Consider the following 57,671-nt stretch of genomic DNA (forward strand, 5'->3'; position numbering starts at 1 on the left):
TTACAATGCAAATTTGCAGCTATAACTTATTACTTATTTGTTTGAAAAGGATTGTAATTTGTTCCAAAAGGATTATGACTTTACCTCACTTGGCCGAAATCCATATTTTTTAATAAACGCATTGGAAAAAGAACTCAGGCTTTCATAACCAACAGACCATGCCGCCTCCTGTATGGAAACATCCTTTGAGCTTAATATCTCATGCGCTTTTATAAGACGCTCATTCTGCAGGTATTTGTAAACAGGAAAACCAAAAAGCTCTTTAAAATTCTTTTTGAGCTTAAAATCGTTTAATCCAATGAGTCTTGAAAGTTCGGCAATAGATGGAGGGGTCTCCATGTTTTTTGAGAGTATTTCCCGGGCCTGATACAACTTTTCGCGCTCGGTATCTTTTAGAGAGGTGTTATTATCCTTTTCCATAGTTGAAGCTTTTGCAAAGAAATGAGACAGTAATTCTGTAACCTGACTTTTCAAAAAAAGCGATTTGGTTGCCCCTTCGTAGGTATTGGTGAAAATTTTATCAACCGCATTTTGCATGTTATGATCCATAAAAAAAATGGGACCCTCTACGTAATCACTGGTAGGGTTTATAAGTTCATTTACGTATTCTGAATAGATTTCGCGTTCTTCATCAGGTAATTGTTTTAAATTTTTTAAACTGTACAAGATGACCACACAATGTAGTTTTTTGGTTTCCGAAATAGTGTGGATAAAATCTACATTCTTATTCGCAAAGAAGGACATGGCCAGCCCCTTTGTATTGTTATAGTTCTTTTGAAGGGCACCGTGTCTTACATTCAGATCTACGTTGCCCGATCCATAGAATGCAAAGGCAATTACATCTTCATCAAAACCGCAGGTATCAATAGTCTCTTCATTAGAATCGGCATATTCCAAAAGAACTAAAAAGTCGTTTATATTCAGGAAATCTCTTGTCATACTAAATACTAAGATACTGAATTAGGAAATTATGGCTACCCTACCCCACGTTAGTGCTTCTAAATCAGAGGCTATTACATAAAATAACTCAAAATCCCGGAAATGCCGTTATACTGATTTCATCTGTAATAACTTCTAATAGAAAAGTGCTCCTTATTATTGTTTCTGTCCTGATTCCAGATAAACCAGTTTGCCAAGCTCGGTGCAAAAGCTCTTTTGGTCCTCATTGGATTGATATAGTAAGGGATTCTTTCTTGAAAAAGCTATTGCGAATAGATTATACTGCACCCTCTCCAGCATTCTTTGAAATTCAATACCACCGTCGGCGTATTTATCATTAAGTTGGGTTATTTTTTTCTCCCACCATTGCATATCAATTTTGTCCGGCTCATTATAGTCTGTTGTAAAACGCTCATAAAAAGTGCTGGTCCATTGCTTTTCTTTTTCCAATGCTAAAGTTCTGTCCTTTAGAGCTCTTTTATAAGAACTCTCTTTTTTAATAACTTTTAAGCGTGCCGAAACGGTATCTAATGTATACAGGGAACCATAAGTGGATAAGACACGCTCGTAATTTTCTACAGCTTCTAAAATATGGCCATTGGCCTCGGCTTTTTCTGCTATTTCATAATTGTGTCTATAACTTCTAAATAGTTCATTGTCTGTTTTTACTTTTATGCCCTTTTTATGAGCCTCAATATCCAGCCAATCAAAGGCCCTTGCAATCTCTTCAGCAGGGGGCCAACTATGACCACCTTCGAACGTAATCAGGGTATGATCCTGGTTTATTTCTTCCTGATAGGCCTTAATACCAAGCATTTCACGATAATTCATGTCCCTGATACCGCATATGCCCACATACGAGAATTCCTGTTTTGGGAGAATTGGCGATGGTGCTTTCCACAGCCCGGCTCCACAAGCAATCACACCGGCAATATTGCCGGCGGCAAAAGCTAAAGCCCAAGCCAACCGAGATCCTCCTGAAAAACCTGCAAAATACATTTGATCTTCATTGATTTTAAAACCGGAAAATACATGGTCGAAAAGGTTGGCAGCAATATTTAAATTCCGTTCATAAGGCCCATTCTTGGAGTTATTTGAGCATACCAGAATATGGCCATAAGTCTCAGAAGCCTCTATAAACGTTTGAATACCAAGCCTTCCCCGGGCTGCGGGTTCGAAAATAAAAAGTATAGGAGACGCCTGGGAGGCTACAAAAGATGTGGGCAGGTAAAGTGCAAAAGTCTCATTGCTGGTATTGGATACAGGGATGGAGTCTGTTAGCTTGCCTGGTTCATAGGTTTGCTGAGCATTAAACTGGGTAACAACTCCCAGTAAGAATAGGCACAAAATGAGTCTCATTATTCAAATAGGAATTATGATCTATAGTTACTAATTAGTTATTTAGACAATTTAAAAAATGTTTTTGACATTCCTATCCATTAAATCTCCTATATAAGCTACTTTTTAAACCTTGATAAAAGGGCTATTTTCTTTTTGGTATTAATAAAATATACCCCGGTAAGCAAGATGCTGGCAGCTAGTATGGATTGCAGGGTAATGGGTTCATTTAAAAAGTAACTCCCCAGGAACATGGCCACTATTGGGTTTACATAGGTATTGGTAGCCACCTTTTCCGGGGAAACATTTTTTAAGAGATAATTAAAAGAGGTAAAGGCCACAATACTGCCAAAAATGATTAATAAAAGCATGGACCAGTTGGTTTCTGCACTCCAGGTATTTGGAAGGCTCCAGGTTTCCCCAAAAGCCAGGCTCATAAGGCCCAGCATTAGCCCCCCGGTAAACATCTGGTAGCCGGTATTCACAAAAAAGTTCTTTGGGAAATCGGCACCGGCCACAAAAAGGCTGCCATAGGCCCAGGCCAGCATAGCAGAAAAGATCATACCTATTCCCAACAAAGCGTTTTCCTGCTCCAGGACGGCTTTTTGGTTAATAAGCAAATACATTCCTATGATGCCAAGAAATATTCCGATTAAGGAAGTGGATTGTATTTTCTTCCCCTGCAGGAGCCACATCATTAAAAGAACTATAAGGGGTTGGGCAGATATCTCCAATGCCGCAAAATTGCTATCTACATATTTCAGGGCCCACACCACTACCCCATTACCAAAACTAAGGAAAAGGAAACCGGCCAGGATAGTATTCCCAAGCTGTTTTCTTGTAATCCGCAGGCTTTTTCCCAAAAGGGCAGCGATGCCAAAAACAAGAAGTCCGGCTGTCGTAAAACGAACCCCGGCCAGCATAAACGGAGGTAATTCTGCCACAGCTATTTTGTTAAGTAGATAGGTAGAACCCCAAATCACATAAATAGCGAAAAAAGCGCTTATAATTAAGGGGACATTCCGTTTGGACTCCATATGCTTTGCAATAGAAAGCAATATTAGCTTTTTGAGACTATATCATAAAGGATTTTATTTAAATAGTTAGATCATCAGACAAAAAAGATATCGCTGATTTGAACTATTAATTTCTTTTTTTCCTGCTTGCTTTGGCAAGAGGGTTAAATGCCAATGTAAGTTTTATCCAGTACTCCAAATCCTCATCCAGGTCCCAGCCATCCGGAGTTACATAAATATAACCCTTCATTGGCCTCCCCGTAAAGTCCATGGGCAGGCATTCTGCTTTCTCAATTTCTTTTGTATAAGCCTCCTCTCCTATTCTGGCCATCAGGAGACTGTCGCCATATTTTTTATCGATATGGATGCCACAAAGCATTTTATCATCTACAGAGAATAATAGCCCGCCCATCATTTTTTTTGTGTTAAAGTCAACACCAATACTTTTCAGTATCTTTCTTATTCTATCTGCTAAATATTCATCGTATGCCATACTGATCTCATTTTTTGCCTCACTAATTTACTGAATAAATAGTAAAGGATTAGTGTATGTCATCCCACCATCTATGCCTTATGTCTTCGTGATACGAATGCATGGCTCCCAGGAAAGGATGATTGTATAATATATTTTGTTTAATGGCTTCCTGCACAAACCGATCAACCGGATCTTTCCAGGAATGTTGCGCCAGTGAAAAACCACCCCAATGAACCGGCATAATTTTGGTGACCCTGGCATCAAGAGCCGCCTTTACACTTTCTTCAGGAAACATATGTATCTGGCGCCAGTTTTCATTGTACTGTCCGCATTCCATAAAACCGAAATCAAAAGGCCCTAATTCTTCTCCGATATCTTTAAAATGAGAACCATAACCGCTGTCTCCGCTAAACCAGATATTTTCTGTGTTAGTCTTAAAGGCCCAGCCACCCCAAAGTGATTTGGCCCGGTCTGTAAGTCCCCTCCCTGAAAAATGCCGCGTTGGGGTAAAGGTTATATCTATGGTATTAAAACTTTGGTTGCCCCACCAGTCAAATTCTGTGATATCCTTTTTAGGAATGCCCCATTCTATTAAATGACGGGCAACTCCCAGCGCCACAAAATAGTGTTTCACTTTGGGTTTTAATTTTTGAATACTCGCAAAATCTAAATGGTCGTAATGATCATGAGAAAGCAAAAGAAGGTCAATTTCAGGGAAATCATCAATCAAATTCAGGGTGTTATTACTAAAGCGTTTTACAGGAAAGGGGGCAATTGGAGCTGCATTGGGACCTAACATGGGATCTATGAATAAAGTGAGGCCATCCATTCTTAGAAATACCGCCGAATGCCCATACCAAATATACTTAGCCTGATCTGATGGTTTTAAAAAAGCATCTTTATCAAATGCGGTGATGGGTATTTTACTCAGGGGTGCCCTCCCCTCCTTTTCACAAAACTGTTTATAGAGTAATTTAGGTAATGTCTGAAAATTTATGTCCATTTTGGTTACTTCCAAATTGTCAAATTTTGTTCCGTCCCAGTGTTTAGACGAAGCATAGTTTTGTAGATCTACTTTGGAGGCTCTCGCACCAAATTGTTTTCTCATGCTTAAATTATTTGGGGAATATTATGAAGTTGCAGTTTGCGTTACAGAATGTGAAATTATAAAAACAAAATTTAATGTAATTAGATAGCAATGTTGATCTTTTTTATATATTTGTTAACCATATGGTTAAACTAAATAGTTAAGATGGCGCAGAAGAAAGATACAAACACGGAGCATATCATATTAAAAGCCGCCAAAAGGGTGTTTCAAAATAAAGGTATGGATGGTGCACGTATGCAGGAAATAGCAGATGAAGCAAAGATCAATAAGGCCATGCTCCACTATTACTACCGAAGTAAACAACTGCTTTTTGAAGCAGTATTTAATAATGCTTTCATGCTCCTGGCTCCGCAATTAAACGCCATATTAAATGATGAATCATCTGTTGAGGAGAAAATTAGAAACTTTACGACAAATTATATTTCATTTATAAGTAAACACCCTTATCTGCCTACTTTTATAATCCAGGAACTCAATAGGAATCCCGATTTTGTTTTAAAAATGAAAGACAAAAAAGGATTTCCCAATATTGAAAAATTTAAAAAAGAGATTAATGTTGAAATCCAAAAAGGAATCCTCAAACCTATAAAGGGAGAACAGCTATTCATAAATATTATGGCTTTAAATATATTCCCGTTTGTGGCGGCACCTTTAATAAAGGCCTTTGTAAATATAGATGACAAAGGGTATAAACAACTTGTAGAAGACAGAAAAACAGAAGTCGCAGACTTCATTATTAATTCCATAAAAGCTTAGCAAATGAAACAATTAAGTAACTATCTGCTTGTGCTGATGTCTTTGGGTGCTTTTGCACAGGAACAACTAACATTAAATGATTGTTATGATTTGGTAGACATCAATTATCCTTTGGTACAACAAACTGACCTATTGGAAAAGCAAAATACAATAGAAATAGAGGTCATTGAAACAGAAAGACTTCCACAATTAAATTTGGCCGCACAGGCAACCTACCAGTCGGAAGTTATCGAAATCCCCCTGCCGGACACAGGGATAGTACCACCTAATAAAGACCAATACAAGGCTACACTTACAGTAAACCAGTTGATTTATGGAGGTGGATTGATTAATTCGTCAATTGATGCACAAACTGCAAGCCTAAAGACAAAACAAAAGCAGGTGGAGGTTAATTTATATCAATTAAAAAAACGGCTTAACCAACTGTATTTTTCGATTTTATTACAACAGGAAAACAGGGCGCTGTTAGAGGCAAAAAGGGAACAACTAATAGCGAAGCTAAAAGAAGTGCAATCAGGTATTAGGAATGGTACACTGCTACCCTCATCCGATAAAGTTCTGGAAGCAGAGCTATTAAAAATTAATCAGGGTTTTATTGAACTGGATTTGAACAGGGCTAGTTTGCTTCAAACCTTAGGATCCCTTATTGGCAGAGAGATCTCCTCTTCTACCCTCTTGCAGAACCCTGAGATCACAACAGATTTGAGCATGGAATTATACAGACCCGAACTGGAATTATTTCAACTTAAAAAAGAACAAATAGAAACATCAGATCAATTACTGTCCAGACAAAACCTGCCCAAAGTGTATGGTTTTGCCGATGGCGGTTACGGGAATCCGGGATTAAATCCTTTAGATAATTCCTTTCAGGCGTTTTATGTTGTTGGTCTGAAAGTTAACTGGAATGTATTTGATTGGAATGCCACAAAAAAGCAACGTGAGTCCTTGTCCATAAACAAAGACATCATAGATACCGAATCCAATGTATTTAATCTCAACACCAGCATTGAGCTACAGCAACAACAATCTGAAATTGAAAAAATTTCGGGTTTTATTATTTCAGATATCGAAATAATTAAGTTGCGAAAAGAGGTACTTAATGCGGCAGATTCTCAATTGAGAAACGGAGTGATTACTTCTTCGGCCTATATCACGGAACTAACCAATTTATACACAGATGAAAACACATTAATCATGCACAAAATTCAATTAGAACTTGCAAAGGCAAACTATAATATAATTCAGGGACAAAAATGAAACATAAAACAACGTATATACTGGGAATAGCATTTGTACTGAGTATGTCATCATGCGGCGGTGACAATGGCAAGGCAGATGGATACGGAAATTTCGAAGCCACAGAAATAACTATTTCTGCAGAGAACAACGGCAAGCTCATGCAGTTCAATGTAAAAGAAGGTGACCTTCTTGATAAAGGGACTTTTTTGGGTTATATAGATACCATTCCACTGTCCCTGAAACGAGAACAATTGCTATCCTCAAAAGCTGTAGTCTCTTCCCAGTCTAAAAGTGTATTGTCCCAGATTTCCGTATTAAATGCAAAACTTAAAACCGCAAATGCGAACAAATTACGGGCAGAAAATCTCATTGCAGACAATGCAGGAACGCAAAAGCAATTAGATGATATTAATGGTGAAATAGATGTGATAAAACAACAAATTTTAAGTGTTGAAATCCAGAATGCACCCGTGGTTAATGAACTAAAAAGCATTGATGTGCAATTAAGGCAAATTGATGATCAGATTGAAAAAAGCAAAATAATTAACCCGGTTAATGGAACCATTTTAACTAAATATGCGGAGCCTTATGAGATTACGGCTTTTGGTAAACCGCTTTACAAAATTGCAGATTTGAGTACCATGAAATTACGGGTCTATATTAGTGAGACCCAATTGGCCGGGATCAAAATAGGACAGGAAGTTACGGTTAAAATTGATGATGCAGATGCTATGCAATCTCATATTGGGAAAATTAGCTGGGTAGCTTCGGAAGCAGAGTTTACTCCAAAAATCATTCAAACCAAAGAGGAACGCGTGGCCCTGGTCTATGCGGTAAAGGTGGATGTGCCTAACGATGGTAGCTTAAAAATCGGAATGCCTGCGGAATTATGGATCAATACTAAAAGCAACTAATGAGTATTGTTGTTGATGGCATATCAAAATCCTACAAAAGTCTAAAAGCTTTAAACAACATCTCATTTGATGTAAAAGAAGGTGAGCTCTTTGGTTTAATTGGTCCGGATGGAGCCGGCAAAACTACTTTGTTCAGAGTATTGGTTACACTTTTATTTGCCGATGAAGGCAAAGCCACTGTTGCCGGTTTTGACCTTGTAAAGGATTATAAAATCATAAGAGAGAGTGTGGGTTATATGCCCGGGAAATTCTCTTTATATCAAGATTTAACGGTGGAAGAGAATCTGAAGTTCTTCGCCACAATTTTTGGGACGACCATAGAGGAAAACTACGAGTTAATCGAGGATATTTATGTGCAGATTGAACCCTTTAAGAACCGAAGAGCTGGTAAACTTTCCGGGGGAATGAAACAAAAATTGGCTTTGTGTTGTGCACTCATTCATAAACCAACAGTACTTTTTTTAGATGAGCCAACCACTGGAGTAGATCCTGTGTCCAGAAAGGAATTCTGGGATATGATTAAACGCTTACAACTAAAAGGGATAACTATTTTAGTGTCTACACCATATATGGATGAGGCGGCCTTATGTGATCGGATTGCTTTGATTCAGGATGGAATTATACTGCAAATAGATTCACCCGAAGCCATTTTAAAACAATATCCAAAATTAATTTATAATGTGCGCGCGGATAATATGTATCAATTAATTCAAAGTTTAAAGTTATACGAACATAGCCATAGCGTTTATCCATTTGGCGAATTTGTGCATTATACAGATAAAAGAACCTACTTTAATCCAAACGATTTGAAGCTTTATTTAGCTGAAAAATTGTTGACCAATATCACAGTAGAAATCACAGAACCCACCATAGAAGATGCTTTTATGGAATTAGCCAAATAATGGAAGATAATAAGGTTATAGAAGTTAAAGGTTTGACCAAAATGTTTGGAGATTTTACAGCTGTAAGTGCCATTACTTTTGATGTAAAAAAAGGTGAAATATTCGGTTTTCTTGGGGCCAATGGTGCGGGCAAAACCACTGCTATGAAGATGTTGATTGGAATTTCCAAACCAACAGCAGGTGAGGCAAAAGTTGCAGGGTTTGATGTGGCGTCAGAAGCAGAAGACATTAAGAAGAACATTGGCTATATGAGTCAGAAGTTTGCCTTGTACGACGATTTAACGGTTAAAGAAAACATTACGTTTTTTGGGGGTATTTATGGTCTTACGAGAGCAAGAATCAAAGAAAAGACCAATGGACTTATTGAAGAATTAGGATTACAGCATCATACCGATAAATTAGTGGGTTCACTACCACTGGGTTGGAAACAAAAAATAGCCTTTTCTGTATCTCTGTTACACGAACCAAAGATCGTATTCCTAGACGAGCCAACAGGTGGAGTAGATCCCATTACCAGAAGGCAGTTCTGGGAAATGATCTACAAATCAGCAAACAAAGGAACGACCATTTTTGTGACAACACATTATATGGACGAAGCTGAGTATTGCGATAGGGTTTCAATTATGGTAAATGGTAAAATTGAAGCTTTAGACACACCAAAAAGGCTTAAAGAACAGTTTAATGCCGAAACAATGAATGATGTGTTTTTAAAATTAGCAAGAGGATAAGAACGGCAATGATATGAAACGATTCAGAGGATTCATCATTAAAGAGTTTTATCACATTTTTAGGGATAAGCGATCACTGTTTATTCTCTTTGGAATGCCTATAGCCCAGATTTTGTTGTTTGGTTTCGCCATTACCAATGAAATAAATAACGTGGATATTGCTGTTTTAGACCATTCAAAGGATGCTAGCTCGGAAGAAATAATTAATAAAATTTCGGCATCCTCATATTTTAGTATAGATCAGTTTATTGAGAGAGAATCTGATATAGAAACTGTTTTTAAGCAAGGAAAAGTTAAGGCAGTTTTAAACTTTGAAAAGGATTTCAGCAAAAAAATAATCAAAGAAAACAAAGCCTATATACAGATTATTACTGACGCCACAGACCCCAATACAGCAAATACAATTTATAATTATGTGACAGCAATTCTTCAAAATTATCAGCAGAGTAAAAATAGAAATATTACAACTCCCTATCAGATTACTCCTCAAACACGAATGGTTTACAACCCTGAACTGAAAAGCGTTTTTATGTTTGTTCCCGGGGTTATGACCATTATTTTAATGCTCGTCTCTGCAATGATGACCTCAATTTCAATAACCAGGGAAAAAGAATTAGGTACCATGGAAATTCTTTTGGTTTCTCCTTTAAAACCCATCCAGGTAATTGTGGGCAAGGTGGTGCCCTATATTTTTCTATCGGTAATAAATGCCATTGTCATTGTTGTTTTAAGCATTTTTATTTTCAAAATGCCTGTTGAAGGGAGTCTGTTTTTATTGGGATTGGAAAGTGTGTTGTTTATAATTACTGCATTGGCACTTGGTATTTTAATCTCCACAATAGCTACGACACAACAAACAGCCATGATGATTTCTTTAATGGGGTTAATGCTTCCGGTGATCTTATTATCAGGTTTTATTTTCCCTATAGCCAGCATGCCGTTCATCTTGCAAATCATCAGCAATATAGTACCTGCCAAATGGTTTATCATAATTATAAAAGGAATCATGCTTAAAGGTGTCGGGCTTCAGTTTATTTGGAAGGAAACCTTGATTTTGTTTGGAATGACGGTGTTTTTTATTGGGTTGAGTGTTAAGAAATATAAAATCCGATTAGAATAATGAAGACCATTGGATATATCATACAAAAGGAGTTTAAGCAGATCTTTCGAAATAAGGGGATGCTTCCTATTATCTTTATTTTACCGCTGGTCCAACTCGTTATATTGGCAAATGCGGCTACTTTTGAAATTAAAAACATCAAATTTGCCTATATAGATAATGACCATTCGACAACTTCAAGGGAGTTAATTGAAAAGTTTGATGCATCGACCTTTTTTAATGTCCTGGCCAACTATTCTTCCGTAAAACAATCGAATTCCGCAATGTTAAATGGAGATGTGGATGTGGTTCTGGAGATACCATCTTATTTTGAGCGTGATTTGCTAAAAAAGAAACATAACAATTTAGGACTTACCATAAATGCAATAGACGGAGCAACAGCGGGTGTAGAAAGTGTTTACGTGAATCAGATTATACAAAGTTTCAATAAAAACCTGAGAATTGAACTAATGGCGGCTCCGGATTTATTGGCTAAACCAATAAACATTACATCCATTCCTTCCTTTTGGTACAATGAAACTTTAAATTATAAAACCTTTATGGTACCAGGAATATTGGTATTGCTGGTAACAATGATTACCCTTTTCCTTTCCGGGATGAATATTGTGCGGGAAAAGGAAATTGGTACTTTGGAGCAAATTAACGTAACACCAATAAAAAAAAGTGAGTTTATTATAGGAAAACTGTTCCCATTTTGGGTAATAGGTATGGGATTGTTAACCATTGGACTAATCATTGCAAAACTCATTTTTGATATTCCCATAGTGGGTAGTTTAGCCTTAATGTATGCGTATACTTCTATTTATATTTTTGTGGTTTTGGGGATAGGATTATTTATTTCTAATTACACAGACACCCAACAACAAGCCATGTTTATTGCATGGTTCTTTATGGTGATTTTTATACTAATGAGTGGCTTATTCACACCAATAGAGAGCATGCCACAATGGGCACAGATAATTACTGAATTTAATCCTATAAAATATTTTGTTGAAGTCATGCGAATGGTAATGCTAAAAGGCTCGTCTTTTAACGATATATTACCTCAATTCTTAAAGACCGTGCTTTATGCTCTGGTCATGAATGCACTGGCTGTCTGGAGTTATAAAAAAACCAATTGACAAGGAGTTTATCGCGGTAAGGCAAAGCATTAACTCCAAATTGGAATACCCACCCACCTCATTACATATTTTTAAGTTCACTTACTAATTTGGTCAAAGCTGCTTTTGCATCCCCAAAAAGCATAACTGTTTTATCATTGTAGAACAGTTCATTCTCAATTCCGGCATATCCGGCATTCATGGTACGTTTATTAACGATGATATGTTTTGCGTTTTCAACATCAAGGATAGGCATGCCATAGATGGGACTTGAAGGATCGTTATGTGCAGCAGGATTCACCACATCATTTGCCCCAACTACAAGAACAACATCGGTATTTTTAAATTGAGGATTAATATCATCCATTTCTAACAGCAGGGAATAATCCACATTGCTTTCTGCCAGCAGTACATTCATATGACCAGGCATACGACCTGCAACGGGGTGAATGGCATATGTAACATTAACTCCTTTCTTAGTCAGTAATTCTTCTAATTCATGAATGACGTGTTGTGCCTGTGCAACCGCTAAACCATAGCCCGGAACTATAATTACGTTTGTAGCATAGTTTAGCATTATTGCCGAATCGCTGGGGTTTGTTTTTTTTATGGTCCCTAAAGTTTTGTTTGCTCCGGGTACTGAATCTGTTGCGCCAAAAGTTCCAAAAATAACAGCGGCCAGGGTTCTATTCATTCCCTTGCACATGGCAATTGTCAGGATAATACCTGCCGAACCTACAAGGATACCCCCTATCAGCATGACCATATTAGATAATAAAACTCCTGTAATAGCAGCCGCAATACCTGTTAATGAATTCAATAATGATATTACCACGGGCATATCTGCACCACCAATGGGAAGTACAAATAAGATTCCGTAAATTAACCCGGCAGCTAATAAAGCAAATACCAAAACCTCGTTGCTGGCACCGGCAGTTACCATAAAGAATGCAAAAGCCACTATTCCAGCTAAAAATAAATTGTTCACTGAATTGTGATAGGGAATCTTTATCACACTTTTTATGGATCCGTTTAATTTCCCCCAGGCTATCATACTTCCGGAAAAAGTTATTGCACCTATAATAATTCCGGAGACAATAGTGGTAGTTATCATCTTATCCCCTCCATCTTTGCTGAATTCTACAAGCCCAATTAAAGCTGCACTTGCTCCCCCAAAACCATTAAACAAGGAAACCAACTCGGGCATCTTGGTCATCTTTACTTTGATGGCCATCCAGCCCCCAATTACAGACCCTATAAGTATTGCCAGTCCAATAAGAATATATATAGTTGTTGGAACCCGTAAATCATGGATAAAAATAGTTCCTGCAATGGCAAGGCCCATTCCTGAGGCAGCAATTAAATTTCCATTTTTGGCTGTTGCAGGGTGTCCCAGCTTTTTTAATCCAATAATAAAAGCTATTGTAGATACCAGATAGATAAGACTCAATGAAATACTCATTAACTTTTCTTTTTAAACATTTTAAGCATCCTGCCGGTAACGGCAAAACCACCGACAACATTTAAGATTCCTAATACCACCGCAATAAATCCAAGAGTAAGCGCAAAATAATTATCCGGGTCCGCATTTAACATCACTAATATTGCCCCTACAACTACCACACCACTTAAGGCATTTGCTCCTGACATTAATGGTGTATGTAATACAGCCGGAATATGTTTAATGACCTCTACCCCTAAAAATACGGCGAGGATCAGGATATAAATCATTTCGATATTAGTACCGATAAATTCTAATAATCCATTCATATTAATTGCTTTTTATTTTCTGATGATTCCGTTGTGAACTATTAAAGTTTCATCCGTAATTTGTTCTTCAGTATCCCATTTCAACTCAGTATCTTTTGTTAGGTGTTTAATAAAATTGTACATGTTTTTTGCGTACAATTCACTTGCATTTGTTGAAACACTTTCCGGAGCGATACTGGTACCAATTACCTTTACACCATTTCTCGTTACCGTTTTATTCAGCATACTTATTTCACAATTTCCTCCCTGAGCAGCCGCTAAATCTATAATTACCGCGCCGTTTTTCATATTTAGAACTTGCTCTTCGGTGATTAAAATTGGTGATTTTTTACCCGGGATACCGGCAGTAGTAATTACTAAATCTGCTTTATAGAGCGACTTATTAACCGCTTCTTTTTGTCTTTGGATATAATCTTCTGAAGCTTCTTTGGCGTAACCACTTTCAGATTCTCCATTAGCTCCTTCAACCATAATAAACTTTGCACCCAAGGATTCTACCTGCTCTTTGGTCTCTAATCTAATATCGGTAGCCTTAACCATAGCGCCTAAACGTTTAGCCGTGGCTATAGCTTGTAGACCTGCAACGCCTACGCCATAAATCAATACTCGCGCCGGTTTAATTGTCCCGGCTGCAGTCATCATCAATGGAAATATTTTTTTCATTTCATAGGCCCCAAGAATAACTGATTTATATCCGGCCAAATTGCTCTGTGAACTCAACACATCCATGTCCTGAGCTCTGGAAATACGGGGTATGGCATCCATCGAAAATGCGGATGCACCTTTCGCTGCAATTTTTTGAATTAATTCCGGCTTGGATTTGTGATACAAGTGACTTATCAAAACATGGTCCTTGTTTACTAATTTTAAATCTTCTTCATTAAAGGGATTAATTTTTATAAGAATTTGAGAGTCTTTAAAAACTACATCTCTCTTTTGTACTTTTGCTCCAGCTTCTCTGTAGTCTGAATTTTTAAAAGAAGAATAGGCACCTGCATCATCTTCAACAATTAATTCAAAACCCTTATCAGTCAATTTTTTTGCAATCCCAGGTGAGATCGAAACACGTTTTTCGCCTTTTTGAGTTTCCTTCAATATGCCTATTTTCATTTTAGCTTTTGATTTATTCGCGAACTGTAATTTTTAGTCTTGGCCTGCAAATTTAGGGGATTATTAAAAAAATAAACTAACTATTTCCTGATTTATTTATTCCGACAAACAGTTTAATAGAATTCAAATTGGCGAAAAGGTGGATATAAAAAATTCAGTTCTAATTAATCCTTGAAAATATGCTATTTTTTTTAATTCTACACATATCATATAAAAAGTGTCACGGATTTTTTATAGGTGACTATTAGAGTTAGTAGTATTTAACTGGTTATTAATTACAATTAGCACAATTTGGCTGGTCCAAAATTAATATTATTTGATTTTCACAACCATATAGGTCTGTTTGGCAACAAAAATGATATCTGTTTTGAAGAAGCTACTAGATTTGGCGTTCTATAATGAAAAGTCAGTACAAATGAAAAATACAATTTTGGCATTAGCTTTCGCATTTTCAGGAATGGGATTGTATGCGCAAGAAGGACTAAGGGTAGGAATACACGCAGGTTTGCCTATTGATGATTTTAATGATGAAATAAGCCTGATGGCAGGTTTGGACCTGGGGTATATGTGGGCTCTGGGAGAAGTAGTGGACCTGGGGATAAGTACGGGACTAATTTACGGATTTAAAGAATCTTTTCAATCGGATGTAATTGTTTCAGGACTAACTGATGTCCAATTTGTCCCACTTGCCGCATCCGTAAGAATTTGGCCTTCCAATTCATTCTCATTCGGAATTGACGGCGGGTATGGCCTTGGATTGAATGAAGGCAATGATGGCGGAATTTATTACAGACCCATAATAGGCTATTTATTGGGGCCTTTGACAGAAATTAATCTTTCCTATACCGGAATACAATTAGAAAACAGAACCTGGAATACGGTTTCCCTTGGATTCTTGCACACTTTCGAATTTAATAACGACTAATCCTGTAATATTTCTTCGATCATTTTTAGTTCCTCAGGGGCTAATGCCATTTTATCAAGAATCTCAACCGCATCTTCTATTTGCGATACCTTGCTGGCACCTATTATTACTGAAGTTACTCTTTTATCCCTTAATACCCAGGAAAGAGCAAGTTGTGCCATTTTTTGTCCTCTCGACTCAGCAATTTCATTCAGTCTTTTTACCTTAGCGATCTTTTCAGGGGTGATGTCTGATGACTGCAAATAGCTATCCGATTTTGATGCCCTGGAGCCTTCGGGAATACCTTTAAGATATTTATTGGTTAACAGTCCCTGGAATAAAGGGCTGAAAACTACAGAACCCACGCCATTTTTTTCGAGCACATCCAATAAACCATCTTCTACCCATCTGTTGAACATACTATAAGACGGTTGATGAACCAGGCATGGTGTACCGAGTTCTTTCAAAATATCTATAGCTTTCTGCGATTGTTCCGGGTCGTAGGAAGAAATACCTGCATACAACGCTTTTCCGGATCGTACAATCTGATCCAGGGCCATCATGGTCTCTTCGAGAGGAGTATTCGGGTCGGGACGATGGCTATAAAAAATATCCACATAGTCCAGCCCCATGCGTTTCAAACTTTGATTGCAACTGGCAATAAGATATTTTCTGGAACCCCATTCACCATATGGTCCGGGCCACATATCATAGCCTGCTTTAGAAGTGATAATCAATTCGTCTCTATAGGATTGTAAATCAGACTTTAGAATTCTTCCAAAAGTCTCTTCGGCAGAGCCATATGGAGGCCCGTAATTGTTGGCAAGGTCAAAATGGGTTATCCCAAGATCAAATGCCCTTAGCACCATATTTCTGCCATTTTCATAAACATCTATGCCTCCAAAGTTATGCCATAACCCCAGGGATATTGCCGGTAGTAATAAACCACTGTTGCCACAACGGTTGTATTTCATTTTTGTGTACCGATCTTTATTTGCAGTGAATTTCATGTGTGATAAGCTAATTGTTGGATTTTTGTTCGATACACTAAGGCGAGGAAGTTATTTATAAGTCATCCGTGCTTTTTTCAGGCTTTGAAAATATAGGGTTTGCTCAAAAACCAAGGTATTTTTAGTATATCAAGTGCTGATTAATTATTGCAATTGATAGTGCTCATTGTACAAATCGCTATAAATATAGTACAAAATGTCAAAGGAATGACGCTACCCATCAGGTCTTAGGAAATAATTGACTTGGTGAATAAAATATAAGAAACGCAGTTTTTAGATTATAAAGGACAGTAGTTAATTTTTGGATTTGCCTATAGAATAAATCGTTTTATCCTGTTGGAGTCATCCTTTAAAAAGACTTCTCCTTCTACCAGATCAATGGCATAATTTGGTTTTCTGTTTTTTCCAAGAGGAATACTGCTTTCACTTTCACCGGTATCTTTATTAATTTTTAAAAGTTCAATTCCATTTTCATTTTTAGTAAGGACCATGCAATAGTTTCTTGCCTCTTTTGTGGCTTTGAATCTTTTATTGGCAGCTTTAAAAGCTAATCCAGCTGCACTCCCTGCGGATTTACCCATTTCATTATAGGCAGTTCCCAATTGTGCAAATGTTTGTCCCTCAACTGTATTGAGGCCTTGTTGGGCTCCTGCCTCCTGTAATACTCCGGAAGCCATTGTACTTACTGCGGAAACATAACCGGCATAAACGGTTCCGGCAAATAGTAATGCTCTTTTCCACCCTTCTTCTCTTGGTGAGGCATAATATTTTTGAAATAATAATGCACCGTTATAATCATACATCGCAAAATTTTGATCAGAACTTAAGAGGATCCCTTTTTCCCTTAACTCTAAAATATTGGGGGATTCATTTTCATTAAATTTAACTGGTTCTGAGGCTGCCATATCAATTGCTCCACTGTCAAGATTAACACTTATTACAGCCCCGGCTTTATTATCATAGGTGTATAAATGGTTCCCATTTCGGACTACCAACTTATAATGAGTTTTTAGGTCTTTATCCCATAAAAGATCTCCGGTAGTGGTATTCACTATATTCATTTCTTCGGCTGTGGCATATAGTATTCCATGCTCTGTGGTAAGTGTATAGCCTACATGGCCTTTAACCTTGATGGTTTTATCAAATGTGAAGAGTCCATTTTTAGTATCGAGATAATTTAAAAAATGTTTTTCGTTTCTGCTGGTGATGACCAACATACCGTCTTGGGTTGGGGTGTAATCATAGACTCCTCCTTTTATACTTATCCCCTTTCCTTTCTTACCCCAAAGTCCCGCACCATCTTCCATGGCGTAAAGATTTACCCTGGAATTTTGTTTTCCTTGTGGCAGAATCAATAGATCATTGTTTAACCATGCCGTCAGTCCCAATTGACCTTTAACCTCAACCGGATCTTTCCAAAGCAATTCTCCATTTGCAACATCATATGCTCTATATGTAGAAGTGAAGGTTACAATGGTATTACCATTGGAAGACATCGACTGATTTTCATTGCTTTGTTCTGTTCCTATAACAAAATAGTCCCCGGATGGGTGCATATTAAAATCAAGCTTAATTTCCATGCCTTCAGAGGCCGCCTCGGCTACATCCTTAAGGAGATTGCCAAAAGCACCCATTTTACTAAGTTGTTTGGCCTCACTGGAATTATCTATACTCCAGATAACATCTCCTGTTTTAGATTTAATTTTTACATTTTTCAACAAGGTTATACCTAATAATTCATCTTCATTTAGCTCAACCATATCTACTAATTTACCAAAACTACCTTCTTTACTCCAGAGTACATTACCGGATGTAATGTCCATTGAAAGTGCCATATCTTCACCGGATACAGATTTCCCTGCTACAACTATTGCATTAGACTGGTACAGCACAAAGTGCTGTTTTACTTTTTTAATACCATGTTCAAAAGAGTTAAATACTTTAGTGCCATCAAACAGATTAATTATAAACAATCCTTTTTCTGTCTCAATTTTGGCAAAGGGTGTATTCTCCAGTTCTGAGAATGAACTTTCATCTAAACGACCAAAAGTTTCGTCGCTCCAGATCACCTCACCACTGTTACTATCAATTCCGAACAAACCAGAATTGGTTTGCACTATATAATTTCCAAGCGCACTTACAGTCTGCCAATTAACTTCATTATCAAAAGTTGAGGTCCATGTTTCTTCAGATTGAGCAAACAGGGAAAAGCTAATTAATACGAATGAGTATCCAATAATTTTTTTAAGCATTTTAGTAGGTATTTGGGTTTTCGATATAGAGGTTATGTTATTAATCAAGTTTTCCAGTTACTCTGGAAACACATTCAATAGGCATTAAGGTCTATAAACCGGTTAAAGAATTCTGGTTATAGTCATCAATCATTTTTACAAAGGAGGCTGCGAACTTCTTATTAACCAGTTTTCCTTCTTTCTGGCTTTCTGTAAATTGGTTTCTCAGACCGTAGTAATTATTATCATAATTATCTTTTATATCATGCTTGTCACCTATAAAATTTAAAAGGTTTATATGCATAATATTTCTTGGGTTTTTTGAGTCCTTCTGAATGAGAAGTTGGAAGTTATCCTGAATATAATCTATAAGTTCCTGACCACCTTCCCTAACATAATCTGCCAGTTCATATGAAATAGTGCCTGTGGTTCTGGTGTACAATCTATAAAGGTCAATTTCTCCGCTGGCAAGCTGTTCAAGGCATAATTTTTTAGGCATCATTTTTATGGCTTTCCCGGTAATGTCGGCGTATGACACTGTTTTAAATATCTGTCCGTTATCTAAATGAAAACCTTCTATCTCTTTAGGCTTTAGCTTGATTTTTTTACTGCCTTTAATTTTACCTTTCTTCAGGTATTTGGCATATGTTGAAGGAGTAATATAAGTTATTGAGTTTTGGAAACGTTGTGGATATTTATAATCCATTTGTACATAGGCTTCGTTAGATTTACCATTTTTAAAGGTAACAGAGCCTTTTTGATAGAGCCCCTGAGCTTGAAGGTTCATACATATCAAAAATAGAAGGCTGCTAAATAAGGAGATAAGGAGTTTCATAAGATTTGGGATATGGGTTGATTTAACTCGTGAAATTAGAACGTTTCAATCTCCAAATTATTGTAAACCAAAATGTTGCGCGGATACGACAAAAAGGGGAAGATAAAGTGCTGGTGACTTTACTTCCCCCTACTATTTTCTAACCCTAATACGCTATCCAGGTACAGGATACAGAATTATAATTAGGATGCTACGTTTTGGGTTTAATATTCTGGTTTACCCTGAACAAGTTGTTAGGATCATAAGTTTTTTTAATCTCTGACAATCGATCATAATTGTGTTTATAACTAGCCTGCACTCTTTCCTGTCCCTCTTCCATCATAAAGTTGGAATATGCACCACCGGAAGAATATGGATGCAATGCTTCCCAGTAGTCCTTACACCATTGGGTAATCTTTGGAGCATCTTCCGGATCAGGTGAAACCCCAACAATGACTCCGGCATATTTGGCATCTCTATAGGCCCATGGTGTTTCCTCTTTACCAACCCTACTGGCTGCTCCGCTAATGGGATATAAATGCATTTGCGATAATGGGGTTGGAATACTTGATCCATATTTTAAATGAGCTGCCCTTACTTCTTCACTAAAATCATTAAAGAAATCTGCTCTCCAATACCACTGTAAGTTAGGAGGAAATAATCCGTCAAAAAGTGTTTGAATGGCAGGGTACGGCATCTCCCCTACATGCTCAAATACGGGGTTTTTGTCTCTGACTTCTTGAAATAAGGCATCAAAATCTGATGAGTCTCCCGTATAGCACCATACAATCCCGCAAAACATTTTATTATGTAACACCTCAGGAAATGGTGGTCCCGGGATGACCATGGTTGCAATAAAACCATTTAAATCATCCGGGGCATTTAAAATAAAATCATGGTACCATGACATAATTTCTTCTGTTTTTTCTATAGGCCACAAGGTAGGACCACCAATAACCGTCTTAACAGGATGTGCCTGGAATTTAAAGGAGGTTATTACCCCAAAATTTCCACCACCTCCGCGAATAGCCCAGTATAGATCTTCGTTTTGATGATTGTTGACAGTTACAAAGGAACCATCAGCCAAAACCATATCTGCTTCCAAAAGATTATCTATGGTAAGACCATATTTCCTTGAAAGATGGCCAACACCACCCCCCAACGTTAATCCTCCAACTCCTGTTGATGAAATTATTCCGGCCGGTACGGCTAATCCGAATGGATGTGTCGCATGGTCTACTTCACCCCAAAGATTTCCACCTCCAACCCGGACGGTATTAGTTGCCATATCTACTCGCACAAATTTAAGCCCTGACAGATCAATCACTAAGCCATCGTCGCAAATTCCAAGTCCTCCCCCATTATGTCCGCCTCCCCTGATGGCAACCAATAAATTATTTTCCCTGCCAAAATTAACACAGGCCATCACATCTGCAACATCCACACAGTAAACGATCATTCCTGGATGCTTATTAATCATTCCATTGTAAACTTTTCTGGCATTGTTATATTCCGGATCCGCAACTTGCACTATTTCGCCTCTGAGTTGTGCTTTAAAAAGTTCGATTTTTGAATCATTAATTTCTTGTACTGTTTGCTTATTTTTAATTACTTCTGACATCGTTTTCTTATTAATTGGTTATCTCATAAATTTAGATAGACTAAAATCTATAGACAGCCACTTTTAATTCAAAAAATTACACTTTTAATTCGTCGCGATTTTAAAGGAAGAAGTTTTTAACTCTGATACATTTGGGCATATTTGGAAGGGAGGATCCCAAACTTATCTAAAAATGATTTTGAAAAATAAGCGGCACTATTAAATCCGCTTTCGAAGGCAATTTCAGAAATATTTCCCTCTTGGTTATGGATTAGCTCCAATGCCCTATGCAGCCTATATTCTCTAATAAAGGTGATGGGAGATTTACCTGTAAGCTTCTTAATTTTTCTATATAATTGAGACTTACTATGCCCAAGTTCTTTGCTAAGTGTGATAATATTAAAATTTGATTTATTCCAGGTACATTCACAAAACTCAACCAACTGAGTAACGAATGACAACTCTTGAGGTGTTAAGGTTCTGATTAATTGATCGTCAATGACAGCATTTCGATTTTCATTTTCATACAATGACTTTACAGAAGAAGAAATAACGATTTGGCCCTGGATAATTTCGCACATCTGTGTTGCCAGTAAAATAGATTCCGAAAAAAAACCCTCTTTTGATGTTACAGGTAAACCTGCGCATAACCCTATTTTTAGGCGCCGATTATCTCTTTCCAGTTTAGGGTAGCTGTACTTAAAGCTTGCCTGGATCTTTAAAGCACATAAAACAGCATTGGTGACGGATTTAAAAGAAATTAGGTATGATTTGTCATTTTCCCGAACTAAACTTGCTTCAAAATGTTTAACAGATTTCGCAACACTTCGATGGAATTTCTGAGTGAAAATACTTAGCTGATGAGTATCCAGCCTGTGTAGATAATCTGAAGTTTCTAAGACCATGATCACTCTAAAAGCAGGATCATCAATAATATTTAAGTCCTCGTTTTTCCCCTTTTGAGGATCTTCAATGCGTCCAAGAAAGGATTCCACCAAATGTGGATCTACTTCAATGATATCATGAGGAAATTCCCCATGTGCGTGATTGTGCATATTTTGAATTGCCTCCCTGTTAGGTGCTTCTATCAAACAGAAAGCAGTATGTCGTTCAGTATCACACCAATAAGTCATTCCCTTACACCCATACAGATGCTCTACCTTCAGATCTTCCTGGTGCATTAATGCAACGTGTTCTGCAGTAATTTCTTTCGGGATATCATGTCGGTCCATGTAAATGGGCATCGGCTTTGTTTTTATACAATTTAAGCAAAATAATTAAGTTTTACAGATTTATTTCCGCCAGACAATCCAACTGAACCTGAGTAAAAGGAATCATAATAAAGGTAATAAACCAACAGAGTTAATTTTAAACAAGTCATTTACATAACTAATAATAAATTAAGGTGAGCACTAAGTCCAACAGGACTTTGTTACCTTGCCAACTCAAATGGATAATATGCCACTTCACTACAAGCTGTATAAACCCTGCGGTATAATAAGTCAGCTTAATTCTAAAAGCCCCAGGGAGATACGCAAAAAAAAATTCTTAAATGAGCTTTATAATTTTCCGGATGGGGTAATGCCCATAGGGCGACTCGATGAGAAATCTGAGGGCCTTCTTCTTCTTACCACAGATGGGAAGCTAAGCGATGAAATAAATCGCTCTGGTATAGAAAAAGAGTATTATGCGCAATTAGATGGGGAAATTACAAATGAGGCAATAGCACTTTTGGAAAATGGTGTTACGATTGGTTTTGAGGGAAAACGATACCTTACTAAAGCTTGTAATGCATACAAATTAAGTGGCCTCCCAAAACTTCCTGAGGCCGATAAAAAACTTAGAATAGGGCGGCACAGGCCTACCAGTTGGATAAGCATTACACTTACAGAAGGTAAATTCAGGCAGGTTCGTAAAATGACCGCAGCAGTTGGTTACCCTACTCTCCGACTTATTAGGATACGTATAGGAAATATATCTTTAGAAAATTTATTGCCGGGGGAAGTAAAACTTTTGACAATTCTCACTGCCAAATGTGAACAATTCAATTCATAGGAATAACCTGACCCGAGCCGGATATATCTTTAGTTACAGAGGGACTACCCTTGTAATAAACATTTCCACTGCCTTCAATGTTTACGTTTAAACTTTCTGTGCAATAGACTTCACTATCTCCTGAACCTTCAATGCTTAAATCTATATTGGCCGCCATAAACTCTGCACAATTAATAGTTCCGGACCCTTCATTGAGAATAGTTAAGTTATCTGTGTAACCGGCAATTGCAATATTTCCAGCCCCTATATTTTCAATTTCCATAGTCCCGGCACTTTGTAATTCGAACACAGTAATATCTCCTATGCCTTCGTTTTTTATTCCGTTTAAATCCGCCATCGTAATATTGGCTTCCAAATAGGTATTTTTATAGTTTCCATCTTCAAGGTATATCTTTAATCGTCCATCGGAAATTTTGGTTTTAACTCTGCCAATGATATTATCATCCGCTATAATTTCCAGAGATTGTGACGGACCCTGCGTTATATTAACTACAAAAGTCCCTTCACTACTAATTTTAGTAAATAAATTTACGTCTCTGAATTCTGAAACCGTATTTCCTGATCCTGTATAATCATCTTTGGAACAGGAGGCTAATGTTATTGCCATGATTGCTATTAGAAATAATCTTCTCATGATATTTTAGAGTTAAGAAGTTATGTTATTTCTTTTTGTTCCTTTTGAAGAATGACTTCTGCTCATACTCCATCCATAACCCATATGATAATTTAAGGTCCTTTTAATGTAGTTCATGTCTAGTGTTCTCATGATGATCGTTTTTTGATTGATGTATACTCAAAAGACGCCAACACTTTATTTTTGTTACAAAAAACAATATAAATTGAAGAAATTCTATTGTAATGACTTTGAGCCTTTATTTAAGCTACTGCAAAAATGGGGTAGAAGTATTTTTGATATGCTGCTGAATATATCTTGAGGGAAGAACCCCATGTTTACCCAAAAATGGTAAAATATGCAGAGCCTATTCTATTCTTAAGATTCTTTTAAATATGCGAAGCTCGCATTGATAGAACTTACAGATCAATTCTATAAAATCTGAATACTTATTGTCTGATTTCATCTTGTTTTGAATTTACTATTTAACTATTAGTAAAGTAAAACACTAAAAAATCACAATTCAATGAAGAAAATTTGAAAATAAGACGGGAAATGGATGTTTTGTGGAGAAAATTTGAAGTTATACTTTCTTTACCCTAACTGCATTAAGCCCTTTCATTCCTTTTTCCAGTTCAAAAGAAACCTTGTCGTTTTCAGCAATCTCATCAATTAATCCGCTTACGTGACAGAAATATTTTTCATTGTTTTCAATATCAATGATAAAGCCAAATCCTTTAGAGTTATCAAAGAAAGAAACTTTCCCTTTTCTTACAGGATCTACCTCCTCTATATCGCCTTCTTCCCTCTTTGGAATGCCAAGGATAATATCTTCAGCCTCGATTTCCACTTTCAGTGAAGGATCCGGAGGAGTATCTGTTAGATTTCCCATGTGGTCTACATATGCAAATTCAATGCCTCCACCTTTTTCTTTGGCGGCTGCTTTACGTGCTTCTTTCTTCTTTTGTTTATCCTCGCGCTTTTTGAGACGTTTTTTTTCTTTTTCGCCTTTGCTATATGTTTGTTGTGATCTTGCCATTAAAATATTTTATTTGGATATTATAGTTTAGTTTAATAAGAAGCTTGATTAAGAAATGAAAGCTCGGAAAAGTAAGTGTGGAACTTTGAATACTCCAAAAAATTAGCCAGAGCGATAGTTGCTATAGGTCGGTAGTCATCTCATTAAACTATTGCGAAGATAACACTTGCTTTTTAATTTACAATTAAAAGGCGTGGAAAGCTGGTTCTTTACGGCAAATATTGCCAATTAGTTAATTAGCAATTAAAGAGAATTCCTTAGTTTATAGCATATTTGAACAATGGAAAGCATATTGCTTTTACAATCCTGAAAAGAAAGCAACTATAGGTTTATATGATTTGATTGAATATACCTATTGTCAGCCTGCTTTTACTTAATCAAATTACGTGTAGCAACCCATTCCTTTAGTTTCTCACGTGCGTCGGCAGCCGGATATCCCAATACTGTTTTCCCGGCAGGTACGTCAGCTAAAACTCCGGAACCAGCTCCTACAGTAGCACCGGAATGAATGGTAGTATGATCCTTTATCGATGCGCTACCACCAATAACTACCCCGTCGCCCAGGGTCACAGAACCAGCCAGGCCACTAGCCCCTGCCATGATACAAGAACGTCCTAAAACACAATTATGCGCAATCTGGACCTGGTTATCAATCTTACAACCGTCGCCTAATATAGTGGAACTGAATTTTGCACGGTCAACCGATGAATTTGCTCCAATTTCCACGTCATTACCAATTACCACATTCCCTATATGCGGAATTTTTACTAACCCCCGGCCATCTTCCCTCGGACGATATCCAAAACCATCACCACCGATACTAACGTTATTTTGAAAAATACAGTAAGCCCCTATCTCAGTTCGCTCGCGAATAACCGTACCTGACCATATAACTGTATGAGCACCAATTGTAGTTTCATCAAGAATGGTGACATTAGGATATATAATAACCGCCGCTCCCAGAACAACATCTTTTCCTATATAACTTCCTGCACCTATTTTACTTCCCTCACCTATTGTGACCGTTTCATGAATTACTGCAGTAGGATGTATATCTACGTCAAAATGTGGTGTTTCTTTGATAAAAACTTCCAATAACTTCGCCATAGCTAAATCAGCGTTTTTGACTTTAATCAGGGCTCTGTTTTCTCCCGGCTCAGCTTTGAGTCCTTCATTAATAATTGCTGCTGCTGCCTTGGAATTTTCCCATTTTTGAGTATATTTTCTGCTCCCAATAAAGGTTATTTGGGAGTTACCCGCTTTATCAATTTCTTCCAAACCCAATATCTTTTGGTCTGTATTACCCACGAGTTCTCCACCGAGAATCGCATTAATTTCCTGAATTGTAAATGATTTCATATGTTCTAGCAGTTAACTTTTTAGGTGACAATAAACCAGAGTATACAAAGATAGAATTAATATTTAGAGGTTTCATTTTAATGCCCAGGTCAAATGCCCGGTAAATCATATTAAAAAGAATTGACTTCTGTATTTCCTTGAAAATTATATTGAGGCATCTGAGGCAAGTGAATTGGTATTTCTTCAAGGGAAATTGTTTCTGTGATCATATTCCCCAAATTAATCCCTGTTATAACCAAAAATAAAGATTTTTACCAATTATAAAGAATGGAATTCTGCATTGAAGTAAACTGTTAGCTAGGTGTTTTTATTAAAAAAGGCGGAATATCACTATTCCGCCTTTCGGACTTAACCACTGTTCCTTATGGCACAGGAACCAAATCAAAGTCTTGAATTATTTTATTCCCCGCCACTATAGTTACTTCTTTAATAGTTTGTGTTTTATACCCTTTTAGTTCTACCATCACATCATATAAGCCTGCATTAAGACCCATTACGGTATAGTTGCCGTTCTCATCTGTAGGGGCCATAATAGGATCTAAAGTGCCTGTCTCAAATACAGATACCGTTGCATTCTCCAACCCAATTATCTCGCCATCCATCATAGTTGAAACCAATCCTGATACAGAACCTGCAAAAGACATATTACATGCCTTGATAACAGGTTTAAAATTAAACCCATTAATGCCGGAAATGTTTTTGATATTACCCTTAGGTATAAAAGATCTGCCTACGTCAAAGTCTAAAAGTAAATCTGAACTTAATTCCCCACTTACTAAAATTGAAGGCTTAATAAATACCTTAATACCAGTTTGTTCCCCACTGGGCACTTTTAAATCATATTTAGATTCGTCTTTAAGGACAACATTAACCCCTTTGACGTAAATTCGGATAAGATCATATGAACCTACAGGAACATCAATATCTACTAATGTCTCGGTAATTCCATTTGTTAGGTTTAACAGATTAAAATCCCTTTCTTCTTCCATTAAAACAACAAAAGAATAACCTTCCTCTTTATTATTCTCATCACCTTCCATAGAATCCCCTTTATAACGGGCATCAACTTTGAAGATAGTAACATTGGCCTCGGAGATTAAATCATAGGGAAAAGGCGCATCCGTTAATCGTACTGTGAGTCGGCCCGTGCTCGTCTCATTGTTCAGATCTTCACTGCATCCTAGAAGGAATATAGACAAAATGATGAAAAAAGAAGTGAAAAATTTAGTTTTCATAGGGGATTTTATTGTGCACTAAATAAATCAGTACAAATAGTTTTATATAAGGCTAAATTATTTGAAAGGGCTAATTTCCTGATTTTTAATGTAAAAATTACCCTTTTCTTTATTTTTTCGATATAATACATTCTCAAAAGACCAAAGATTCAACCCCACATCACCAACAGTAAAGGAGTAATATCACTCTGCAAATCAGTATTTTAACACAAAATATAATCACAGGACTTACGGTTATTAATCTATTTGGTTGATAAAAACAAAAAAGAGTGCAGAAAGCACTCTTTTAAGGGTTTTTTAGGTAGGTTGATTTACTTTGCGTCGAGAACCTTGGTACTTAAATAAGAACTGGACCCTACGATCTTACCATCTTCATCAAAATCATGAATATACAAAGCTGGGAGAATTATTTTTTTTCCGTCAGCTTTTCTGGTCAATCTAAATTTCCACCAGGATTGTACCACTCTGCCATCGCGCATATCGTATTCCAGATAGTCCGGATAGCCTACAACATCTATGCTGGTTACTTCAAAAGTTTCCATGAATTTACTATTGCGCTCTTTTACTTCTTCAAGACTCATGGTTTCTCCATCGGGCAACTCTAAAGAATTAAAGCGCGCATCTTCCTTAAAAAAGCTATAGGCAGTCTCAAGGTCCATATTTTCAAAGGCACTCATCATCTTCCGAACTGTATTGATATTGTCATGATGGTTGTATATGGTACCATTTTTCCTGTCTTCAAAGCTTTGTCCTATTTCCCAGAAAACACGTTCATTATAATAATTGATCATGGTTTCTATTTTGTTATCGTCATTCAACTTAAACAATCTGTGGGTGGGCATATCAATTTTTACTCCCGTAGTATTATGCATAGCCTTTAAATGGTTCCAGGTCTGTACCCAGATTTGCCCGTCTTTATATTCAATAGCATCAGGATAAGCACCACTGGTTGGCTCAAATGAAATATAGGATAGGTTTTCTTTCCAAAAATTGGAATTTTTTATAAACTGTTTTTTAGAGTTTCCTTTGTTATCCTTATTAATGCCTGTGCCATTATAAGCTTTAAAATCATCAGCGAGGTATGAAGCCACCTTAGTGGTATCTCCGACAAAGAAGGCTTCAAGCATACTATTGACTACATCAATAGCCGGATGCTCATTAAATACTTTACCGTTGTTCTTTTGAGAATAACCCATAGCTGCAAAAAGCATTAGGGCAGTAAAAAATACATTTTTCATATTTGTATATTAAATGGTTATGCCTGCGAATTAAGCTAATCCGTTTATGAGCATCAACCTAAAAAGGACGAACATACCTATTTAATGTCCCAAGATGCCAGTTTATTGATCGAAATTAAATATGGGTCCTGGTTTTGAATATTTTAATTTGTTATTCACCATGGTAAAATTCATTCATTATTGGTACATAATTGTTATCTTCTGCACAAATTAAGCATCACTTATTTTACTATGGAAACACAGCCAGCCAACGGTAAGAAATTTGGGACATTTGCAGGTGTATTTACCCCCACACTTTTAACAATTCTAGGTGTAATTATGTACCTGAGAATGGGTTGGGTAGTGGGCAATGCAGGTCTTTTGGGGGCCTGGTTAATAATTATTGTTTCGTTTCTTATAACCTTGACTACGGCACTTTCCATGTCAGCAATTACAACCAATATCCGTATTGGTGCCGGTGGTGCTTACGCCATAATTTCGCAGGCACTTGGACTGGAAGTAGGTGGAAGCCTGGGTATTCCACGTTATGTTTCCCAGGGACTGGCTGTTACCATGTACATCTTTGGTTTTAGAGAAGGCTGGCTGGGAATTTTTCCTCATCATATCCCTTTTTTGGTTGATATCATTGTATTTGGGGTTTTACTAACCATAGCATACATAAGTGCGGACCTGGCAATTAAGACCCAATTCTTTATAATGATTATTATCATTCTTTCGCTGATATCTATAGTAATGGCTGCTTATCATGGGTCGATGACGATTCCAACGGAAGATGCTATCAGATGGGGAACATTTAGGGGCTCACCTGAAAATGATTTTAGTGGCAGTACTTTCTGGATTGTTTTTGCCGTGTTCTTTCCGGCTTCAACCGGTATTATGGCCGGAGCCAATATGTCCGGTGAGTTAAAGCATCCTAATAAGAGTATTCCTCTGGGCACTTTATGGGCAATTGGGATTAGCTTTGTAATCTATATGGCCCTGGCCTTTTGGTTGGCACGTTCTGCCACGGAACAGGAACTGATCTCCAACTATAATATTATTATTGATAAGTCTTATTTTGGACCCCTAATAATTGCAGGTATCCTGGGTGCTACCTTCTCTTCAGCGCTGGCCTCTCTTGTTGGCTCCTCGCGTATCCTTTTTGCAATGGGGGAACATCGGGTATTGCCCTATGGTAAATTTCTTGCAGGACAAAGCGCCAACGGTCAACCCAGAAACGCCATGATAGTCACGGGGATTATGATATTTATTACCATGTTACTTCGCGACCTTAATGCAGTGGCACCTCTCGTGACGCTCTTTTTTCTAATTACTTATGCAATGATCAATGTTGTTGTAATTATTGAACAAAATTTAGGGTTAATAAGTTACCGGCCGCTGTTTAAGATCAATAAATGGGTTCCATGGATAGGATTAGCATCTTCAGTATTGGCAATGTTTATTATTAACCCAACGATAAGTCTTATTTCAATAAGTATTGTTTTTGTGGTTTATTGGTTTTTATCCCGACAAAATATAGAAACACCTTTTGAAGATGTTAGGTCGGGGCTCTTTGTTTCATTTGCAGAATGGGCGGCCAAGCATACTTGGGGCATGAAAACTATGCAGCAAAGGGCATGGAAACCAAATTTGATGGTCCCGGTAAGAGATGTTGTTGGTGCAAAAGGAAATTTTCAATTTTTAAGGAATATTGCCAAACCTAAAGGATCGATAAAACTATTGGGAATAGAAGCAAATGGGTCTGATAGCATGTTGACAGAAGAACTGTCTTCCCTTTCTGAGGCCTTTAGAATTAAAGATGTTTTCTCTTCCTGGACGATAATTAATACAGATGATTTTGCAAAAGGGGTTAATTATGGTAATCAGGCTTTAAAAGGAGCATTTTTTAGGCCTAATGTTGTTTTTTTAAACCTACAGCAACACGACAATTACGAAACGGAGATCAGGCCTGTCATAAAAGAATCAATCCGTTTAGAAATTGGGGTTTTATTGTACTCTTCGCACCCTACGGCTTTATTAGGCAGAAGAAACATGATTAATGTTTGGGTCAGTGACCGCACTAAAAACTGGGATATTGGATGGGATATTGGTAATTTAGACTTGTCGATCTTGATTGCGTATAAGCTTAAAAAAAATTGGGAGGCAAAGATTCGGTTGATTATTGTTATTAAAGACGAAGAAGAAAGAGAGAATGCACAGAATTTCCTGAATTTGTTGATTAGCCTTGCCCGTTTACCTGAAACACTTACTGAAGTTAGAGTTGGAAAATTTAAGGATACGGTGGCAAATGCACCGTCGGCGGACCTTAATGTTTTTGGGATGGAAGAAAATCTAAGATTTGAATTTGTGCAGGAAATGACACTTCTTACAAATAGCTCCTGCCTTTTTGTTAAAGACTCTGGCCATGAAAGTATACTTGCTTAATTACTCTTTTAATCTTATCTAATTCTCATCAGAACTTTCCATTAATTCATATCCCTGGTTTACCCCTTTTTCTATTGCCGGGACTCCTCGATCCATCCATACTGGCATCGGAGCACCTTTTAAATAATGATCGAAAAACTGGGCCATTCGAATATTAAAATCTTTGCGGTTTTGTAATTTTAACGGCCAGTGTGGTTCTCCGTTATAATTGAGGAACCAGGAAGGCTTACCCAATCGTCTTAAACTTACAAAGAACTCAATGCCCTGATACCATGGCACATGACCATCTGCGTCATTGTGCATAATTAAAAGAGGGGTATTAATCTTATCAATATTAAAGATAGGTGAGTTCTCCATATATCTGATGGGATACTCCCATGGTGTCCCTCCTATCCTACTCTGTGTATGTTCATATTGAAACTGTCTGCTTAAGCCGGTCCACCATCGGATTCCCCCATAAGCACTAATCATATTTGGTACCGGAGCTCCTGCTTCAGCTGCTTTGAAAATATCAGTTTTAGTCACCAGATAGGCTATTTGATATCCTCCCCAACTGTGACCTTGTACACCAATATTATCCTTATCAACAAAATCTTTTTCTATTAAAGATGTAATTCCGGGTATTACACAGTTATATGCACTTTCTCCCGGATAACCTATGCGGTAGTTCACATCCGGATTAAAAATAAGATATCCCCTGCTGGAGTAAAAACTATAATTAATTGAGGAACGTCCAGGGTTTGGAGCCCTGTGATAATTTAACCTGTCTGTACTTTTCTCATAAAAATTTACGATCATTGGGTATTTCTTTGTGGAGTCAAAGTTTTCTGGCTTTACTAACATTCCAGTTAACTTATCACCATCCAAAGAGGTCCAGCTAACTAGTTCTATAGTACCCCAATTATAATTATTTTGTTGGGGATTTGCATCGGATATAATCTTTACGTTTTTAAAACTGAGATCAGAGTAACGAATATCCGGAAACTCTTCAAAAGATTCTCTGGTATAGATAAGCGCATCATCCAATTGGGCTTTTATTGGATTTCTATAACGAAAAGGCCCTTTTAGTAAAGTCTTTAAGGTTTTATTTTTTGGATTAAATTCGGTATATCCGCCACTCTTATCAGATTCATTAAAAGTAGTAAACAACCATTTTTTATTGGTATCTATGAACATCACTTCTTTGTCTAGAGATACATAGCGATACCTGGTCATAATTTCCCTGCCATTTGTTAATCGGTTGGCTAAACCAGAGTTAGGATCAAATTTCCATATATCATAACGATCATACAGCAGTAAAGCTTCGTCATTTTCAGTCCAACCGGCAGCACCATAAGGTTCCGGCGGACTAGGGGAATCATGCAGTTCATCATAAAAAACTTGGCCTTTGGTCAAATCCAAATAAGAGTCTCTTTCAATATTATAAACAAACCAGGTTTCCGACATAGAATTGTAACCATAAATAAATTTACCTCCCGCACTTAAGTTTACTTCTCCCGAAACTTTAGTAAGGACTTCTTTTGATTTACCCGCTAAAGTATTTATAATGGTATAATCACGTGCCCTTCTTCCAGTCCATTGACTTTCCAGGTCATAGGGCTCCGATCTCTTTATCAAAGCAAACTTTGCATTTCCTTCATCTCCTAGTTCGACTTCTGGAAATGATTCCGAACCTAATTGTACAATCCTGAGATCATCTTTAAGGTGTACTACGGATTTGAATGACTGGATGGTATCCTTTTTAAGCTGTAATTCTTGCACAGTATATAGCCTGGGCTCATTATATGTCCATACTTCAACATTTACAATTTCGTCTTCTGTAAGCATTGTATCTTTAATAATTCGTGGTTTCGACAAGCCAAAAAACAATTTCGACTCATCTTTCGAAAATAACAGCTCCGCGTCCGAAGATGGATGGTATGAGTTCGGAGTCAAAGAGGCATCAGCTACTCTTTGGGCCTTATCCTGGCCTTTACGCCATAGATATAGTTCAGTTGGTCTTTCCTGTACTTTTGTCGTATCCGTGTCAACAATAAAACCCAGATTACTACCGGATTCACTAAAATTTAACTGATAATATTTCGCTTTTATAGCAGTATGAACCTGTATCAGGCTGGGTTTTTCAAAATCCAGTATATAGACGCTGGAACTATCTTTTTTATCTTCTCCTGTAGAGGCAAAAGCTAATTGCTTACCCTTTTTGGCAAAAACATAATCTGTAACAAACTTAAAAGTATCCTTTTGCCCTGTGTGTATATCCTGAACCAGCAGGTGATAGCCATTCTTTTTACCAACCTTTTTCTTTTTATCCTTAACATCCTTGTCTTTTTCTACTGTAGTGTCCTTTTCCTTCTTTATTTCCTCCAATTGATAAGCTAAATAACCATCCCATTTTTCAGGTATCTTATATGATTTTATATTACCGATTTTTGTAAGCGAATTGTTTTTTAAATCTAATATTCCCAAACTGTCTTTTGGCAAATCTTTCTTTTTGATTTTGCGTTTTTTCATTGCGAGTACACTATCCCTCCACGCATTAATTGTAAAAACGGCATAGTTAGAACCATAGGTAAACCGGCCTTTTGAACCCCGGTCATATTGAAAGACAATATTTGCCTTACTATCCTTTATTTTCAAATACTGATCCGCTTCTCCCTTTTCAAGGGAGTACATGATATAATAGCCATCCGGGGAAATAGATTTGTTTTTTATAGAATTCCAGATTTCAAAATCTGAATGATCCAAAACCTTCTTTTGAGCAAGAATTACAGAACAGGATAATACTAATAAAATGGTGAGAATTGACTTCATAATCTGGTTTAAATTCGAAGCCTAAATATACTAGGAAAATTCTATTAAGTAATTGGTAGATCTAGTTTTCCTGTGATTGTACTTAAATACTTAAAAGTTGTTTTTAGAAAACGCGACAATTATTTTATTATTACCGAAAACTATCAGATTAGACCGAAAATATGAACAGTACTCTTTGAAGTAGGATTGTTTTAATATCTTTAATTCTAAGAAATTAAGAGATTTATTATTTAATGGTAGAGCACATAGTGTTTCAATAGCAGTTTAAAATGAAAGCAACTCTTACAGCATCGGGTACTTTAGAAGCTTATTTTCAACCTTTTAGAAAACAGGTTGTTGGTATAGATCAAAGTTTTGAATCCCCTTTTGGGATTAAAAAAATCATTTACGCAGATTGGATTGCCAGTGGAAGGCTATACCGTCCAATAGAAGAAAAGTTACTTAACCAAATTGGGCCATTTGTAGCCAATACCCACACGGAGACTTCTGTTACCGGGTCGGCTATGACACTGGCTTATAAAGAAGCCCGTACCATTATTAAAGATCATGTAAACGCTACAGAAGAAGATGTCTTAATAACTGTTGGGACCGGAATGACAGGAGCGATAAATAAATTTCAAAGGATTTTAGGATTAAAAGTTACAGAAAACCTCAAAGAGCATACAAAGGTCCCTGATGCCATTAAACCGATAGTTTTTATTTCCCACATGGAACATCATTCTAATCAAACTTCATGGTTGGAAACTATAGCCAAAGTAGAGGTAATACCTTGTAATTCAGAAGGTCTTATTTGTTTAGATAGTTTTCGGGAACTTCTTTTGAAATATGAGCAGCATCCAATAAAAATTGCATCTGTTACAGCCTGCTCAAATGTGACCGGAATTATAACGGATTACTTTGAAGTTGCTAAACTTATTCATAGTTATAATGGGTTATGTTTTGTAGACTTTGCCTGCTCCGCGCCTTATGTGCCAATTGATATGCACCCAAAAGACAAAGATGCTTATTTGGATGCTATATTCTTTTCTCCACATAAATTTCTTGGTGGACCCGGAGCTTCTGGGGTTCTTATTTTCAATAAAAAATTATACAAAAATTTGATTCCGGATAATCCCGGAGGCGGAACTGTAGCCTATACAAACCCATGGGGAGACCATGATTATATAGATGATATTGAAACAAGAGAAGACGGAGGTACTCCGGGTTTTCTGCAAACAATAAAGACTGCTTTGGCCATACGCCTGAAAGATCAAATGGGAACAGAAAATATATTGGCGAGGGAACATGAGATCGTTGACCTATTATTTGAAAAATTATCAAATATTCAGAATATACATATACTGGCTGAAAGGCATAAAGACCGATTGGGGGTATTTTCTTTTTTTATAGATGATGCACATTATAATTTGGTCGTTAAATTGCTCAATGACCGATATGGAGTACAGACTCGTGGTGGATGTTCCTGTGCGGGTACTTATGGACATTTCTTATTAAATGTTGACCTAACTACTTCAAAAGCCATTGAACAAAAAATTCTGGAAGGTTGCTTAATTGAACGACCAGGCTGGGTGCGTATGTCCGTCCACCCGATAATGACCGATAGGGAAATAGAATTTATTTGTCAGGCTATTACACAAGTCGCATTACATCATAGAGTATGGGGCAAAGATTATGAGTATGATAGCCTGAAGAATGAGTTTGTATATAAAAGCCAAGAACCGGCAGAGAAACAAATTACAGCCGAATGGTTTAACCTTAAATAAAACCGAGTAGGATACTCATTTTAATTAGAATCCTACTCAGTTCCAATTCTAAGTCAGACTTAGCAAATCATGCGGTTGATCTTTCTTCAGACTATGTTAAACCAATTCTTCTTCTTCTTTCTTTTTCATCGTTTCCACATACTTGTCAATTAAATCCGGTACTTTTTCAAAAGCGGCGGCTAAACCATGAGCTTTTCCTGCTTCAAGGAAGGAAATTTCATCATCTTTAGTTACCAAAAAACCTATTGGTTCAATTCCTACCCCGGCTCCGGCACCCATGCCCTGACCCTTTTTCGATTTTGCTTCCATACCTTCTCCTCCACCTGATCCAAATCCCATGCCTACCTTAATAACCGGTACACATTTAAATTCTCCCAATTGAAATTGTTCGCCAACAACAGTTTCAGTTTTTGCTTCCGTTTTGATAAAATCTGTGATTTTACCTAAAAATTCTTCAAAATGTAATTCCATGATAAATTTTTTAAATGTTAATAAATGATTTTATAATATTAATGGGCCTGCTTTGCAGATGCAAAACCATGTTCACTCTGCCTTCAAAATTTACTTTAAAAGTGCCAACATGGTGATTTAAAAGAGCAAACGCAGGATACAGTTTTGCGTTTTGTATACAATTACCAGTATCTATATCTAGTAGTAATATCTTTACTTTAAACGATTTTATTACTTGCAGCCCTCTTTTAAAATTTGACTTAAAATTTCGCTTCTTCCTGGATTTTGTCTCAATTTTCTTCTTCTGTCCCTTTTTCTTTTTTCTCAAAGGATAGAAGTAAAACCTGGTAAACAGTGTATTGAGTTTAATTCGCAAGAATTCTTTTTCGTGACCTTCTATGCCAACTTTAGCCAAACCCCAAATTCGAACAAAGTATTGGTTTTTAGCAATGTTTATAACAATATCCAGAGGAACAAATAATAGATACAGTATGAACAATAATAGAAGTATCCCGAAAATAGCCCAGAGCATCGTTTAATGTTTATGCAAAGGAAATACAAAGAGAAATTTTTAGCAATGACCTGAATCATGGTCCCATAATTATTATCAAAACTTGTGATGATTTAATCACAGTATGCATTTATGGCAGGTAAAATGTTTCAGTTCAACTCTTCATTAGTGGGTTAAGAAATTTCCTGGAAGATTGCATTGTTGTGCAAAAATTTCTATATATGAATTTACTGGGTAGTCTTATAATAACCATCCTCAGTTAAAAGTTTCTTTACATTGTACCAAAAAACTTTCAAGGCAAAATTTGATTTTTTTGAGCTATTTGAAAGTTCTAGTAAAGAGGCCTTAATTTCTTGCACTTCGCTATTAAGCTGAGCATTTAGAGGATCGTGATAATAGGCCATTGCCCATTCCTTGAACGTCCGGAGATTCGTTTCACCTTCTGAAAGTATGGTAAAGTGATCATGGCGATCATCCAGTTTAATCTTATTAATTAAGATCATCACAAGCTGCTTTTCTCCCTCAAGAATCTGCAGGAAATACCCGTTATTATATATCAGACAACCTGTTATGTCATGAATATTATTATATTGATTTGCCTCAGTAATGATTTCTTCAATTTCTGTAATGGAAAGTCCTGGCTTAGCTACCGAGCTGTAAGTAATCTGAAATACCATTTGGTGGTTTACTGTTTGTAATTCAAAGTAATTATTTAAAGTTTCATATTCTACAATAAATTGGGAAAAAATCACTGTAGCCACCTGTTTGTAGGGTATTTCTGATATATCTTGTCTTATATAAAAATGTTTTTAGCTTTTTACATGTCAAGGACCAAGTAAATATTTATGATCTTGTAGATCCGGAATAAGTGTCGAAGTGGCATAGTTAATTCTTTAAATTATCTAATATAACTACCCGCATTAACATCTATTGTTGAACCCGTAGCGTGGTCCATTTGTCCACTGCACATTAGAACCACCAGTGGGGCTATATCCTCAGGAGTGGTTAGCTCTTTTAATGCCAGTTCATTAAGTAAACTATCCACACCGTGTTTGCCAATTACATCTTCTGCCATTTCTGTTCTGGTGAATCCGGGGGCTATAACAAAGGATTTGATATTGTATTTACCAAAAGATCGGGCTACTGTTCGCGCAAGGGATGTGAGTCCGCCTTTAGAGGCTGCATATGCCAGATATTCCTCCGTTTCACCACGGAATGCCGCCCTGCTGCCAATGTAAACGAATCGTCCTCCTCCTTGAGTTTTAAAGTGTTCTATACCCAATTTTGTTATTAGTCCCGCCGCTTCAAGATTAATTGCCATTGTTTGCCGCCATATTTCAAGCCATTTTTCGGTAGGGTCTTCTATGGGATGTGGCAAGAATACGCCAGCATTAAGAATAACAGTATCTAAATTTCCAAAATGTTTAATTGTATTCTTAAAAAGTAGTTGCACCTCATCCGACTGGGCGAGGTCTGTATGAAAAATTTCCGAAAGAGGATATTTAACTTTTATTTTATTGGCCTCAGCTCTGCTATTATTGAAATGGATTCCTACCTGGGCATTTGCTTTAAGTAAGTGGATAGCAATTGACTTCCCTATGCCTTTGGAAGCCCCGGTGACCAAAATGTTTTGCCCTTTTAGATTCATCGTAATTTAAAAGATTTACAAGTGAAAGTATTGAGAATCTGAAAGAATTCCAATTTTTCAATGATGCCTACGCCATCTTTAATCTTTAACATTGCAGAAGTAAACGTCTCTTTATTCAAGGTCGCAAAAATGGTGATACATGATTTTTATGGAAAATACATGGGTTAGGTAATTCTGTGATTAGTAGTACAAAGAATGATTATTCAGGGTTAAGTGAAATTTTGGCTGTAATTTTGCACAAATTTCCAAGTGTTATGAATATCAATTTCGCCCACCTCTTATATGACTATTTAATAGAACTGGGGATGTCCGAATCATTAGCGAGATATTTAAATCTTGTCGGATTATTTCTGGCGATGCTAATTGTAGTAGGTCTTCTTGACTTCATTATTAAAAGGGTCATACGGAAAACCTCCATCTTATTTGCCCGTAAGACTAAAACCAATTTAGACGACATCGCCATAACAAATAAACTGCCAAGACTATTAGCGCATATCTTCCCTCTGCTCTTAGCTATGGAAATGATTCCAGTTGTTTTTACAGACTTTGCATATTTGGGTAGTATGGCTTTGAAGTTTGGAACTATTATAGGGATTATTCTAATACTGAACATTGCAAAAAGCATTTTACGAAGCTTGCGGGACTACCTGAAAACACTACCGCGATTTAATGATAAGCCTATTGACAGCTATATTCAGGTGTTTATGATAATTGGCTGGATAATGGCCATTATGACCATTTTTGCAATTATTACAGATACATCTATCTGGAAGTTTTTCACTGCATTGGGAGCTGCCTCCGCTATTCTACTTTTATTATTCAAAGATTCCATTCTTGGGCTGGTTGCAAGTATTCAGGTAAGCATAAACGATATGGTTAGAATCGGGGATTGGATCACCTTTGAAAAATATGGGGCAGACGGGGACGTAGTAGAAATAAATTTGGCTACTGTGAAAGTTCAGAATTTTGATAAGACCATTACAACAATACCCACTTATGCTTTAATTACGGACTCCTTCAAAAATTGGAGAGGGATGCAGGAATCCGGAGGTCGACGAATCAAACGGGCATTAATTATTAAGCAGAAGGATATAAAATTTTTAACAGATGAAGAAATTGAAAAGCTAAAAAATATTCAACTGATAAGTAATTATTTGAATACGAGAAATGACAAAATATCAAATTATAACCAGGAAAAAAACATTGACAAAACACTTCTGCTGAATGGGAGAAATCTAACCAATATAGGTGTTTTTCGTAAATATATTGAGTCTTACCTGAGTAATCATAGCGCTTTGAATATGAAAATGACAATGATGACCAGACAACTCGCACCAACTCCACAAGGGATTCCTATAGAGATCTATGTCTTTAGCAGTGACAAACGATGGCAAAACTATGAATACATAATGTCAGATATTTTTGATCATTTGTTGGCTGCGGTTTCCTATTTTGATCTTGAAGTATATGAATTGCCCACTTCATTCCAAAAGGATGATGCATAGTACTACTAAAAATATTGTGTGTTTTAAAGATTTGGTGAGGGCAACTTAGCACCAAAAAATCCAATTCTAAGGATGCAATGTCAAGTGAACGGGAATATTTGTCTATCTTGTTTATCCAAAAAAATATTTTGTGTATAAAAAAGTACTCTTCCTGGGCTTGCTCTTTACAATGGTAGATGGGTATACTCAGGACAAGAAAATAAAAATAATTACGGAAGATATTCCTAACCGGATCGCATTTTATGCCATTAATGAAAATGAACAGGACCTTGATGTGATGTTTACCTTATCCGGAACTAATTTTAGGCAAAGCAGTGCAAGACCTCGATTTATAAGGGTTCCTGCCACTTCAAAAGTACATATGAAGACTATAGTTCTGATGAGAGGAAAGAGCCCATCATACAGTTATGAGTTAAAGGTAAACGATAGTCTTTCAACCAGGGCATTAGTTAAGGAATCTGAACAAATCAAGATTAAGCCACCTAAACAAATAACAGTTTATATCCCTGATAAATGTGAGCAATGTGATAGTCTGGTAATTCCATTAAGTGAAAGTAAGTACCTTTTTAATCTTATTAAACTCGATGAAAAACCAGAATTGCAGGAGCAACTACAAGTCGCATTTGGTACAGAAACACCTATAGATTCCCTGAATATTCCAATCGTAAATCTCGCCGGAAAACTATATACTAATTTGATTACCTATGATCTGTTAATAGAACAAATTAATAAGAAGTAGAATTTGATTCTGATTACAGATTCAATATTGGACTGGCAGATCGAAAAAATAAGAAATATTAAACATTTGGTCTTCCTTTAAGCCGTTTTTCCAACTTTTTCTTTAGAACAGTCAAACGCTTCATTAGCTCCATTAAAGTTGCGTCTTGAGTCTGCTTGTATAGCTCATTTATTTCCAATATAAGTGCTTTCACTTCTCTTGAAGCAACAATGCGGTCATTTGTTGTAAGCTTATTCCACTTACGTTCTTCAAACAAACGCGCTCTGTCAAGTATGTCCATAGTAAATTAATTCTTATTAATTAGAAGCAAAATTCTTCTATTCCTTACACTTTAAATAGCCATAGTCCCTTTTGTATTTTAACTAATCTTTAAAGCGAATCGGGATAATATTATTTGCACTTTAAAAAGGCAAGATATCATATTATTATTATTACAAGGCTATTTTTCAGCCTTAAATTTAACAATTCTATTATATTGTCTAATATGTTTAACATATGTTTAAACATATTTTTTGATTTCTAAAAGTAATCTTTAGACTTTTATAGAATATTTATTAAAAATTATCTTGTATGAAGTTTCGTCCATTTGTGGACATTAGTCTGGCTATTATTTCATCCGCATCAATTACATTCTCCATGTTTAACAGTTTATGGGATTGCATATAGTTATATGCATGACGTTCCAGAAAATCTGCCAGATAAGGTAATTCTTCAGCTGTCCAGAAACCGTTCAGCGAATCTATTATGCCGTCAAAATCGGAGCCAATTACCATACAATCCCAGGCAAAGAGGCCTTCAGCATCCAGGACTTCTGCAATATGTTGCATCTGATTCCAAAGTAATTCTGAACGATAGTGCATTATTTTGTTTCGTTTTAAAGAGTTCTTGGTCTTCTTCAGAGTTTTTTTATTAACAATTCTGCGCTCATCTAATTGCAGCCCGATTATGCCTTTACTTTTTGCAATACGTACTATCTCTTCGTCGAAAAAATTTATGGAAACCGGATTTAGTTTGTTTGCAGTTTTGGGATGCGTTACAACCGGATCGTCAAAAGATTTAAGACCGTTACAAGCGGCATGACTTGCAATAACCGGAATATTCTTAAACTTTGGGTTTCCTGAATCCAACATTTGATAGTATTCTCTTCTCGCCTGAATACTCATATGTTTAATATCGGGTAAAATTCGTTTGTTATCTGTATCGTCAACAAGACGTTCCAGTACTTTCCTTCCCATAGAAGTAAATCCACTGTTTAGTCCTTCAGACTGGTCGGCAAATTTTAAAATAATCCCTGATAAACTCTCAGCATGACCACATAATTGATTCCAAAAGTGATGTGCGATGGTCACGAAAAAAGGACGAAATTCCCAATTTTTAATCTTTTCCAAATTTTCTAATATTTCTACACTGCTGAATGGTTGCTTTAAGCCTGTGTTGAGCACATGCAAGCCCTCAATACTCAATATTACACAAATGGTATGCACTTTTCCACCGGAAGCATTTTGATTCTTAATATCCTCAATTTCCGTGTAATTTGTAACTAATTTGTAACGAAACTTGCCTTCGGGAAGTTGTACCAATTTACCATCCAATTGCCTGTAAAATTCATATTGAGCCTCTACATCCTTAAAATAATCGGTTATTCCTTGTATATAATCAATTCGCTTATCCCCTACTCCCAAGGCAAAATTAGCGGCAAGGTCCAGCAATAATTCATTATTCATTTTGTTTCGCACGAACCACTTTTCCAATGGATATAGCGATACACAAACAATCCCTACACCTCCCTTGACAAGGCTTGCAAAGTTTGCCTGGGAAAATTTGGTAAGCCCGGTGGCGTAGTTTAATAACTTATCGAAAATTGAAGGTGGATCATAGTGCCAAATACTTCGTTTGCTGTTCCTATGGCTAATATGAATTCCAGTAGGAGTATAATTGAAGCTTTTTCCAAATGGCTTTAAGGAAGGATGACAATGAAAATCGATATACTCATCATTAAAATGCATTTGTGCCTAAAATTAGATCTCTATATAATTACCTACAGAAAATTACTACAATTTATTCTATTGGAAAACAAGAATGTATCAATAAGCAGATATCATGTATGGTCGGCTGATACTTGTACATCCCTTTCTAAATATCTATTTATGAACCTTTAATCAGAATTGTAATTCCGCGAAAAAGCCATACCGCTTGAAATATTACGATATGGCTTTCTTTAAAACTTATGCTTACTTAATTTTTAACCAGGTTTGCCTGAATATTATTGGGTACTGCTTTAAAAGCGGAAAAGGCTGAATTGAATGTTGCCTTTCCTTGAGTAAGTGACCGCAAGTTGGTTGAATACCCGTATAGCTCGGCTTGTGGTACAGCGCATTTTAGAATCTGATAGTGATCAATACTGTCTATTCCTTGTATGATAGACCTTCTTGATTGTAAATCGGTCATAACACTTCCTACCATTTCTTCAGGAACCTTTACGGTTAATTCTTGTATTGGTTCTAAAAGCTTAGGCTTGGCATTTAGAAAAGCTTCTCTAAAAGCATGGGCTCCTGCAATCTTAAAGGCTATATCGTTGGAATCTACGGAATGCATTTTACCATCGTACACCATTACCCGGACATCACGTATATAAGAGCCTGTAAGTGGCCCCGTTTCCATAACCTCCAAAATGCCTTTTCTAATGGATGGTAAATAGCGTATATCTATTACTCCTCCTACAATACAGTTATAGAATACCAATTTCCCTCCCCAGGCAAGGTCAATTTCTTCCTTCCCTCGGATGTTAAAACCTTCCGGGTCTGGCATACCTTCGTGCCATGGTTCAATTTTTAAATGTACCTGCGCAAACTGCCCTGCGCCTCCTGATTGTTTTTTATGCCTGTAATTAGCATTTGATGATCTTTGTATGGTTTCTCTATAGGCAATTTTGGGCGGTTCGAAGTTTGCTTCAACTCCATAAACATTAGTTAATATCCATTTAATAGTTGCCAAATGTAATTCTCCCTGGCAGCCCAAAATTAGTTGTTTTAGTTCATTGGAAAACTGAATTACTACGGTTGGATCCTGATTGTGGATCTTCTTTAAAGCATCGCTAAGTTTCTCCTCCTCATTCTTATTGACCGCTGATACGGACTTACGTGTTCTGGGTTCCGGGTATTGTATTGGTTTAATAGTAATTGACTTCCCTGCCACATGCAGTGTATCATTGGTTTCCGTACTTTTAAGTTTTAATGTGGCTCCAATATCGCCTACTTCCAATTTTGAAACTGATTCTCGCTTTTTACCATCCATTATATAAAGATGGTTCAGTATTTCAGTCTCGCCAGTTCTGGAATTAACCAATTTATCATTTGCCTTAACTTCTCCTGATTTTACTTTAAAAAAGGAGATCTGACCCAAACTTGGTTGATAAACAGTTTTAAAGACAAACAAAGCAGTTGGTGCTTCTTTTTTTCGAACGAGCACATCTCCTTCAACTGTTTGTTCGGCTTTTAAATCTGCAGCAGCGGGGGCAACATTATCTATAAAGCCCATGAGTCTGCCAGTACCCATATCATTTAATGCAGAAACACAGAAAACCGGAAACAGCTCATGATTGAGCATTCCTGCTTTAATACCTACCCGCATTTCATCTTCATTTAGAGTTCCTTTTTCGAAAAACAACTCTAATAATTCTTCATCGTTCTCGGCAGCTTTTTCAACAAGTTCATTATGTAACAGATCTGCCCGATCCTTTTGATCTTCAGGTATTGGTAATTTTTCTGGCTTACCTCCTTGTGGTGAAAATTTATAACATTTCATCTTAAGAACATCAATGATACACTGAGAACCATCAATGATAAGAGGATATTGGATAATTACCGCATTGTTGCCAACGAGTGCCTTAATACCCTTAAAAGAGTTCTCGAAATCAGCATTCACATGGTCTATTTGATTTACAACAAAAAGTGTAGGTTTCGAGTAGTTATTGACATAATTCCAAATTATTTCAGTTCCAATTTCCACTCCATGCTGTGCATTTAAAACTGTAACAATTGTATCCGCTACGCGAATTGATGAAATAATTTCACCCACAAAATCATCCAGCCCGGGAGTGTCAATTATGTTTATTTTGTAATTGCGCCATTCGGTATGCAATGGTGTGGCATAAACCGATGTTCCTCTTGCATGTTCAATTTCATGATAATCCGAGACTGTATTATGTGTTTCCACAGTTCCTCTCCTGTTAATAAGACCGGCCTCGAAGAGCATGGTTTCCGCCAGAGTAGTTTTGCCACTATTATGGGCTCCTACGAATACCACATTTTTAATGTGTTTGTCATCATATATTTTCATATGTCCTTGTTTTTGGGAATAAAATCATAAATCTAATATGGATATAAAATATAGCATATGACTTTTGTTAGGTTTTGGTGCGAATGGTTTCTACAATATAAGTTTTAATTGCTTTTTATCCTTAATTTTTTCTTCTTTTTTACAATAATATTCCTGAGAACACAATTTATTGATAAATAAAATCAAAAATACCGTATTTACTTAAAGCTTTGTATATCAATAACATAAGTCTCGTTTCATACAAGTTTGGAGGGTTAAATATGTTAAAAATTGTATAAAACAGTACTATTTATTACATAGTACTGTAACAAATATTATTAATTGTCGTCTATTAGTTGTAAGTCTTTAAGATTTGCTGTTTATAAAGAGTAAAAACAAACAATATCAATTTAAAAATAAAAACGATGAGAAATTTTAGCAATCAAACACCGACGCAAGCCAGAAGACATTCATTCTTTTCAAATTTTAAAAACAGTAAAAGAGTGCGCTGGTCAGAAGCAAGAAACTATACCAATTAATATTAATATCAAAAAACGAACAAATCATGAGACATTTTATCCAACAAACACCGACACAAGCCAGAAGACATTCATTCTTTTCAAATTTTAAAAACAGTAAAAGAGTACGCTGGTCAGAAGCAAGAAACTATATCAATTGATGGTAATAGATTAAAAAACAGAAAGTAAATAAAAACGTAAAATAATAAAAAAATGAAAAATTTATTGCAACATTCACCAACAGAATCCAGAAGGTTTACATACTTTTCGAACTTTAAGGATAGTAAACGGGTTCGTTGGACAGAAAGCAGAAATTATGTGCGATAAGAGTAAGCGAAGAACCGGCCAGACAAAGCCGGCAGAGATCTAAAAAAGGAGGTAATTGAAATTAACCTCCTTTTTTTATGCATTGTTTTTAACTTAATTATTCGTTCTTGTCAATGGAACAAATCTTACTGCCATAACTTCTTTAGTTTTGATCTTTCCGGATTTTTTAGTAATTAGAAGTAATTGCCGGATTCCATTATGAGGTCCGACAGGAATAATCATCCTCCCTCCTTCTTTTAACTGTTTTAAAAGTGGTTCAGGCACTTCCTCCGCTCCGGCGGTAACCATAATTGCATTAAAAGGTCCTTTCTCTGGCCAACCAAGGTATCCATCACCTGTTTTCACTACAATATTGCCATACCCTAATGATAAAAGTCTATTTTTTGCTGTAAAAGCCAATGCTTCAACAATTTCTATAGTATATACCGTATCTACGATTTGTCCTAATATGGCTGCCTGGTATCCGGATCCTGTACCTACTTCCAAAACCCTGTCGTGTTCTTTTAATTTTAATACCTGAGTCATGTAAGCAACAATATAGGGCTGAGATATGGTTTGCTTCATTCCTATTGGCAGCGCATTGTCCACATAAGCATATGGCTGCATGTCTGGTGGTACAAATTCATGTCTGGGAACATTCCGCATTGCTTTTATAGTAGCCGGATCGCTTATATCTCTTGCTAACAACTGCTCCTTTATCATGTTCTCCCTTAATTGTTTATGGTCTATCTGACTATAAGCGAATGCCGTAAGTAAGGAAATTATTCCCGCTAAAACTAATTTAATTCCAGATCCATGTTTTAATAATGTTCTCATTGGGGTCTGTTATTTAATATGAAGCCCCCTCGTTTAGTAGGGACATTAATTACTGATTTCCGCTTTTAGTGGTCTTAAATTTCCAGAATAGTTTATAGAATTTCTGGCACTGCTAATTACGCTTACACTGGTTTGACCGCTATAACCTACAGTAAGGGTAATATCATGGCGCTCCGTTCCTCACACTTAATTTTATTATTGAGCTTCTTTTCTTATCAATATATTCCACATTATATTTGTCAGGAACACCCTTGTAGGTTATTCCAGGATTGCTATTATATCCAACACCACCTCTTGATACCCCAAAGTAGGGTAAATCTATATCAAACTCTCCATCTTTTACAATGAAACGATTGGTATTTGTAACCAGTGATATTCCTCCTGCTGCCATATCTGCATCAAACAAATAGTTACCCGAATCGATAAGACTTTTGGTAGCTTCATATACCACATTTTTTTGTGTCTCTTTTTTTTGACGTTTATTTTCTTTAGTCTGCGCAACCAGGCTTCCTGAAGCCATTAGAAGTATTAATATTTTAAATAAGGTATTTTTCATAATAAAATATTTCTTTTTGAAGAAATGTGTCTGTTTTAAGCGTGTAATCTATTGAATTAAGATTGTGTAAGAACACCGACCATCACCCAGATTTTTTTATCCTTGTCTTCTTCCCAATAGCCAAGGTCTTTTTCTATTGCGATCACCTCAAAACCAGCCTCTTTTAATTCATTTTTAACATATTTCGGTGCAATTGTATGGCTTTGGGTTTGCTCTTGCCTTGATTTCCCAATCATTTGTTGTTTAAGTTTTTCCAGAATTAAAATACGGCCATCTGGTTTTAATGCCTTTTTTACATGAAAAAGGATTTGTTTATAGTCATTCATTTCATGGTAGGCATCTATAATGAAAACAACATCTATGCTATTTTCCTGTAATTTAGGATCGTCATAGTCCCCTAAAATGGTGTGTATATTTCCGATACCCCTTTTAGAGACAATATCATTTAGTTTGTTTAAACGATCCTCCCGAACGTCCACAGAATATACACTTCCGGTCTCACCAATAAAATCTGAAAGTCGAATGCTCATATAACCCTGGTGGCAACCTATATCGGCAACTTTGTTACCAACCTGGATGTTAGCAATTTGGAATATTTCGGCAACTTTCATCCATTTATCGCGAGCCTTCCATTCACTCTCGGAATATTGGCAATACATTTCAGGGACGAATACTAAAAACAAAAAAAAGCCAATGCTAATTACTCTGAAACACATCTTTAAAAGATACTATTTTCAAAAATAAAAGGAACTTAAATCTATCTTAAATTCTATATGCATTATCGTTTTTTAACAGGCAATCTGATTTGAGACGGATATTGTTTAGAATGATGTACACTATTGCGGGCAACTACTCCCTCTTTTTCATCGAAATTATCCCCTCCAGTATTTAAATTTCTAGCGAATCTGGGAAAATTACTGCTCGAGACTTCGATGCGAATTCTATGCCCTTTTTCAAAAAAGTTACTTGTAGACATTGGTGTTAAGTTTATTTCATACACCTTTTCCTTTTCCATAAATACTTCCTTATCATAACCTTCTCTATATCGTACGCGTTGTATGGTTTCATCAAGGTTAAATGCCCGCCCATCGGGATAAACATCAATTAGTTTTATTGTAAAATCTGTGTCTTTGGCATCAGATGAAATATACAGTTTACTTTCAATAAATCCAGTTACTTCTAAACCTTCTTCCAGGGGTTCTGTGGTATAAACAAGAATATCTTGTCTTGTTTCCATGGTTTGTTGATCGTAGGCACCTCCTTTTACCGCATTCCCTGTGCAACAAACATTCCCACCATACGACTTCACGGGATTCATAGGATCATATTTAAAACTATCGGGGGTGTTTCCACTTTCAGGCTCTTTTATACTAAGCCTTCCATCCCCGTATAAGCTATTGGCTTTACCACCACTAGTCAAATAATAGGTTTTCAACTCTGAGCTTTCCGGAGGCCAGGTTTCGGAAGACTGCCAAACATTAGTGCCCATAGTATAATATTGAACTCTTGGAGTGTCGTCCTTAAATTTGTTGTTTTCTTCTTTTAGCCAAAGATCAAACCATGAATATATTTGCTCCTTATAATTAAGCCTTGCGTCTCCTACATTTCTTTCACCGACTATAGTATTTGCAGTAGCCCTGGCATATCTGCAATGCAATGTAGGTGCGATTACCAAATACTGATTGTCTCGTACAAATTGGTCTTTACTATTGTTTCTGACATGATTATATAATGCCAGGTTAGGGCTTATAGATACATCATACCATGAGGCAAACCAAAAACTCGGCACGCCTATTTCCATATCGTCGTGGTAGAGCCCACCTGTATACCAATCTTCATGATTAGGATTACGCTTTACCATTTTGTCAAAAACCTCTCGTTTCCCTTTAATATTCTGTAAAATATCTTGAATAGGTAAATGTGCCAAAGCTTCGGACATATCTACAGGCGGATTTTCAGGCGCCAAATCATAGAATCTGGAAATACGTATAAGGTCTTCCTGAGTAGCTCCTTCGGGGATTCGGGGTTTATACTTATCATGCTCCACACCATAAAGCCAAGCAAAAAACAGTAACTGCTCTGCACCACCTCTGTACCAATTACCCTGTTCATAATAGTCGCCAACTCTTCCTACTCCTGCTCCAAAACTTTGAGGCACCATAGCGGCATGTGAAGGATGATCCAAAGCCGCAACGGCCATCTGCCATTCTGCAGTGGATGAGCATCCAAGCGTTCCAATCTTGCCGTTAGACCAAGGCTGATCCTTCATCCAGCTAAAGGCATCATAACCATCGGTCAGTGGAATACCTAATATATCCCATTCACCTTCGGAATAATATCTTCCACGCTCATTTTGTACGACATAGGCATAACCTCGTTGTACAACTTCGTATGCTTTTTCCGTTGTTCTGGTTTTTTGTTCGCCATCTCCCCATGAATTAAAATTATATGGTGTTCTGGAGAATATGACAGGTACTTTTTTATCAGTTTTAGGTCGGTATATATCTGTAGCCAATCGTATTCCATCTCGCATTGGCATCATTACTTTCTGATCTATTATAGCAATTTCTTGGAGCTTTTCAAATATATCATTCTGTGCATGGATCTGAAAAAGGCCTAAAGAAAAGATTATTATAAATAATAGAAAAGTGGTTAGATGTGTTCTCATTATGTTGGTTTTTTTAAAATAATCATTTAATATCGAAAATAGAAAAATACACTATCGCTTTAACATAAAAAACCCAACCTGCGAATTACCTTTGGTAGTTTCTATTCTGTACCAATAAGAATCAGAAGCCTGGGGTTTACTATTAAAACTACCATCCCACACTTGATCCGCAATTATTTATGGTCTATTTGACTATAAGCGAATGCCGTAAGCAAGGAAATTATTCCCATTAAGGTTAATTTAAATCCAAATTCAGTTTTAGATAATGATGCCATTAAGTTCTATAGTAAAATTCGATAAAATATAAAGTTAATCCTTTTTATCACTTCAATTTATTTATTAAACCAGTAAGTGAGTTTTAGGGTAATTGACCAAATCCTGCCGCCAAATGGTTCCAATAATTCATTATTGGTGTAGACCAGGAACAAATCCGAAGCTGGTTTATAGCGCCATTGAAACCTTGAGTTTAAATTAAAATTTTTAGATTGTTCGTTATATTGAAACAAAGTAGCAAAAAATAGTTTGTTGGTAAATGTAATATCTACTTCAGATCCTATTAACCAAAATTCTGTAGTATTCCATGGTTCGGGTAATTTTATGTTATTATAACTAATATTTGAGCTAAGGCTAACATATGGTTGAAAACGATAGCCCAATTCGCCTGTTATGCCTATTCTCTTACCGGCTTCATAGTAACCCCCAACTCTTCCGCCTGCAGAATATGTAAACATACTTTGTGGTCTGGAATTATATTCAAATCTAAAGCCATTCCATCGATGTTTGGTTCCTGCAGCTAAAGAATCTTTTCCAGTGCCTGTAGGATCAAAAGGCGTTAATAATTCAACATATTCATTGAATCCTGTCAGGTTTATACTGCTTCGGTTACGAAAGTTTATGAGGTATTGTAGAAAATTCAGATGATCTGTTTCCTTAATTTTTTCATCAAAATAATAATTTAATTTTCCAACAGGCCCATGGCTTACAACCGGGCCGGCTTTAGGGAAAAATAAATGTCCTAAAAATGCACTGAATTTAAAATATCCTGTTCTGGGCACGAAGCCAACTTCCGCAGTGTATTCACTATCCACATATTCTTCTTGAATGCCCCAGTTCCATCTTCTACTCTTGTATTCAATATTGGCAGCCTGAGTAATCCCGTTTCCCTGTTTATCTGGTGAAAATGATTTGAGTATAAAGGCTTTTCCATTCCACAAGTTATCTGGAGAGGCCAGATTATATTCCAATCCAAAATTCCGATTGAATTTTGGGTAGATTGTACGCAGAGAGTCATTATCTTCGGGATAGTTAATAGACTGCTTATTTACAAAAAGTAGCCCGATGGTAGATCTACTAAATACTTGTCGTTGCAGGCTAATTACGCCAAAATTTTGACTTGGAAGTCCTGTTTCTTCGACTTTTGCGGTTTGAATATCCATTACTCCCAAACGCCACTTTTCACCAAGGTTTCCGCTGAGTCGTAATCCTGCATCAATTGGAATACCAAGTCCAATTCGTCTCGAAAAGAAGGGCCTGATAGTCTCAAAACCGAAGCTTGCAAACAAATCAGCGTTTTCAAGGAAGAATTGTCTTCTTTCCGGAAAAAAAAGTTCAAATCTATCAAGATTTGTAATCTGCCGGTCTACTTCAACTTGAGAAAAATCCGGATTTATCGTCAGGTCAAGGTTTAGCGAGGAGGACAGACTTATTTTAACATCGCCACCCACTTTGGCCTCATAGTCTGTATTTTCATCTAAATCATAAGTCGTTTGCCCCAATGCATATGGGATTAAGGAAAAGTTGAAACGTGGTGTAGGAGGAGCTTCATCCCAAACTAATACCCCGGTATAAGCCAATGAAGCTGTAGGAAATTGCCTTGGTATTGGTGTCCAACTAGATTTTTCACTTGATGCTAAATGAAGTCTGCTAAAATTAATCCCCCATTCTTTAACCCCATCTTCATACCTTATGGATTTAAATGGAAGGGCCATTTCAAAAACCCATTTTTCGTCGTCCCGAGTTACTTCTGATATCCATTTGCTATCCCAATTGAGATCAACGTTGCCTCCCGCAAACATGGTCCCATCCCACTGAGCCCCTGCCGCATTCGAACCAAATGTAAACCCGGTTGTTTGGTTATTAAAGGGATCTAAGAATAATAAAAAATTGTCATTCTTTCCGAAGGAAAAATCACGCCGCATAGATTCCACGAAATAACGCCCGGGAACACTGTTATAAAAAGTAGCGATTAAATAAATATTAGTGTCATCATAGGTCATCCGTATTTCAGACTTATCTGTAGCCTTGTCGATGTCCATTGGTAATACCATAAAAAAGTCTTTGGCTACATCAGTTCCTTTCCAGACTTCATCATCGGCAAGGCCATCTATTTTTACAGGTAAATTGGTCTTTCGAATATTTAAGCGAAAACCTTCATTCTTTTTTTGGGCAGAAAGCTGTAGTACAATTACTAAAAGGATTAATGTAAGGAGTAACTTCTTCATGTTACTTTTTTGATGAATCGCCTGCATTCGCTTATAAGCGACATTTACACCTACTAAAATGACTAAAAAATGAAATTAAAGATCGTGGTTCGTTTATTCTAAAACTATGATAAAGTTCAGTAAAAATTAAAAAAGATCCTGAAATTAAACACTGATATAATAAGCAGCTAAAAAAGCCCCATAAAGTGGGGCCTAATAAAAAAAGGGAAATATTGATTTTTAAGCTTCCAATTCCTTAAGAATATTTTCTGCGGAATTGGTTATATTCTTGTAGCACTTATAACCCCATCTGGTAAAGAAAAACAAGAAAATAGCCATTATTGGCAAGTAAATGAGCCAGATCCTGCTTTGCAGAAAAAGATCCTTATTATTCATGATTTTACTAAATACGGGCAAGCATGTAAACATTAAGACAAAACTCAAATATATTCCAACCCTTTGCATAAGCAGTAATTGGTTCTTTGCCTTAGTATAACCTACAATCGTTTCTTTAAAACTATTTTTTACAATATTCATGCGTTTAATTTTCCCTAATAATCCCAAAGTAATAACAGGTAAAATAATTAAGAAAACAACGGTAAATATCCCACAGGCAAGAAGATACCAGGTGTCTAACTTATCCATGTTGACCAAAAAATAAATGGCCATAAGGAAACATATTACGGCTCCTATTGATTCATAAAATGTGATCTTATCAAACTTTGTCCTAAATTTTTCCTTTGTCATTTTCATAATTAGTTCATTGGTTAGTTTTTTTTGCTGCTCTAATTGATCACTCATTTCTGACCAAATTGTTTGGATTTCTTCTAAGTCCATATCTTATTTTTTCAATATTCTTGATTTTAATTTTTGCTTAATCCGGGAAATACGAGTTCCAACATTAGTTTCGCTTAACCCCGTGATTTCGGCAATCTCCTGGTACTTTTTGCCCTCCAGTAAAAGAAGTATTAAACCTTTTTCCAATATGTTCAACTCGTGAATATGTTCATATACCATTTTCAAACGGTTTTCAAATTCTGGATCATAATTTTCCGTTTGTCTCAAAACAACCTGATCTATGCCAGTCGTAGTCGAATGTTTTTTGCCTTTCTTTAATTGACCTATTGCGGTATTTAATGCTATACGATACATCCAGGTACTAATTTTAGATTCATTTCGAAAAGAATCAAAGGACTTCCACAATTGATAGACAATTTCCTGATATAAATCTTTTTGGTCCTGTCCGTTTTGTGTGTAGATCGTGGTGATTTTAAAAATAACACCTTCATTTTCCTTGATTATCCTGGTAAATGATTCTTCTTTACCCATATTTTCACAACTTCTGTTTAATTAGTTGACCTATTCCTAAAAAAATCACACTTTCCTGAAAATTTTTATAGAGGTAAGGAAAATTGCCACTTTATGAATATATCAAAAATGGTATTTCTAATAAAATTACACTAAGGAGTTTATTAGTAAATAGTTATAAAGTCTATTTGGGATATCTTCACCAGAAAACCATATAGTTTAGTTGTCGAACAAACTTTGATCGAGTCCGGGCAGTAATTTTAAAGCATTTTTATAATATACTTTTCTCAATACTTCGTCCGGGAGATCTAACCCATACATAGCCCAGAATGCGTGATACTTTTTGTAATAGGGAAAATATTCATCAGCCGTTTCCAAAACTCTGAAATAGGTTGGAAATTCCTTCGGATTCCAGCTGTCTTTACCAAAAAGTATACGATCCTGATGAGCTATAAAGAACTTTCGGGCATTTCGTGGTTGCCTTCCAAGTTCGGCTATGATAGCGCCAATACCCACATACATATTTGGCATTTGTTTCAAAAGTTCGGCTAGTTTTTCTAAATTATTAGCATACCATCCCATATGTGCATTAATAAATTTAGTTTGCGGATGTTTCCTAATCATATTGTGCTGTTCACCAATTATTTGTTCCCATGGAGCGGGATTATCTGCTGACCGTTTCCTTCGTGGTCTTGTTTTTAATTCTAACCAGCGCTCGTTATAACTATCAATTGGATCCCAGAACGACTTTGGATCTGCGGCATGTATAAGAACCGGAATGCCTAATTCTCCACATTTGGCCCAAATAGGATCTAATCGACGGTCATCAATTGCTATTCGTTTTCCATTAACATCCTTATTTCTAAGCCCCAGGCTTTTATATATTTTGAGTCCTTTAGCACCGTTTTTTACATCCTGTTCTAAATTCTTCACTGCATTTTCTGCCCAATCTACATTTCCAACTCCCTGGAAATCTACGTTGGCAAAGACTACAAACCTATTTGGGTAATTTTGATTTACATTGTTAAGCATATTTTGGAGACCTTCGCCCGATCCCCCACTCAGATTAACCATTACGGCCATATTTAAGTCATCCATAGCAGTGATTAACTGTGTTAAGTCTTGAGTGGCCATTTTAAACTGATGACTATGAATATCAATAAATGGATACTTTGCTTTCTCTACTATATTTTCAGTAACCACCAGTGTGGATTTCGGATTGTACTCTTCAAATTCCATCTCCTGGGCATGTGCCTGAAATAAAAAAGTTAAAAGAAATAAAGGAAGAAAATGGTTTTTAAAGGAGGTCATATATATGTTTTTTAATATTCGAAAAATACTATAAATCTATAACGCTTGAATTATTAAATAAAAGCATCTTAAATAATTACAATTAGTCATTGGACATTTTTAGAAGGTTATTATAATCTTCTAAAGTATCTACATCATAAATTTTTTCTAAAGGGTTTAAAACATGTACTTTATCTCCACATTTATTAAGTATAAGTTGAGCACCATTATCGCCATCTAATTTCTGTAAATCAGTAAAATAGGTTCGTTTAAACAGAGCCGGCACTCCAATTTTATCACCATATCTGCTACCAATAAGTTCAATTTTACTATTGCTATAAATACCTATAATTTCATCAAGATATTCAGTATCTATTAAAGCCTGATCCGCAAGAAGAATTAGTACCGCATCTGTGTCATTGTTATGATCCAACAAATAATTAACTCCACAAGATATTGAGGTTCCCATGCCTGACTTCCACTCGGTATTTTCAAGAAAAATTACATTATTCGTTTTTATTTTGATAGTCTCTTTTATTAACCGGGCGTTAGAACCAAGGATTACAATTAGCTGATTTGCTTTTGATGATTTGGCTATTTTAATAGTATGCTCCAGAAGAGTTGAATCTTTCCAAGGTAAGAGCTGTTTAATTTTTCCCATTCTACTGGAAGATCCTGCGGCAAGAATTACGATAGTTACCTTAGAATTCATCAATTATGTATTGTACCCAATTTATTCCTTAAAAGCATAGGGTCTTTTTTACGAAATACTGCAAGGATTTCGGCTATTATAGATACCGCTATTTCCTGAGGAGTTTCTGCGCCAATATTTATACCTGCTGGTCCGTAAATGGATTCAATGAAAGTATCTGATACTTCCGGGTTGTATTCCATTAGTTCATTTAATAGCTTTTCTCTGCGTGATGAAGGTCCTAACAAACCGAGATATATTGGTGTAACTTCCTTAAGTGCCAGTAAATATTTAAGATCTTTTACATAACTATGAGTCATTAACACAAGAGCAGTTTGGTTATCTACTAATTGAGGATCAAATTGTTCTGGCAGCTGTGAAAGAAATTGCTGAGTTCCGGGAAAATCGGCAATACTCTTTTCTTCGGTAGGCGTTGATATGACGGTTACCTCCCATCCTGTCATTGCGGCATATGAGCATAATTGAACTGCATCATGTTCTGAACCAATTATTACCAATTGAAAACAGGGAGTCAGTTTTTGCTGAAATACCTCGACCCCTTTTTTAGTAATGAAATCGGGTCTCAGCGTTAAGGTGCTGTTATCAACTTTGAGAAAACTACCTAATTCTTCACTACTACTTTCCTGTCTTGTAAAATATGATACAAGCTCAAAGCTTTTCCGTTCTTTAATCGTCTGCCAAAAAGTTTTTAAAGTGGTCTCATTTGGACTAAATGGTTCTAATAGAATATATAAGATACCTTCACACCCCAAACGGTAACGCCCATCGTAGGTCATAACTTTCGGTATCCCACTACTAAACACACTTTCGGCCTGTCTTTGTATCTCTTTCTCTACACATCCCCCACTGACGGCGCCAATCATTTTCCAATTATCAAGGATTAGCATCCGTACACCAGGACGGCGATAAGAAGAGCCTTCCAGTGCCACAACAGTTGCCAGAACTGCTTTGTAGCCAGATTTATTATTCCTTTGGTAGGCAGTGAATATATGTTTTAATTCATGAGTCATTTAAATAAGAGTTCTGGCACTTATAAAAGTTACTTTTTCATCTATCTTATATGGATCTTCCCTGGGCATTAAGTTAATAAATCCATCTGCTCTGGATAAGCTGGTAAGGTCACCAGAACCATTATCCTTTACCAATTTGGCTCTAAGAATACCATTTTCCAATCTGATTTTCACCCCTAGAAAACGAGTCATACTCCCACTAATGGTGATAGTTTCTTCCAGAAACACTTCTAATTTAGAGATGGGCAACCCTAATGATTTTTGCAACCAAGGTCTAAAATAAATATGATAATTGGCAAATGTTGATATCGGATTTCCGGGGAAAGAAAATATTACTGTTTTTGCGTCTTTATGCACACCAAACCAGAAAGGTTTACCAGGTTGCTGTAATACGCCGTGAAAGACTTTTTCTACACCTAATTCCTCAAGTACTTTAGGAATAAAATCAAATTTACCTTTAGATACTCCCCCACTCATTAGCAATACATCCATTTCCTGAATTACATATGATAATTTTTGTCGTATCATATCTTTATCGTCGGACAAATGTAAAAGTAAAGGTTCTATTTTTTCTTCGTATAGTGCAGCATAAAGTGTATATGAATTAGATTTTCTAATTTGATGAGGCAAAGGATGATCTTCTACCTCAACCAGTTCATTGCCCGTTGAAATAACAGCAATTCCTGGCAGTTTTTTAACTTCAATATTAGCTTTCCCAACTGCAGCAAATACGCCTATTTCTGCAGCTGTTATTTTTGTGCCGTTAATTATAACCAGCTCATCTTTTTTCTTGTCACTGCCCTTATCATGTATGTTTTGTCCTCTTTTAGCCAAGGTATTGATATTGGCTATCCCATGTTCAATAGTAATATCTTCGTACATGACAACGGTATCTGCTTCGTAAGGTACAACTGCACCGGTCATAATTTCTACACAATGTTCTTCTTCCAAGAATTTATATGTGCGTTGACCTGCAGCAACTATTGCTTTAATTTCAAATGCCCTTCTACCGTTCTCAATGGCGTTATAATTTATTGCTATTCCATCTTTGGTAGCTCTATCAAATGGTGGAAAATCTCTATCCGCGAATATATCAACCGCCAGGACCCTACCAATAGCTTGTTTTATGGACACTGTTTCTGTTCCATAGTCCTGACTATAGTCTAAAACAAGATTATATGCTTCTGCAAAAGAGATCATAGAAA

51 protein-coding genes are annotated in these 57,671 nt (G+C 36.5%); 13 read left to right on the forward strand and 38 right to left on the reverse strand.

Annotated features, from left to right (window positions below):
• Nucleotides 1-72 precede the first annotated feature (72 nt).
• The 5 genes from Q0X66_RS04695 to Q0X66_RS04715 all read right to left on the reverse strand — a co-directional run bounded on the left by Q0X66_RS04695 (nucleotide 73) and on the right by Q0X66_RS04715 (nucleotide 4,876).
• Nucleotides 73-939, reverse strand: a complete 867-nt coding sequence (locus Q0X66_RS04695; protein WP_297703710.1) for an AraC family transcriptional regulator — start codon at nucleotides 937-939, stop codon at nucleotides 73-75.
• Nucleotides 940-1,095: 156 nt separating this feature from the next.
• A complete protein-coding gene (locus tag Q0X66_RS04700; protein WP_297703712.1) occupies nucleotides 1,096-2,298 on the reverse strand; it encodes a hypothetical protein in 1,203 nt (400 codons plus the stop codon).
• 98 nt (nucleotides 2,299-2,396) lie between these two features.
• Nucleotides 2,397-3,314, reverse strand: coding sequence for an EamA family transporter (locus Q0X66_RS04705; protein WP_297704031.1), 918 nt, complete (start codon nucleotides 3,312-3,314; stop codon nucleotides 2,397-2,399).
• A gap of 106 nt (nucleotides 3,315-3,420) precedes the next feature.
• Nucleotides 3,421-3,786: a TfoX/Sxy family protein gene (locus Q0X66_RS04710; RefSeq protein ID WP_297703714.1), complete on the reverse strand. Its 366-nt coding sequence runs from the start codon at nucleotides 3,784-3,786 to the stop codon at nucleotides 3,421-3,423.
• A 49-nt stretch (nucleotides 3,787-3,835) separates the two neighbouring features.
• Nucleotides 3,836-4,876, reverse strand: a complete 1,041-nt coding sequence (locus tag Q0X66_RS04715) for an MBL fold metallo-hydrolase (RefSeq protein ID WP_297703716.1) — start codon at nucleotides 4,874-4,876, stop codon at nucleotides 3,836-3,838.
• A gap of 144 nt (nucleotides 4,877-5,020) precedes the next feature.
• Here Q0X66_RS04715 and Q0X66_RS04720 point away from each other — a divergent pair, with 144 nt between their 5' ends.
• Genes Q0X66_RS04720 through Q0X66_RS04750 form a run of 7 tightly spaced genes read left to right on the forward strand, consistent with a single transcriptional unit; the run spans nucleotide 5,021 to nucleotide 11,656 of the window.
• Nucleotides 5,021-5,632, forward strand: a complete 612-nt coding sequence (locus Q0X66_RS04720) for a TetR/AcrR family transcriptional regulator (RefSeq protein WP_297703718.1) — start codon at nucleotides 5,021-5,023, stop codon at nucleotides 5,630-5,632.
• Nucleotides 5,633-5,635: 3 nt separating this feature from the next.
• Nucleotides 5,636-6,889, forward strand: coding sequence for a TolC family protein (locus Q0X66_RS04725; protein WP_297703720.1), 1,254 nt, complete (start codon nucleotides 5,636-5,638; stop codon nucleotides 6,887-6,889).
• Nucleotides 6,886-7,785: an HlyD family efflux transporter periplasmic adaptor subunit gene (locus Q0X66_RS04730; RefSeq protein ID WP_297703722.1), complete on the forward strand. Its 900-nt coding sequence runs from the start codon at nucleotides 6,886-6,888 to the stop codon at nucleotides 7,783-7,785. Before Q0X66_RS04725 ends, Q0X66_RS04730 begins: the two co-directional genes overlap by 4 nt.
• The gene (locus tag Q0X66_RS04735; protein ID WP_297703724.1) at nucleotides 7,785-8,687 is read left to right on the forward strand and encodes an ABC transporter ATP-binding protein; all 903 of its coding nucleotides are present in this window, start codon (nucleotides 7,785-7,787) and stop codon (nucleotides 8,685-8,687) included. The genes Q0X66_RS04730 and Q0X66_RS04735 overlap by 1 nt, the downstream gene beginning before the upstream one ends.
• Nucleotides 8,687-9,415, forward strand: coding sequence for an ABC transporter ATP-binding protein (locus tag Q0X66_RS04740; RefSeq protein ID WP_297703726.1), 729 nt, complete (start codon nucleotides 8,687-8,689; stop codon nucleotides 9,413-9,415). Before Q0X66_RS04735 ends, Q0X66_RS04740 begins: the two co-directional genes overlap by 1 nt.
• 13 nt (nucleotides 9,416-9,428) lie before the next feature.
• Nucleotides 9,429-10,535, forward strand: coding sequence for an ABC transporter permease (locus Q0X66_RS04745; protein ID WP_297703728.1), 1,107 nt, complete (start codon nucleotides 9,429-9,431; stop codon nucleotides 10,533-10,535).
• Complete coding sequence (locus Q0X66_RS04750; protein ID WP_297703730.1) at nucleotides 10,535-11,656, forward strand: ABC transporter permease; 1,122 nt, start codon at nucleotides 10,535-10,537, stop codon at nucleotides 11,654-11,656. The genes Q0X66_RS04745 and Q0X66_RS04750 overlap by 1 nt, the downstream gene beginning before the upstream one ends.
• A gap of 61 nt (nucleotides 11,657-11,717) precedes the next feature.
• Here Q0X66_RS04750 and Q0X66_RS04755 read toward each other — a convergent pair whose 3' ends face one another.
• From Q0X66_RS04755 to Q0X66_RS04765, 3 genes are read right to left on the reverse strand one after another with little or no spacing between them, the layout of a single operon-like run.
• Nucleotides 11,718-13,097: an NAD(P)(+) transhydrogenase (Re/Si-specific) subunit beta gene (locus Q0X66_RS04755; RefSeq protein ID WP_297703732.1), complete on the reverse strand. Its 1,380-nt coding sequence runs from the start codon at nucleotides 13,095-13,097 to the stop codon at nucleotides 11,718-11,720.
• The gene (locus Q0X66_RS04760; RefSeq protein ID WP_297703734.1) at nucleotides 13,097-13,405 is read right to left on the reverse strand and encodes an NAD(P) transhydrogenase subunit alpha; all 309 of its coding nucleotides are present in this window, start codon (nucleotides 13,403-13,405) and stop codon (nucleotides 13,097-13,099) included. Before Q0X66_RS04760 ends, Q0X66_RS04755 begins: the two co-directional genes overlap by 1 nt.
• A gap of 12 nt (nucleotides 13,406-13,417) precedes the next feature.
• Entirely contained in the window at nucleotides 13,418-14,515 is a 1,098-nt protein-coding gene (locus Q0X66_RS04765; protein ID WP_297703736.1) for a Re/Si-specific NAD(P)(+) transhydrogenase subunit alpha, read from the reverse strand.
• Nucleotides 14,516-14,930: 415 nt separating this feature from the next.
• Between Q0X66_RS04765 and Q0X66_RS04770 the strand changes: the two genes are divergently transcribed.
• Nucleotides 14,931-15,440: a hypothetical protein gene (locus Q0X66_RS04770; RefSeq protein ID WP_297703738.1), complete on the forward strand. Its 510-nt coding sequence runs from the start codon at nucleotides 14,931-14,933 to the stop codon at nucleotides 15,438-15,440.
• Here the strand turns inward: Q0X66_RS04770 and mgrA are convergent.
• The 5 genes from mgrA to Q0X66_RS04795 form a co-directional block, all read right to left on the reverse strand.
• Nucleotides 15,437-16,429, reverse strand: a complete 993-nt coding sequence (mgrA, locus tag Q0X66_RS04775) for an L-glyceraldehyde 3-phosphate reductase (RefSeq protein WP_297703740.1) — start codon at nucleotides 16,427-16,429, stop codon at nucleotides 15,437-15,439. The genes Q0X66_RS04770 and mgrA overlap by 4 nt on opposite strands.
• Nucleotides 16,430-16,740: 311 nt before the next feature.
• Nucleotides 16,741-18,681: a PQQ-binding-like beta-propeller repeat protein gene (locus Q0X66_RS04780; RefSeq protein ID WP_297703742.1), complete on the reverse strand. Its 1,941-nt coding sequence runs from the start codon at nucleotides 18,679-18,681 to the stop codon at nucleotides 16,741-16,743.
• Between the two features lie 91 nt (nucleotides 18,682-18,772).
• On the reverse strand, nucleotides 18,773-19,447 hold the full coding sequence (locus tag Q0X66_RS04785; RefSeq protein ID WP_297703744.1) for a hypothetical protein: 675 nt from the start codon (nucleotides 19,445-19,447) through the stop codon (nucleotides 18,773-18,775).
• Between the two features lie 238 nt (nucleotides 19,448-19,685).
• A complete protein-coding gene (locus Q0X66_RS04790; protein WP_297703746.1) occupies nucleotides 19,686-21,095 on the reverse strand; it encodes an FAD-binding oxidoreductase in 1,410 nt (469 codons plus the stop codon).
• Nucleotides 21,096-21,211: 116 nt separating this feature from the next.
• On the reverse strand, nucleotides 21,212-22,318 hold the full coding sequence (locus tag Q0X66_RS04795; RefSeq protein WP_297703749.1) for a nickel-binding protein: 1,107 nt from the start codon (nucleotides 22,316-22,318) through the stop codon (nucleotides 21,212-21,214).
• 205 nt (nucleotides 22,319-22,523) lie between these two features.
• On the opposite strand from Q0X66_RS04795, the gene Q0X66_RS04800 reads away from it, so the two are divergent.
• The gene (locus Q0X66_RS04800) at nucleotides 22,524-23,129 is read left to right on the forward strand and encodes a pseudouridine synthase (protein ID WP_297703751.1); all 606 of its coding nucleotides are present in this window, start codon (nucleotides 22,524-22,526) and stop codon (nucleotides 23,127-23,129) included.
• Here Q0X66_RS04800 and Q0X66_RS04805 read toward each other — a convergent pair.
• The 5 genes from Q0X66_RS04805 to Q0X66_RS04825 all read right to left on the reverse strand — a co-directional run bounded on the left by Q0X66_RS04805 (nucleotide 23,119) and on the right by Q0X66_RS04825 (nucleotide 28,613).
• A complete protein-coding gene (locus Q0X66_RS04805) occupies nucleotides 23,119-23,763 on the reverse strand; it encodes a head GIN domain-containing protein (RefSeq protein ID WP_297703753.1) in 645 nt (214 codons plus the stop codon). The genes Q0X66_RS04800 and Q0X66_RS04805 overlap by 11 nt on opposite strands.
• 562 nt (nucleotides 23,764-24,325) lie before the next feature.
• Nucleotides 24,326-24,781, reverse strand: a complete 456-nt coding sequence (locus tag Q0X66_RS04810; RefSeq protein ID WP_297703755.1) for a cold-shock protein — start codon at nucleotides 24,779-24,781, stop codon at nucleotides 24,326-24,328.
• Nucleotides 24,782-25,150: 369 nt separating this feature from the next.
• Nucleotides 25,151-26,140: a UDP-3-O-(3-hydroxymyristoyl)glucosamine N-acyltransferase gene (lpxD, locus tag Q0X66_RS04815; protein ID WP_297703757.1), complete on the reverse strand. Its 990-nt coding sequence runs from the start codon at nucleotides 26,138-26,140 to the stop codon at nucleotides 25,151-25,153.
• Between the two features lie 362 nt (nucleotides 26,141-26,502).
• Entirely contained in the window at nucleotides 26,503-27,375 is an 873-nt protein-coding gene (locus tag Q0X66_RS04820) for a DUF4382 domain-containing protein (protein WP_297703759.1), read from the reverse strand.
• Between the two features lie 311 nt (nucleotides 27,376-27,686).
• Entirely contained in the window at nucleotides 27,687-28,613 is a 927-nt protein-coding gene (locus Q0X66_RS04825; protein WP_297703761.1) for a nuclear transport factor 2 family protein, read from the reverse strand.
• Between the two features lie 231 nt (nucleotides 28,614-28,844).
• Between Q0X66_RS04825 and Q0X66_RS04830 the strand changes: the two genes are divergently transcribed.
• The gene (locus tag Q0X66_RS04830) at nucleotides 28,845-31,037 is read left to right on the forward strand and encodes an amino acid permease (protein WP_297703763.1); all 2,193 of its coding nucleotides are present in this window, start codon (nucleotides 28,845-28,847) and stop codon (nucleotides 31,035-31,037) included.
• A gap of 18 nt (nucleotides 31,038-31,055) precedes the next feature.
• On the opposite strand, the gene Q0X66_RS04835 is transcribed toward Q0X66_RS04830, so the two are convergent.
• Nucleotides 31,056-33,848, reverse strand: a complete 2,793-nt coding sequence (locus Q0X66_RS04835; protein WP_297703766.1) for a prolyl oligopeptidase family serine peptidase — start codon at nucleotides 33,846-33,848, stop codon at nucleotides 31,056-31,058.
• Between the two features lie 269 nt (nucleotides 33,849-34,117).
• Here Q0X66_RS04835 and Q0X66_RS04840 point away from each other — a divergent pair, with 269 nt between their 5' ends.
• Nucleotides 34,118-35,611 (forward strand): aminotransferase class V-fold PLP-dependent enzyme, encoded by a 1,494-nt coding sequence (locus tag Q0X66_RS04840; protein WP_297703768.1) that lies wholly within the window; start codon nucleotides 34,118-34,120, stop codon nucleotides 35,609-35,611.
• Nucleotides 35,612-35,707: 96 nt separating this feature from the next.
• Here the strand turns inward: Q0X66_RS04840 and Q0X66_RS04845 are convergent, their stop codons facing one another.
• The 4 genes from Q0X66_RS04845 to Q0X66_RS04860 all read right to left on the reverse strand — a co-directional run bounded on the left by Q0X66_RS04845 (nucleotide 35,708) and on the right by Q0X66_RS04860 (nucleotide 38,220).
• Nucleotides 35,708-36,082, reverse strand: a complete 375-nt coding sequence (locus Q0X66_RS04845; protein ID WP_297703770.1) for a GerW family sporulation protein — start codon at nucleotides 36,080-36,082, stop codon at nucleotides 35,708-35,710.
• Nucleotides 36,083-36,092: 10 nt separating this feature from the next.
• Nucleotides 36,093-36,593 (reverse strand): hypothetical protein, encoded by a 501-nt coding sequence (locus Q0X66_RS04850; protein WP_297703772.1) that lies wholly within the window; start codon nucleotides 36,591-36,593, stop codon nucleotides 36,093-36,095.
• Between the two features lie 206 nt (nucleotides 36,594-36,799).
• The gene (locus tag Q0X66_RS04855) at nucleotides 36,800-37,249 is read right to left on the reverse strand and encodes a BLUF domain-containing protein (RefSeq protein WP_297703774.1); all 450 of its coding nucleotides are present in this window, start codon (nucleotides 37,247-37,249) and stop codon (nucleotides 36,800-36,802) included.
• A 221-nt stretch (nucleotides 37,250-37,470) separates the two neighbouring features.
• Complete coding sequence (locus tag Q0X66_RS04860; RefSeq protein WP_297703776.1) at nucleotides 37,471-38,220, reverse strand: SDR family oxidoreductase; 750 nt, start codon at nucleotides 38,218-38,220, stop codon at nucleotides 37,471-37,473.
• A gap of 254 nt (nucleotides 38,221-38,474) precedes the next feature.
• On the opposite strand from Q0X66_RS04860, the gene Q0X66_RS04865 reads away from it, so the two are divergent.
• Entirely contained in the window at nucleotides 38,475-39,725 is a 1,251-nt protein-coding gene (locus tag Q0X66_RS04865; protein WP_297703778.1) for a mechanosensitive ion channel domain-containing protein, read from the forward strand.
• A 130-nt stretch (nucleotides 39,726-39,855) separates the two neighbouring features.
• Nucleotides 39,856-40,464, forward strand: coding sequence for a hypothetical protein (locus Q0X66_RS04870; RefSeq protein ID WP_297703780.1), 609 nt, complete (start codon nucleotides 39,856-39,858; stop codon nucleotides 40,462-40,464).
• 58 nt (nucleotides 40,465-40,522) lie between these two features.
• Here Q0X66_RS04870 and Q0X66_RS04875 read toward each other — a convergent pair whose 3' ends face one another.
• From Q0X66_RS04875 to Q0X66_RS04940, 15 genes are all read right to left on the reverse strand, one after another.
• The gene (locus Q0X66_RS04875) at nucleotides 40,523-40,744 is read right to left on the reverse strand and encodes a hypothetical protein (RefSeq protein WP_297703783.1); all 222 of its coding nucleotides are present in this window, start codon (nucleotides 40,742-40,744) and stop codon (nucleotides 40,523-40,525) included.
• Nucleotides 40,745-41,018: 274 nt separating this feature from the next.
• Nucleotides 41,019-42,470 carry a membrane dipeptidase gene (locus Q0X66_RS04880; protein WP_297703785.1) on the reverse strand — a complete coding sequence of 484 codons (1,452 nt, stop codon included), beginning with the start codon at nucleotides 42,468-42,470 and terminating at the stop codon, nucleotides 41,019-41,021.
• 229 nt (nucleotides 42,471-42,699) lie between these two features.
• Complete coding sequence (locus Q0X66_RS04885; protein ID WP_297703787.1) at nucleotides 42,700-44,802, reverse strand: translation factor GTPase family protein; 2,103 nt, start codon at nucleotides 44,800-44,802, stop codon at nucleotides 42,700-42,702.
• Between the two features lie 917 nt (nucleotides 44,803-45,719).
• Nucleotides 45,720-46,442: a protein-L-isoaspartate(D-aspartate) O-methyltransferase gene (locus tag Q0X66_RS04890; protein WP_297703789.1), complete on the reverse strand. Its 723-nt coding sequence runs from the start codon at nucleotides 46,440-46,442 to the stop codon at nucleotides 45,720-45,722.
• A gap of 163 nt (nucleotides 46,443-46,605) precedes the next feature.
• Nucleotides 46,606-46,998 carry a DUF4251 domain-containing protein gene (locus tag Q0X66_RS04895; RefSeq protein ID WP_297703791.1) on the reverse strand — a complete coding sequence of 131 codons (393 nt, stop codon included), beginning with the start codon at nucleotides 46,996-46,998 and terminating at the stop codon, nucleotides 46,606-46,608.
• A 56-nt stretch (nucleotides 46,999-47,054) separates the two neighbouring features.
• On the reverse strand, nucleotides 47,055-47,681 hold the full coding sequence (locus tag Q0X66_RS04900) for a class I SAM-dependent methyltransferase (protein ID WP_297703793.1): 627 nt from the start codon (nucleotides 47,679-47,681) through the stop codon (nucleotides 47,055-47,057).
• Between the two features lie 95 nt (nucleotides 47,682-47,776).
• A complete protein-coding gene (locus tag Q0X66_RS04905; RefSeq protein WP_297703795.1) occupies nucleotides 47,777-49,666 on the reverse strand; it encodes a CocE/NonD family hydrolase in 1,890 nt (629 codons plus the stop codon).
• Nucleotides 49,667-49,717: 51 nt separating this feature from the next.
• The gene (locus Q0X66_RS15910) at nucleotides 49,718-49,828 is read right to left on the reverse strand and encodes a hypothetical protein (RefSeq protein ID WP_366938669.1); all 111 of its coding nucleotides are present in this window, start codon (nucleotides 49,826-49,828) and stop codon (nucleotides 49,718-49,720) included.
• 170 nt (nucleotides 49,829-49,998) lie between these two features.
• The gene (locus tag Q0X66_RS04910) at nucleotides 49,999-52,167 is read right to left on the reverse strand and encodes a DUF5916 domain-containing protein (protein ID WP_297703797.1); all 2,169 of its coding nucleotides are present in this window, start codon (nucleotides 52,165-52,167) and stop codon (nucleotides 49,999-50,001) included.
• Between the two features lie 219 nt (nucleotides 52,168-52,386).
• Nucleotides 52,387-52,983 (reverse strand): hypothetical protein, encoded by a 597-nt coding sequence (locus Q0X66_RS04915; protein ID WP_297703799.1) that lies wholly within the window; start codon nucleotides 52,981-52,983, stop codon nucleotides 52,387-52,389.
• A gap of 3 nt (nucleotides 52,984-52,986) precedes the next feature.
• Nucleotides 52,987-53,475 (reverse strand): sigma-70 family RNA polymerase sigma factor, encoded by a 489-nt coding sequence (locus Q0X66_RS04920; protein WP_297703801.1) that lies wholly within the window; start codon nucleotides 53,473-53,475, stop codon nucleotides 52,987-52,989.
• Nucleotides 53,476-53,673: 198 nt separating this feature from the next.
• Entirely contained in the window at nucleotides 53,674-54,765 is a 1,092-nt protein-coding gene (locus tag Q0X66_RS04925) for an amidohydrolase family protein (RefSeq protein ID WP_297703803.1), read from the reverse strand.
• Between the two features lie 82 nt (nucleotides 54,766-54,847).
• Nucleotides 54,848-55,456 carry a nucleotidyltransferase family protein gene (locus Q0X66_RS04930; RefSeq protein WP_297703805.1) on the reverse strand — a complete coding sequence of 203 codons (609 nt, stop codon included), beginning with the start codon at nucleotides 55,454-55,456 and terminating at the stop codon, nucleotides 54,848-54,850.
• Complete coding sequence (locus tag Q0X66_RS04935) at nucleotides 55,456-56,466, reverse strand: XdhC family protein (RefSeq protein WP_297703807.1); 1,011 nt, start codon at nucleotides 56,464-56,466, stop codon at nucleotides 55,456-55,458. The genes Q0X66_RS04930 and Q0X66_RS04935 overlap by 1 nt, the downstream gene beginning before the upstream one ends.
• On the reverse strand, nucleotides 56,467-57,666 hold the full coding sequence (locus tag Q0X66_RS04940) for a molybdopterin molybdotransferase MoeA (RefSeq protein ID WP_297703808.1): 1,200 nt from the start codon (nucleotides 57,664-57,666) through the stop codon (nucleotides 56,467-56,469).
• Nucleotides 57,667-57,671: the final 5 nt, after the last annotated feature.

Origin of the sequence: uncultured Eudoraea sp. (assembly GCF_947260015.1) — a bacterium.
GTDB lineage: Bacteria > Bacteroidota > Bacteroidia > Flavobacteriales > Flavobacteriaceae > Eudoraea.

What these genes read in the sequence shown, in the direction of transcription:
- Q0X66_RS04790 (WP_297703746.1), bottom strand. Translation starts at nt 21,095, where the DNA reads ATGTCAGAAGTAATTAAAAATAAGCAAACAGTACAAGAAATTAATGAT.
- Q0X66_RS04930 (WP_297703805.1), bottom strand. Translation starts at nt 55,456, where the DNA reads ATGAATTCTAAGGTAACTATCGTAATTCTTGCCGCAGGATCTTCCAGT.
- Q0X66_RS04820 (WP_297703759.1), bottom strand. Translation starts at nt 27,375, where the DNA reads ATGAAAACTAAATTTTTCACTTCTTTTTTCATCATTTTGTCTATATTC.
- mgrA (WP_297703740.1), bottom strand. Translation starts at nt 16,429, where the DNA reads ATGAAATTCACTGCAAATAAAGATCGGTACACAAAAATGAAATACAAC.
- Q0X66_RS04935 (WP_297703807.1), bottom strand. Translation starts at nt 56,466, where the DNA reads ATGACTCATGAATTAAAACATATATTCACTGCCTACCAAAGGAATAAT.
- Q0X66_RS04695 (WP_297703710.1), bottom strand. Translation starts at nt 939, where the DNA reads ATGACAAGAGATTTCCTGAATATAAACGACTTTTTAGTTCTTTTGGAA.
- Q0X66_RS04830 (WP_297703763.1), top strand. Translation starts at nt 28,845, where the DNA reads ATGGAAACACAGCCAGCCAACGGTAAGAAATTTGGGACATTTGCAGGT.
- Q0X66_RS04845 (WP_297703770.1), bottom strand. Translation starts at nt 36,082, where the DNA reads ATGGAATTACATTTTGAAGAATTTTTAGGTAAAATCACAGATTTTATC.
- Q0X66_RS04840 (WP_297703768.1), top strand. Translation starts at nt 34,118, where the DNA reads ATGAAAGCAACTCTTACAGCATCGGGTACTTTAGAAGCTTATTTTCAA.
- lpxD (WP_297703757.1), bottom strand. Translation starts at nt 26,140, where the DNA reads ATGAAATCATTTACAATTCAGGAAATTAATGCGATTCTCGGTGGAGAA.
- Q0X66_RS04795 (WP_297703749.1), bottom strand. Translation starts at nt 22,318, where the DNA reads ATGCCCATTTACATGGACCGACATGATATCCCGAAAGAAATTACTGCA.
- Q0X66_RS04885 (WP_297703787.1), bottom strand. Translation starts at nt 44,802, where the DNA reads ATGAAAATATATGATGACAAACACATTAAAAATGTGGTATTCGTAGGA.
- Q0X66_RS04730 (WP_297703722.1), top strand. Translation starts at nt 6,886, where the DNA reads ATGAAACATAAAACAACGTATATACTGGGAATAGCATTTGTACTGAGT.
- Q0X66_RS04940 (WP_297703808.1), bottom strand. Translation starts at nt 57,666, where the DNA reads ATGATCTCTTTTGCAGAAGCATATAATCTTGTTTTAGACTATAGTCAG.
- Q0X66_RS04805 (WP_297703753.1), bottom strand. Translation starts at nt 23,763, where the DNA reads ATGAGAAGATTATTTCTAATAGCAATCATGGCAATAACATTAGCCTCC.
- Q0X66_RS04705 (WP_297704031.1), bottom strand. Translation starts at nt 3,314, where the DNA reads ATGGAGTCCAAACGGAATGTCCCCTTAATTATAAGCGCTTTTTTCGCT.
- Q0X66_RS04865 (WP_297703778.1), top strand. Translation starts at nt 38,475, where the DNA reads ATGAATATCAATTTCGCCCACCTCTTATATGACTATTTAATAGAACTG.
- Q0X66_RS04770 (WP_297703738.1), top strand. Translation starts at nt 14,931, where the DNA reads ATGAAAAATACAATTTTGGCATTAGCTTTCGCATTTTCAGGAATGGGA.
- Q0X66_RS04920 (WP_297703801.1), bottom strand. Translation starts at nt 53,475, where the DNA reads ATGGGTAAAGAAGAATCATTTACCAGGATAATCAAGGAAAATGAAGGT.
- Q0X66_RS04780 (WP_297703742.1), bottom strand. Translation starts at nt 18,681, where the DNA reads ATGCTTAAAAAAATTATTGGATACTCATTCGTATTAATTAGCTTTTCC.
- Q0X66_RS04745 (WP_297703728.1), top strand. Translation starts at nt 9,429, where the DNA reads ATGAAACGATTCAGAGGATTCATCATTAAAGAGTTTTATCACATTTTT.
- Q0X66_RS04925 (WP_297703803.1), bottom strand. Translation starts at nt 54,765, where the DNA reads ATGACCTCCTTTAAAAACCATTTTCTTCCTTTATTTCTTTTAACTTTT.
- Q0X66_RS04720 (WP_297703718.1), top strand. Translation starts at nt 5,021, where the DNA reads ATGGCGCAGAAGAAAGATACAAACACGGAGCATATCATATTAAAAGCC.
- Q0X66_RS04825 (WP_297703761.1), bottom strand. Translation starts at nt 28,613, where the DNA reads ATGAAAAATGTATTTTTTACTGCCCTAATGCTTTTTGCAGCTATGGGT.
- Q0X66_RS04785 (WP_297703744.1), bottom strand. Translation starts at nt 19,447, where the DNA reads ATGAACCTTCAAGCTCAGGGGCTCTATCAAAAAGGCTCTGTTACCTTT.
- Q0X66_RS04855 (WP_297703774.1), bottom strand. Translation starts at nt 37,249, where the DNA reads ATGGTATTTCAGATTACTTACAGCTCGGTAGCTAAGCCAGGACTTTCC.
- Q0X66_RS04715 (WP_297703716.1), bottom strand. Translation starts at nt 4,876, where the DNA reads ATGAGAAAACAATTTGGTGCGAGAGCCTCCAAAGTAGATCTACAAAAC.
- Q0X66_RS04810 (WP_297703755.1), bottom strand. Translation starts at nt 24,781, where the DNA reads ATGGCAAGATCACAACAAACATATAGCAAAGGCGAAAAAGAAAAAAAA.
- Q0X66_RS04755 (WP_297703732.1), bottom strand. Translation starts at nt 13,097, where the DNA reads ATGAGTATTTCATTGAGTCTTATCTATCTGGTATCTACAATAGCTTTT.
- Q0X66_RS04850 (WP_297703772.1), bottom strand. Translation starts at nt 36,593, where the DNA reads ATGCTCTGGGCTATTTTCGGGATACTTCTATTATTGTTCATACTGTAT.
- Q0X66_RS04760 (WP_297703734.1), bottom strand. Translation starts at nt 13,405, where the DNA reads ATGAATGGATTATTAGAATTTATCGGTACTAATATCGAAATGATTTAT.
- Q0X66_RS04700 (WP_297703712.1), bottom strand. Translation starts at nt 2,298, where the DNA reads ATGAGACTCATTTTGTGCCTATTCTTACTGGGAGTTGTTACCCAGTTT.
- Q0X66_RS04735 (WP_297703724.1), top strand. Translation starts at nt 7,785, where the DNA reads ATGAGTATTGTTGTTGATGGCATATCAAAATCCTACAAAAGTCTAAAA.
- Q0X66_RS04895 (WP_297703791.1), bottom strand. Translation starts at nt 46,998, where the DNA reads ATGAAAAATACCTTATTTAAAATATTAATACTTCTAATGGCTTCAGGA.
- Q0X66_RS04915 (WP_297703799.1), bottom strand. Translation starts at nt 52,983, where the DNA reads ATGGACTTAGAAGAAATCCAAACAATTTGGTCAGAAATGAGTGATCAA.
- Q0X66_RS04890 (WP_297703789.1), bottom strand. Translation starts at nt 46,442, where the DNA reads ATGAGAACATTATTAAAACATGGATCTGGAATTAAATTAGTTTTAGCG.
- Q0X66_RS04750 (WP_297703730.1), top strand. Translation starts at nt 10,535, where the DNA reads ATGAAGACCATTGGATATATCATACAAAAGGAGTTTAAGCAGATCTTT.
- Q0X66_RS04905 (WP_297703795.1), bottom strand. Translation starts at nt 49,666, where the DNA reads ATGAGAACACATCTAACCACTTTTCTATTATTTATAATAATCTTTTCT.
- Q0X66_RS04910 (WP_297703797.1), bottom strand. Translation starts at nt 52,167, where the DNA reads ATGAAGAAGTTACTCCTTACATTAATCCTTTTAGTAATTGTACTACAG.
- Q0X66_RS04740 (WP_297703726.1), top strand. Translation starts at nt 8,687, where the DNA reads ATGGAAGATAATAAGGTTATAGAAGTTAAAGGTTTGACCAAAATGTTT.
- Q0X66_RS04880 (WP_297703785.1), bottom strand. Translation starts at nt 42,470, where the DNA reads ATGCATTTTAATGATGAGTATATCGATTTTCATTGTCATCCTTCCTTA.
- Q0X66_RS04860 (WP_297703776.1), bottom strand. Translation starts at nt 38,220, where the DNA reads ATGAATCTAAAAGGGCAAAACATTTTGGTCACCGGGGCTTCCAAAGGC.
- Q0X66_RS04835 (WP_297703766.1), bottom strand. Translation starts at nt 33,848, where the DNA reads ATGAAGTCAATTCTCACCATTTTATTAGTATTATCCTGTTCTGTAATT.
- Q0X66_RS04725 (WP_297703720.1), top strand. Translation starts at nt 5,636, where the DNA reads ATGAAACAATTAAGTAACTATCTGCTTGTGCTGATGTCTTTGGGTGCT.
- Q0X66_RS04800 (WP_297703751.1), top strand. Translation starts at nt 22,524, where the DNA reads ATGGATAATATGCCACTTCACTACAAGCTGTATAAACCCTGCGGTATA.
- Q0X66_RS04875 (WP_297703783.1), bottom strand. Translation starts at nt 40,744, where the DNA reads ATGGACATACTTGACAGAGCGCGTTTGTTTGAAGAACGTAAGTGGAAT.
- Q0X66_RS04710 (WP_297703714.1), bottom strand. Translation starts at nt 3,786, where the DNA reads ATGGCATACGATGAATATTTAGCAGATAGAATAAGAAAGATACTGAAA.
- Q0X66_RS04765 (WP_297703736.1), bottom strand. Translation starts at nt 14,515, where the DNA reads ATGAAAATAGGCATATTGAAGGAAACTCAAAAAGGCGAAAAACGTGTT.